A 57,671-nucleotide genomic window follows, 5' to 3' on the forward strand; every position below is an offset into this window, starting at 1 on the left:
GGATGGTAATGGGATAAGTGACGTAGGTATCTACCGTCCTTCAACGCACATGTTTTATTTAAGGACACCCGGCTCCCCGACAACGGCGATAGACTGGGGTATCAGTTCGGATATCCCGGTAACGGGCGATTGGGATGGCAATGGGATAAGTGACGTAGGTATCTACCGTCCTTCAACGCACATGTTTTATTTAAGGACACCCGGCTCTCCGACAACAGCGATAGACTGGGGTATCAGTTCGGATATCCCGGTGACCGGTGCCTGGTAAATATAACTTTTGGTTCATCTCTCAATCCGTATCGCTACATACGGATTCATCATACTTCCCCTTTCCCATTTCGGATAGAGAGAAGCGGGCATACCGATAATACCTGAGATAGGTATCTTTCAGAAAGGAGCTGGTGGCTGGACAACATCGGGAATTGTATCCGGGACGGTGTTGCAGTCTAATTCCTGGAGGAAATATGGAGATTCGCAGAAACATGGTCAATAGAAACTATGAATTTATTAAATTCAACGAGATCCCAATATCTCAATTAATAAAAACAATTCCCAAGTTCCCATCAATTATTAATGGGTTTTCTGCATCGTATCATCCCTGCCACCCAGCATAAATAATCTTCGGTCCCTTTAATTACCCCTCACTCCGGATTGCTTCATATGGATTCATCAGACTACCTCTGTAAGCTGGCCAAAGGGAAGAAATGCTGCCAATAAAAATTACAATAAGCAATGCAAGTCCAGCCATCGCACCAATCTCGATAACTGTGGGAATAAAAAAAGAAACTTGATGTGCACTGTTAAGGGATCCTTGTGTATCCATCAAGTATAACGCAAAGACACTGATGGTAATTCCTGCAATTCCCCCAAATGCAGAAAGCAACAAGGATTCTGTGAATACTAATAAGAAAATGACATTCCTTTTCGCACCCATCGCCTTGAGCAGCCCGATCTCCCTCTGACGCTCATGGGCGACCATCGCTGATATCAGCGCGATAAGCGGGAGCGCAACAATAACCACAAAAACCGATATGAGGTTCAGGAGATCGGGAATCCCCTGGATATCTTCATTGACAGGTTCAAGGGAAAAATGTCTGTTAATCACCCGGACTGTCCGGGATTCCGGTGAAAGATAGAATGCCCGCGTGATCCGATCTCCGACAACCTTCAACTTCTCGTCCGGGACATCCCGGATAAGAATCGCACTGACATCTCCCGCAATGATTTTTGGAGACGATGGCGGGAGAACTCCCTTTACATTCGCAAGATTATACGCGTCTTCAAGCCGCAGGATCACCGCATGGTCGACCGATGACCGCGTCAAATCCAGCTTTCCGGCGATGGTATATTTCTGGTCTCTGATGGAAAGCGGTGTCCCGGGATTCCCGGCAACAGCAGAACCGATAATGACCTCGCCGGGTCCGAGAGGTTTGTCGAGAGGTTTTTGCAGCCATGGTTTGATGGTAAAATCCGTTTCCGGATCGATACCGTAGAGATTCACCGGATCCGGCGATAATTCGGGTATGTTCAGCGTTGCGATAAAAATCTGGGGGCTCATGGATACGATCCCCGGAATTTTTTTGAGCCGACCCATGATATCTCCCTTTATCCGGAAATCTGATGGTTCGGCCATCACAATAGCAACCGTGTTTTCCGGTCCGGCACCCCGCAGGAATACCGTATACTGGGTCGGTACAACCATGTGATCAGCTCCCATCCGTGTGACACTCCTGTTAACATCCCCTGCTGCGCCCTCCATGAGAACTTGTGATGTAAAAATTATCGCCGCAATGAATGCGAAACAGAAGAGTGTTGCCAGATTGCGGCCCGGCTTGTTCCTGATCGAGGCCGTAATAAATGTCAGGTAGTTCATCTTAAGAATCATGATCAAATCCGGTCTGATGCAGGTTTGTCCGCCCTGGTATTGACACACGATAATTCCGGATCTGCCACCAGTTTACCCCTGACCATTCCAAAAACCCTGGATGCATATGGTATGAGATCCGGATTATGAGTGACCATGACAATTGTTGTCCCTTCGCGGTTCAGGTCCCTGAACAGGTTCATGATCTCGATCTCCGTATCAACATCAAGATCCCCGGTTGGTTCGTCTGCGATGAGGATCGCAGGACCGTTGATGAGGGAACGGGCAATGGCCACCCGTTTCATCTCACCGCTTGAAAGTGTGCCGGGATATGCATCATTCCGGTGGGATAAACCTACTTTTTGCAGGAGTTCATCAGCCCGTGACCGGGAACCCGGTCCATCCGGGCAGAACAATGTCGGTACCATGACATTTTCAACGGCCGTCAGCGTGGGAATCAGGCCGGAGAACTGGAAGACAAATCCGATCTCTTTTGCCCGTACTTCGGCAGTTTTATCTTCAGAAAGATGATCGATTTCCTGTCCCCGTATCCTTACAACCCCGGCAGTAGGAGTAATTAGGCCGGCCAGCATTGCAAGAAGGGTTGACTTCCCGCTTCCGGACCGTCCCAGGATAATGATAAATTCCCCGGGATTTATGGTAAGGTCTGTATTATCTACTGCCCTTACGTCCCCCTTTGCGGTACTGAAGGTTTTTGTAATACCGGTAGCTTCTATCATGATTCTCCTTTCCTGATGGTTTCGTATGGATCTGACCGGTTGATCAGAATTGCCGGATAGACAGAGGATATTCCGCCGATCCCTGCACACAAGAGGAGAGCAGTCCCTCCCTCGACCAACAATGCCCGGACTGATGGTATGATGAACGGAATTTTTAACGATAGTGCGATATGGTCCTGGAATAGCACCAGAATGAGTGCTGCCGCACCTATGCCGATGATGCCGCCAATAATTGCAAGGCTGAAGGATTCTGCAAGCATGAGCCTGATAACGAATCCCTTTGGTGCGCCAAGTGCCCGGATGATTGCAACTTCCTTTCTGCGTTCATGTGCAACCATCGCTGAGATGAATCCAAGGAGCGGTACAGATACCAGCGTAATTGCGAGAGTGGTGCCGAAAAGGAGATGTCTGATGGCAGCAAGCTGGCTGTTCACGGTATTGAGCAGGCCGTTGGGGGTAATTGTTTTTGTCCCCGGGACGTTTTCCTGGATTTGCTGTGCAACAGACTGCGGGGAATATCCCGGTTCCACCTTCACCAGTACAGCAGATATTTTCCCGGGAGGTATCGAGAGTTTTTTTACGGCTTTCAGCTCCGACTCATCAGCCATTACATACGCATCTTCAAACCGGGTAAATACCGAGTTGTCAACTCCCATTCCGGTCTGTTTGAGGATTCCAACGACATGGAATGTATGGCCATAGAACATGAGATCATTCCCGACGTTCTGGATAACGGCACTGCCAATAATAATCTCGTCTTTTCCAAGTTTCATTTCCGGGTTTTCCTTCAGCCAGGCCGATATGGTGAAATCATTTTCCGGATCGATTGCTATCATCTGGACCGGGGCGGCACAACAGGATGCAAAGAGGGTTGCGATATAGATCTGGGGGCTGGCTTTTCCAACGCCGGACACGCGGGAAATTTTTTCAAGATTCGTCTCATCGAAAAAAAAGCTGGAGGGCTGCCCGTTGAGAATGATGGTCTGGCTTACCGCTGCATATTCTTCAGGCACAACAAGAATATCCGCTCCCATCCGCGACATGCCGGAATCAAGGCTTTCCTGTGCCCCGTCCACCAGGTACTGCGACGAGAATAATGTAGCCGCGATGCATGCAAATGCAAAGATCGTTGCGATATTCCGGTACGGGCGGTTTGAAATGTTACTCCTTACCAGCGTGAAAAACCGGAGGTCTTTGGAATCATCCATCTCATTCCCGTTTCCAGACGAGGTAACCGCCGATAAGGATGACCATAACTCCGAGCAGCTCAAGCACCGGCAGTGTCATTGTGCGGCATGGGTGGGTGGCCAGTTTGCACATGCCGATCAATACTGTCGGGAACAGGATTACCAGTGCACCCAGGGCGATTGAAAAGACGCCGACAGCCTGGCGGGTCTCCGGCGTGTTCCTGGCAATGAGAAGACCCCCGGCGACCACGATCAACGCACCGATGCCGGAATCGGCACGGGCTGACCATCCGCAGGGCATCGGGAACTGCATGCCGGATACTGCCTGGACATAGAGTCCTTCCATTTCACAGACGGGAAAAATAATCCATGGAACCAGAATGATAATAATCCCCAGGATTACCAGCAGGGCACCAATACCATTAACGCGTGTATTCGAATCCATGATAACCACATTTTGAAGAAGCCTGTTATTAATGATTATTTTTGTACCATGGTCCTCCAAGGGATTCTAACCGCTGCTTACGACAAAATTTCCAATATTCATCATTAAATAAATTGGTACCTTCCGCATGTTTAATAAGATTTAAAAAAAAGCATCAAGCACGTGTTCCGTGGTTACGCGAACATTGCAGGAATTGTGTTGTGATGTGCAGGAATTTTCCTCGGATTCAGTGCTGGAATCAGCATGCCGCATCTGAGCCAAGGAGCTGGATTGTATGATTATTCCGACAAAAGATGAAATGAGCGACAGTCGATCATCCGGATCAAAGTTACTGGTATTGGTTGCCTTCGGGATGATTATTGCTCTTCTGTTGCTGAATGTCGCAGTCGTTGCGGTGGATGATGTGACGGATCTGAATGTATCAAACGTTACACCCTCCCCCGAGAATACAGAGCTGCCGATAACCCTGGCTGCTGATCTGGTTACTCCCGATGCCACGATTGTACCAACAGAATCGCTTATCATTGCCGATGAAACTCCGGCTGATACCCCTGTTACGCCAACGCTCTTTTCAGGTTCGTCTCAGTTTATCGACGGACCAGCAGAAATTGTGAGTACTACCGGCCTTTCCGGGATATCAAATCCATCCACGGCTGATATACAATATACCGTCCACACTGCCAAACGTGTAACCCAGGCCCAGAGAGAAGCAGCGGCAGCAAATTATAAGGATATTCGTGAAAAGTTTTTGTTGCAGGGAAACACCGCTCTTCCGGCAAGTCGTGGTTTTCAGATTGATACGGCATCATTCAACGGGACTCCGGGACCTTCAGTCCTGACAATGGATCCCGGCGGAGTCCCGCACTATTTTGGCCCGTATGCGAACTGGGCCAACAGCCCGATGCCTATGGGGCATATCGCAAGTATCGCCGTTGATAATGGAGGTGAAGGGTATACAACTGCACCCGCGGTGTCGATAGCGGATGTGTACTTCACCGGAAGCGGGGCAACTGCAACTGCGACGGTAGCCGGTGGTGCAGTTACCGGGATCACTGTCACAAACCCTGGCACGAATTATACCGCACCGGTGGTAATTATCGACGGGCCCGGGACCGGGGCAGCTGCTACTGCAACACTGGGCGGGCCTTTCTCCAGCGGGATGCGGAAATTTGTTGATACCCTTCCCGGGCTTAATTCTGCCGGGGCAAATAATCTCGGGCAGTATATCCCTGTTGCACAGTCAGACGATGCCATTTATCCCGGCAGCAATTATTACGAAATTGCGATCGTTCAGTTCACCGAGAAGATGCATTCGGATCTGCCCGAAACAACCCTGCGTGGCTATGTCCAGATTTCAACGCCGAATGTGACCGGTCTCCACTACCCGCTGAACTATCCCAATGGTACAAATATTACCGATACCCTTGGAAGTCCCGTTTTTGGTGTTGATAAGCCCCACTATCTCGGGCCGCTTATCGTTGCAAATAATGGTACCCCAGTCAGGGTCAAATTCCAGAACTACCTGCCGGTTGGTGCAGAAGGCAATCTCTTCATCCCGGTAGATACCACGGTCATGGGAGCGGGCATGGGTCCGCTGGGTATGAATACAACTCCTATCTATTATACCCAGAACAGGCAGGAACTGCACCTCCATGGTGGAACGACTCCCTGGATCAGCGACGGGACACCATACCAATGGATCACACCCGCCGGGGAATATACGGCATACCCGAAAGGTGTGAGCGTATACAATGTTCCGGATATGCCGGATCCCGGCGATGGATCCATGACCTTCTTCTATACCAACCAGCAGAGTGCCCGGCTTATGTTCTACCATGACCATGCTCATGGCATCACACGCCTGAACGTCTATTCCGGAGCAGCAGCCGGGTACATTGTCCGGGACCAGCAGGAACGGGATATGATTGACGGTACGAATGTGACCGGTATCAATCCCACGTATGCAAAAGTTCTTCCCGATGTCGGGATCCCCCTTATCATCCAGGACAAGACCTGGGTGGACAACCGGACAATTGTGGCGCAGGACCCGACATGGGCCTGGGGCACTGATCCCGGTCAGCCGATGACCGGAGACCTGTGGTATCCCCACGTCTATATGCCGGCGCAGAATCCCTACGATGATACGGGTATCAACCCGTACGGACGGTGGCACTACGGCCCCTGGTTCTATCCGCCAACTGCCATCACGCATGGACCTGTTTCAAACCCCTACTACGGGAACCTTAATTTCACTGGCGAACCGCCAATGATGCCAGGAACTCCCAACCCGTCCACACCCGGTGAAGCATTCATGGATACGCCCCTCGTGAACGGTGTTGCATACCCCACGATGACCGTTGATCCAAAGACATACCGTTTCAGGATCCTTAATGCGGCTAATGATCGGGCAGTGAACCTGCAGTTGTACGTTGCAGATCCGACCGTTATGACTGCCGACGGCAGGAATGATACAGAGGTCAAAATGGTGCCGGCATCACCGGGGACCCCGGGATTCCCGGCTAACTGGCCGACGGATGGAAGAGAAGGCGGTGTGCCGGATCCGGCAACAGTCGGGCCGTCGTTCATCCAGATTGGAACTGAGGGTGGTTTCCTGCCCGCACCCGTCGTTGTCCCGAACCAGCCAATCACCTGGGTCAATGACCCGACGCGGTTCGATTTCGGAAATGTTGACAAGCATACGGTTGTCCTGATGAGCGCAGAGCGTGCCGATGTCCTTGTTGACTTCTCCGCATATGCAGGAAAGACCCTGATTCTCTACAACGATGCGCCGGCGGCATACCCGGCCGGTGTTCCCCAGTACGACTACTACACCGGCGATCCCGATCGAACTGATACCGGCGGAGCACCCACAACCCAGGCCGGCTATGGGCCCAACATCCGGACCGTTATGCAGATCAAGGTCAATAATATAACTCCGGCTCCCGCGTACGATCTCGCAACGCTGAATTCCGTATTTGCGAAGACCGCGTCGAAGCGGGGTGTCTTCGAATCATCGCAGCCACCTGTCATTGTACCGCAGGTAGCATACGGCAGTGCTTACAACCAGGTATTTACCCAGAATAATTACGGAAGAATCAACGATCACTTCAAGAATTTCACGGCACTCTCCGGTTCATTCATCAACATCACGTTCCAGCCGAAAGCCCTGCACGATGAGATGGGTGCGGTATATGACCAGTACGGGCGGATGAGCGCAATGCTGGGGCTTGAAATTCCCTCGCCGACGTCGGTTACAGCGCAATTCATGCCCTATGGGTACGACAGCCCGCCAACCGACGTGATCATGAGCTCCGTCGGTGAAATGGATGGGGTTCAGGCAGGAGACGGGACCCAGATCTGGAAGATCAGCCATAACGGTGTTGACAGCCACCCGATCCACTGGCATATGTATAATGTCCAGGTAATCAACCGCGTAGGATGGGACGGGTTTATCCGCGCCCCCGATCGGACAGAATTGGGCTGGAAGGAAACCGTCAGGGTGAGCCCCCTTGAGGATACCGTCATAGCACTGAGGCCGGTTACCGCCTCGGTACCCTTCGAAGTCCCCGATCAGGTCAGGGCAATCACGCCTACTGCCCCTCTCGGGTCACCCATCGACGGGCCCCCGGGAGGCGGATGGTTTGACCCGATGGGCAACCCGATTACTACGGGCGGTGCTGACCGAATCCTGAACCACCTTGTCAATTACGGATGGGAATATGTCTGGCACTGCCATATCCTCGCACATGAAGAGATGGACATGATGCATGCTCAGGCAATATCCGTCAACCAGCCAACCTCACCTCCCGATACACTTACTTCGGGTGAGGTTACAGACATTACCAACAAGACCGCGGTATACCTTGCCTGGGTTGACCGGTCGACCAATGAAACCGACTGGATTGTCCAGAGATGCAACCTTTCCGATACCCTCTGGTACGATTTCAAGGTTGTCCCGTCATATTCGGGGCCGCAGACGGGCGGATGGGCTATGACAGTCGATGATACTATTCCTGTCGATACAAACCCGCCCTACATGTACAGAATCAAGGCCTCCAATGTTGTGGGCGATGACTATGTTTATGACGGCGGGGTTGTTTTCCCAACCTCATGGCGAAACTCCATTGAGTCGGGAATAAACACATCCTCCTTCGCGGATCCGCCGAATGCATCGTTCACGTACTCGCCCTCGACGGGCGATGCCGCTCTCAATGTATCGTTTACCGATACATCGACAGGTTCGCCGACCGGCTGGATCTGGGACTTTGGCGACGGGAATTTTGCTGCCGATAACGGACAGCAGAATCCGTACCATGTCTATGAAATTCCCGGAACGTACACAGTGACATTGACTGCGATGAACATCGGCGGAAGCAATGTGTCCCCGACCACGGGAACGGTTATTGTGACAAAGGCTGCAGCACCTGCGGCTCCTTTAGCTTCCTTCACTAATGTAACTCCGAGAGAAGGAGCGGTGCCATTAACTGTCACATTCAATGCGGATGCCTCGACAAGCGATCCCGCAGTTTGGGCTACCTGGAGATGGACATTCGGCGACGGGACCTTCTCATCGGTGAAGAACGCGACACATACGTACACAACTGCCGGTAATTACACTGTTTCCCTTGCGGCGACGAACCTTGGGGGAACCGATGTGATGACCCGAACGGGCTATATCAACGTATCAATTGCTGCTCCTGTTGCGAATTTCTCTGGAACCCCCAGGACCGGAACAGCCCCGCTGACGGTCGTATTCACGGATTTATCGACAAACGCCTCGACCAGCTGGGCATGGGACTTTGGTGACGGGAACGTCACAAATGCCACAGTTCAGAACCCGGTGCATACATACCTTCTCGCTGGTAATTACACGGTGGCTTTAACTGCAACAAATGGTGCTGGCAGCGATACCATGACGAAGGTGGGATATATAAATGTGACATCAAATAATTCTCCATACAGCGTAGGTGTCTACCGACCGTCAACACACATGTTCTACCTGCGGCCTGGAAACTGGCCTGTGGCGCCAACAACTGTCGTCAATTGGGGAATTAGTACGGATTTACCGGTAACCGGTGACTGGAATGGGGACCGAATACCGGATGTTGGTGTCTATAGATCTTCAGCGCATACATTCTACCTGAAGAACGGCACCGTAACAACCAGTGTGAACTGGGGCGTTAGTACCGATACACCGGTAACGGGAGACTGGAATGGAGACGGACTGACGGATGTCGGTATCTACCGTCCGTCGACGCATATGTTCTACCTGAAGAACGGCTCTGTGACAACTGGTGTGAACTGGGGCGTTAGTACCGATACACCGGTAACGGGAGACTGGAATGGAGACGGACTGACGGATGTCGGCATCTTCCGTCCGTCGACGCATATGTTCTACATGAAAAACGGTTCCGTGACAACGGGCATCGATTGGGGGGTCAGCTCGGATTTGCCGGTTACCGGGAAATGGTAATCCTCTCTTTTTTCTCTGAACCGTTTGATTAAACAACAGAACCAATTGGTTAGTTGTTAATAATTGTTCGATAGGGTATTTTTTTTAATCTTGTTTGCTATTTTTTTGATGAATAATCCGTTAAAAACTAAAAACGGATGTCCTATAATTTATTCGATGAGGATGGTTTATGGCAGGTCTCAGGAGTCTGACAATTATTTTCCTTCTGATCATTGGCGTTGCCGGAGTTATGGCAGAAAATGTTCAGGTGCAGCATGTCCGTATGAATACAATCGGTGCTTCGGTACCCGTAAATATTTCCCTTGACAGCTCATCAAATGGTCTTGCAGGGTACGATGTCACTATTATTCTTAGCAATCCAAACGTTGCGGAAATTACAGAAGTGAAGTTCCCGTCCTGGGCTGTTCTCAATGAGAGTACGCGCCTTACAGCATCATCGGTTCGAATCAGAGCAGTCGATTTACACAATACGATTAAAAATGGTGACCAGAATATCGGCTTCGGATCGATTCTCCTGCGGGGTAAATCTATCGGATCGTCTGACATCATTGTAACCATCAGGAATATCACTGACGATCATGGGGATATTCTCACGACTGGATCTTCGGTACCTGGAAAAGTGACAGTTGACCAAACTCCGACACGAACTGCACCAATCATTGCTAACCATACGTCTACGCACCTTTCTCAGATTCCACTGGCTGCGATCAATACTGCGAAATCCAGTCTCCATATCGCTTATGGACATACCTCTCACGGGAGTCAGATTATTACCGGAATGGAGGGATTGACTTCATTCCCCGGTGCACCTTACGGAGGATCGACCTATGAGTTCAACAACGGCGGTAATGGTGGAGCCCTCGATCTGCGCGACACCCCATTTTCCGGAGCCTATGATCTCGGGAACCCGGATCGAACCGCTTGGGCTTCGGCCACCCGAACCTATCTTGCAGAGAATCCTGAGGTTAATGTCATAATCTGGTCCTGGTGTGGACAAGCTGATACGACAGAGTCAGATATCAATACATATCTCGAGCTGATGCGTTCCCTTGAGAAAGATTACCCGGAGGTTACCTTCGTATACATGACCGGCCATCTAACGGGGTCCGGGGGTTCAGGGAACCTGAATCAACGCAATGAGCAGATCCGCAGATATGTTCAGGCGAATAACAGCGTACTTTTTGATTTCGCAGACATCGAAAGTTTCGATCCTGATGGGAATGTCAATTATATGCTTTTGAATGCTGATGATAATTGTACATATAATAATAATATCCGATATAACTGGGCTGTTGAATGGCAGAATACCCACACCGAAGGTGTCGACTGGTTCGACTGCTCGCCAGCACATACACAACCACTTAACGGGAATCTGAAAGCATACGCTGCCTGGTGGCTCTGGGCCCGGCTTGGAGGATGGAACGGAATTCCGGTTAATACTGCAGTTCCCGATGCGGTTGGAGTCTATAGATCGTCCTCGCACATGTTTTACCTGCGACCCGGCACCTGGCCATCCGGTGCAACTTCAGTAATAAACTGGGGTGTCAGCACGGATATTCCGGTGACAGGAGACTGGAACGGTAACGGGATAACGGATGTGGGAATATACCGTCCATCGACGCATATGTTCTATCTCCGGACCCCCGGGTCTCCCACGACCGCGATAGACTGGGGTGTCAGCACGGATATTCCGGTGACAGGAGACTGGAACGGTAACGGGATAACGGATGTGGGAATATACCGTCCATCGACGCATATGTTCTATCTCCGGACCCCCGGGTCTCCCACGACCGCGATAGACTGGGGTGTCAGCACGGATATTCCGGTGACAGGAGACTGGAACGGTAACGGGATAACGGATGTGGGAATATACCGTCCATCGACGCATATGTTCTATCTCCGGACTCCCGGGTCTCCCACGACCGCGATAGACTGGGGGGTAAGCTCGGATATTCCGGTGACAGGAGACTGGAATGGTAACGGGATAACGGATGTGGGAATATACCGCCCGTCGACACATATGTTCTATCTCCGGACTCCCGGATCGCCAACGACCGCTATTGACTGGGGTGTGGGGACCGACGCACCAGTAATCGGTCACTGGTAACTTTTTTTTCGCTGTTCCGATCTGAATGTTTATTCTGTCTGAAACAGTATTACGTATTAATGTCAGCAAACCGGATTATGCGCACGGGAACCATACCCCTCATTCTGTTTATCCTCATTATTCCGACAGGAGTATCTGCAGTATTTCTCGATGAATCGAATGTTCTGGGATCTCCTGGGGACCAGTATTGGAATGTAGCCGCACCGGGGGATTATTTTTTAACTTTCTCTTCGGACACTATCAGCACAAATCATAATTATGCTATTCGTATCGTTTCATCCGACGTCATACTGGATGGCATGGGTAAGAATCTCACAGGGCCGGGGATCGGCAGTGTTGAGCCAGGACCATCGTACTATGGCATAAGAGTCAACTCAGGGACTATTACACAGAATGTTACCGTAAAAAATGTAAGTATCCAAAATAAAAATCTTGCAATTGTCTATGAATGGGTCAGCGGTGGGGGTATCCAGTCGGTTCATTGCTCGTCCAATACGCAAGGAATCACGACATGGAACAGCTCTAATCTGACGGTTCAGGCAAATATCGTAAATTCCAATACCCATGGAATTGTACTTGACGGACATGCAGCCAAGAACGATTTCTTAGTTGTCGACTCGAACAACGCATATGGAAATTCCCAGTTCGGCATCCATCTCTGGTTGACGAACAATAATAACTCAATAACCAACAATCAGGCAAATTTTAACAATATGGGAGTTGTATTCACAGACGGGGGTACTGGAAATTCCGGCACTAATAATACACTTTCCCGCAACACGGTAATCGGAAACGTGAATGGAATATACTTCCTGAATTACAGCGGAAATTCAATTTCATACAACACGATCAACGGGAATACCAATGTCGGTATGTGGTTCGACCGGTCCGGGTCGAATAATTTCACGAGAAATTCTGTAAATGGTACGGGGTGGGTCGGCATCTATCTGGGGGGATCCAGCAGCGGGAATATAGTTTATGATAATATATTCCAGAACACCGATAACGAAGAGACTGACGGGACCAGTCCTAACACCCGTTGGAATATTACGCCTGTGAGCGGCAGAAATCTGGTAAACGGGCCTTCGATCGGCGGAAATTACTGGACAAATCCATCAGGGCTCGGTTATTCGGATACCTGTTCTGATGGAAATTCTGATGGATTCTGCGACACCCCGTACACTCATACCGGGGGAATTACCGATTATTATCCCCTCCACAAGTGGGTCTCGACAGGTCAGGGAGTGGGGATATACCGTCCGTTGACGCATATGTTCTATCTCCGGACCCCCGGGTCTCCCACGACCGCGATAGACTGGGGTGTCAGCACGGATCTTCCGGTGACAGGAGACTGGAACGGTAACGGGATAACGGATGTGGGGATATACCGTCCGTCGACACATATGTTTTATCTCCGGACCCCCGGGTCTCCCACGACCGCGATAGACTGGGGTGTCGGCACGGATCTTCCGGTAACGGGAGACTGGAATGGAAACGGGATAACGGATGTGGGGATATACCGTCCGTCGACGCATATGTTCTATCTCCGGACCCCCGGGTCTCCCACGACCGCGATAGACTGGGGTGTCAGCACGGATCTGCCGGTAACGGGGGACTGGAATGGAAACGGGATAACGGATGTGGGGATATACCGTCCGTCGACACATATGTTCTATCTCCGGATTCCCGGGTCTCCCACGACCGCGATAGACTGGGGTGTCAGCACGGATCTTCCGGTAACGGGAGACTGGAATGGAAACGGGATAACGGATGTGGGGATATACCGTCCGTCGACGCATATGTTCTATCTCCGGACTCCCGGGTCTCCCACGACCGCGATAGACTGGGGTGTCAGCACGGATCTGCCGGTAACGGGGAGATGGTTATAATCCAATTTCCTGCTAAGGAGAGATTAAGAGAGATATTAATTTTCACACAAAGCCAAAGTCCAGAGATATGATGTACGACATTCTCTGATTTTCAAGCCATGAGATTTAAGAAGGTCTTCAAATTTTCTTTTCGACCAGTGGTTGATATGCCCAGGAGTATTCCCTCCCGATCCAACGTATTTCGCGCGAAGGATATTGGCAAGCCGGAAATATGGTTCGTTCGGAACACTGAACAGGATATATTTTCGTGAAATTTTCCTGATGTTTTCGATTGCTTCGTCCGGGTTTTTGAGATGTTCCAGGACTTCGTTTGCTACGATCAGATCGTATTTTTTACAAAGGGATCCCAGTTCATAAACTGATACTGTAAAAAAAACACAGTCGGGAAATTTTTTACGGGCAGTATCGATGATCCTGGATGATACATCGGAGCCGGCAACCGGGATCCCGATAGCATTCAGGTGGTTGGTGACATACCCTTCACCACAACCAATTTCCAGTGCGGATGAAATTTCGGTTCTGATGGGACATAATATCCGATCAAGATCCAAGAAAAACCGAGTCATAAGAAATCTGACAATCGGATTTTTTGATTCATATTTATTATATAAATTTCCAGCGCCGTCAAATTCCTCGTTCATTGGATAACACCGCCAATTGATTCAGCCCGAATTCAAATGTCTCATATCCGACAACCGATAGATGCAGATTCTGGGCAAGCCTGAAAATATCCTGTTTATGAAAAATCATGTTGTGTTCCTTAAATGCGGAACTGCTGAAAATTCCTATGAATGAACCGATACGTAAAACTGCGTTTCCCAGTGGTGTTGGTGTTGTTATGACAATTTTTCCCGGGTTGTCCAGTCGTGTCACGAGTTCACCAAGTGTCTCGAAAGGATCCTGAAAATGCTCGATAACAGCCGAAAGGATGATGATATCATATTGTTCATGGTTACCTTTGAATTCCTCAAGAGAACAGAAAGACACATTTTCAGAAAAATGTATCTTACGGGCATTGAGAATTGCGGAGAAATCCTTATCCGTTCCGGTATACCGGGAAAACGGGATGTGGGATACAAGTTTTCCGTTTCCGCACCCGTAATCAAGAATCCTGCCACCCGTTATTGCGTTTCTGATCTGAAAGATCCGTCGTTTTTCAAGGTAAGGTGAGAGCAGCCCGGTGATCTGTCCATTTCTTCTTTCGGATTCTTCTTTCGCCAGCATGACAAGAATATATCCTACGAGTGAAGGGAACACGGTAATAATCATGAAAAGGACGAATGCAAATACGAACCCATCTGCGGAGTTTTCGCCCAGGATACTGAATGTAAGGGAACCTACCGATTCCCTGAGTCCGAGGCCTGCTATCGTCAGGGGGATGTTCCCGATCAGTACGATGAGGGGAATGGTGACGAAGACCCACGGGTTAAAACCGGCAGAGACTGCCACAAGGTATCCGATCAGACACGCGACAGCGTAATAGAGGAGAGCGAGGATAAAAGATGTGGTCATAAGGGGTATATTCCCGACCATGGACTGGATTGCATGGGTGAATTGTTCGCAGTCATCCTGGCTGATTCCGGCATACTTCGCAAGCAATCCAATCGTTTTTTTATTGGTCATCAGGAAAAAAACAACGGTTACCGCAACGAAAAAGAATGCTATCAGAATCCCAAGCCCGATGTTGCCGGGGAAAAAAACAAGAATACTCAGAGCGGATAATACGATCAGTGTACAGATATCGATCCCTTTTTCAAGAATAATTGTAGGAAGAGTTGTTGTTTTTCTCTCTTCAATATGAAAAACCCTGCCGATCTCTCCAAAATGTCCCGGAGTCACCAGTCCGTAGAAAGATCCTATGAGGAGGATTTTTATTGATTCAGAAAATGGTATGATTATTCTACAATAATTCAGGAACAGATTCCAGCGCAGGGTCCTGATAATGATCAGGGCCGGGACGAAAAGGAATGCTCCTGCAAGGTAAACAAGGTTCAGTGATGACAGCGTCTTCACAACCTCAAGGATGCTTATCCTTGAAAAGATGAAGCCTATCAGCACAACAGTAAAAAAAATCTTAAGAACCGTATTCTTTTTCATTTTTTAAGCCTGTAAAGGATCTCTTCGGATAACATCCGCTGTGTCCTGTTCATGTCGGCAAGAAGGGCGAAAAGCATTGAGAGCCCGCCGAGAATAAGAAGGACTGTGGTCAGGAGCGCTGAAGGGAGGTACGGGGTCACCAGTCCGGTATTAAAAAAATGTGCAATCACGCGGAAACCGAAAACGAGTCCCGCGACGATGAATCCAAGCCCGATGCTCATGAATACCATAAAAGGATGGTAGGTGCCGACACTCCTGAACAGGGTAATTCCTGCGTAACGGGCATACTGGAATATGCTTGATATCAGGCGGGAGGAATCTCCCCTGCGGTGGAATTCGACAGGAATCTGGGCGATCGGGATTTTCTTGTTTGCAGCCTGAATAAGCGTTTCCTGTGTATAGGTATAATCACCAGTCAAATGAATCCTTGCTGCAGCATCGCGTGAAAAAGCTCTGAATCCTGTCTGGGCGTCCCTGATGGGCAACCCCGTTATCATTCGGATAATACCAGTTGCAATTTTATTCCCCCACAGGTTCCCGCGGGGCATGTGGCTGATTTTATCGATCTGACGATCACCAAGGACAATCTCTGCTCTCCTTTCGAGAATCGGTTTAATGAGATGGGGAATTTCCCTGCAGTTATACTGCAGATCTGCATCGATATTTACGATTATGTCGGCCCCCATTGCGAGGGATTCATTCAGTCCATCCCGGAAGGAAACAGCCAGACCCATGTTGGTTGTGTGGGATAGTATCCTGTCTGCACCAGCCTGCTTCGCCTCTTCGGCCGTGCGATCGAGTGATCCGTCATTGATAACCAGGATACTGATTTCATCAATACCCTCAATTTTTTCAGGTATTCCCCTGATAACCGCCCCTACGGATTTTTCCTCGTTATACGCCGGGATGGTAATGATAAGTTTCATCAGGATTTATTAATTAAACTTTGGCGGACATTAATCCTTTGAGTCATTCAGATCGGGACGCGGTTGGGTTTTAAGCTAATACTATTATACTCAGAAATTACCAATATACCTGTAGTCAATGCCCAGAAAAGTACTCGTTACCGGCGGGGCGGGATTTATCGGCAGTAATTTCATCCATTACCTCTTGGATAGATATGACGATATTTCCGTCATCAACCTCGATGATCTGACCTATGCCGGAAATCTGCGGAATCTGGCCGATCTTGAAAAGGATCCCAGGTATTTCTTCATCCGTGAAAATATCTGTAATTTTCCCGGCTTGCAGACCGTTTTTAAAAAATTCGAGCCGGATTATGTCATAAATTTTGCAGCTGAATCGCATGTGGACCGCAGTATTCTCGATCCTGACATTTTTATCAGGTCGAATGTTCTTGGAGTTCAGAATCTGTTAAAACTGTCGTTGGATTGCGAAATAGAAAGGATGATTCAGATATCTACGGATGAGGTGTATGGTTCACTGGGCGAATCCGGGGTTTTTACCGAGAAAAGTCCGCTCGATCCCCGCAGTCCGTATTCCGCGAGTAAAGCCAGCGCTGACCTTTTAACTCTGGCATATTATTATACGTTCAATCTTCCGGTCAATATTACACGGTGTTCCAATAATTACGGCCCTTTCCAGTTTCCTGAAAAACTTATTCCCCTCACGATTCTTCATTGTCTCAAGGGAGAAAAAATCCCGGTGTATGGTGACGGCCTCAATATCCGGGACTGGATCCATGTTGATGATCACTGTTCCGCTATCGATCGTGTTCTTACTGACGGTATTCCGGGTGAGATCTATAATGTTGGCGCACAAAATGAAATGACGAATATCGAGATGGTGAATACAATTATCTGTGCTCTTAAAGAACTGCGCCCTGATTTACCTCTTACTGAAGATTCTATCGTTTTCGTTCCCGATCGGAAGGGGCATGATCGAAGATATGCGATCGATCCGGAGAAGATACAAAAGACCCTCGGCTGGAAATCTCGTATGCCCGTTTCCGAAGGAATTAAAACGACTGTCGAATGGTACCTCAACAATGTAAACTGGCTGGAGTCAGTTATCAATGCAGAATACCTTCATTATTATTCAGTGAATTACCGAATAGGTAATCCCTTACCGAAACTATGAACAGCAGAGAAAAATCAAACGACTGGCTCGATTCGATTAAATGCCATTTCAAGCGATATCCGGAACTGTATGGCGTTATTATCTGGACGATTTCGCCTGTATTCGTTTTCCGAAAAGATACTTACAGAAAATTACTGAAGTATATACGTCCCGGAAATAACAAAACAATTCTAAATATCGGTTCAGGTCCGTTCAAACTCGAAGACGATATAATCAATATTGATATCGCGGCATATGAAAACGTGAACATTGTGGCTGATGCGATGTATCTGCCGTTCAGAACCAATTCCATTGACGCTGTCATCACTATCGTAGTCCTTGAGCATGTCCCCGAGCCTGAAAGAGTTGTTGACGAAATGCATCGAATACTCAAACCCGATGGCATCATCTACACGCACGTCCCATTTCTTCAGGGTTATCACGCCAGTCCTCATGACTATTCACGGTGGACCGCGTCTGGTGTGGTTCAGCTCCACAGGAAATTTAATACAATTGAGACAGGTGTCGGTGCCGGTCCTTCATCCTCTCTTGTCTGGATTCTGACAGAGTGGTTTTCGATGGTTTTTTCTTTCAGGAGTGTTATCCTGTACCGGTTTTTTTTCATCATATTCACAATCCTGTTGTGGCCTGTAAAGTTTTTCGATCTCATCCTGATTGGAAATCCAATGGCTCAGAATATTGCCTCGACGTTTTATTATCTTGGGAAGAAGGTGCCGAATTCATGAAGGGAGTAATTTTAGCGGGAGGGACGGGAACACGATTGTACCCGTTGACTAAAGTGACAAACAAGCATCTGTTACCAGTAGGCAAAGAACCGATGATCTTCAATCCTGTGAGGCAGCTCATCAGCGCCGGTATAACTGAAATTCTTGTCGTAACGGGAAAAGAGCATATGGGCGAAATCGTCAGGTTATTGGGGAGCGGTTGTGATTTTAACTGCAGCTTTACATTCCGCGTCCAGGAGACTGCCGGCGGCATTGCCGATGCTCTTGCCCTTGCGAGAGTATTTGCCAACGGTGACCGGATTGTAGTGATTCTGGGAGATAATATCCTCACCCACAGCATCCGAAAATATGTAGAATCCTTTCAGAAACAACCTTCCGGTGCGAAGGTGCTCCTGAAAAGGGTTGGGGATCCGGAACGATTCGGTGTTGCCGCTCTCGACGAGCAGAAAAAAATGATCATTCAGATCGATGAAAAACCTGAAAAACCCAAAAGCGATTATGCCGTGATAGGTGTATATATGTATGATTTCCGTGTGTTTGACGTCATCCAAACCATCAAACCATCTGATCGGGGAGAACTCGAGATCACATCGGTAAACAACTGGTATGTCGAGCATGATGCGTTGACTTATAATATGATTAATGGTGAGTGGACGGATGCCGGGACCTTCGAATCACTCATGCAGGCTAACCGCATGCTGTTTGCTGTCAACAATATTATCCAGGATGATGAGGTTTGATGCAGGTCCCTTTCACCCGCCCCTATCTTGCCGGCAACGAACTTCTTTACATAGAGGACGTACTTACATCGGTGTGTCAGGGGGGGCACATCTCTGGTGATGGAAAATACTCTCGTATGGTCCACGAAACCATCGAAAAGACCTTTGGCGCCCGTAAAGCGTTATTGACAACATCCGGGACAACGTCACTTGAACTGGCTACGCAGCTTCTGGATCTCAAATTTGGTGACGAAGTGATCGTCCCGTCATATACGTTCTCATCAACAGTGAATCCAGTTGTTCTTGCAGGTGCAAGGCCCGTATTCGCTGATATCTGTCCTGACACCCTGAATATTGATCCGGATGAGATCCGGCGGAAAATCACAAAAAAAACCCGTGCCATTTTTCCCGTTCATTATGGGGGGGTATCCTGCGCTATGGACGAGATCATGGAGATCTCAGCCGACCATAAGCTTAGCGTCGTCGAAGATGCCGCCCAGGCTGTCAATGCGAGATACCGGGGCAGGTACCTTGGAACGATCGGCGACTTTGGATGCTATAGTTTTCACGAAACCAAGAACTATACCTGCGGTGAAGGTGGTGCGCTTCTCATAAATTCTGAGGATCCTGAGATCCTCGAGAGAGCAGAAGTACTTCGGGAAAAGGGGACGAACCGGAACAAGTTTGACCGGGGAGAAGTCGATAAATATACTTGGGTTGACATCGGATCGAGTTACCTTCCCAGCGATATACTTGCCGCCGTCCTCTACGCTCAGCTGGAAAAACTTGATGAAATCCAAAAGATGCGTATGGAGATTTGGGACACGTACAACAGGGCATTCAAACCGTTTGAGGAACGCGGAATGATCCGGTTGCCGGTTGTGCCCCGCTATGCGGAACATAACGCACACTTGTTTTATATAATATTCCGTGATGAAATGACGCGGGATTTGGTTATGTCCCGGCTCAAGAGTTCGGGGATCCGAGCGGTTTTTCATTACGTGCCTCTCCACTCCTCCCCAATGGGTTTGAAAATGGGAAGTCGGAAAAAAGACCTTCCGGTAACCGAAGAAATGAGCAGCAGGCTGTTGAGATTCCCGATATATGCGGGAATGGAACATGAGATATTGGAATATATCGTTCAAAAAACCATCAGTATTCTTAAGGAGTTGGAATGATATGCCGGATTATGACGCGATAAAAAAACATTGGGACGATCTTTCGGTCAATGAAGGTTCCTATAAGGCCTCTTGGGACGATTTTTATATGCTGCAGAAGGAACTATCTGAAATATGTCGCCATATTCAGGGCAACGAATCGATCTGCGACATCGGGTGCAATAACGGCTACTGCGACTTCAGGCTCCTATCTCAGTATGACAAGATCCAGATTACGGGTATTGATTTTTCAGAGAAATTAATTTCAGAAGCCAGTACACAGCTGGAGAAATCTGGATTCAAGGGCAGGGCATCGTTTTTTACCGGAAATATTCTTAATCCTGACACATTTCCGCAGCAAAAGTTCGATCTTGTCCTGATTAAAAGAGTACTCATCAATCTTCTGGATGAGAACGATCAGATCCTCGCGCTTAAAAATGTTCAAACTCTGTTGAATAGTAACGGACGGATAATTCTGTCCGAAGCCATTGAAGAAAACTGGGAGCGGCTCAATAGGCTCAGGAGGGAATTCGGGCTTGAAGAGCTAAAACAACCATGGCATAACCGGTATCTTTCAAAATCTGTTATTGATTTCATTTATACGAATTTCGAAGTTGAAACCGATGATGATTATTCCAGTTCCTATTACATCATTTCGCGTGTGTTCCATCCATGGATAAAGAAGATCAACAATGATAAACAACTGGAATATGTCAGCGAAATCAATCGAATGGCATCCATGGTTCCCAATTTCGGAGATTATGGTACTCAGCGGCTCCTGATATTATCCCTAAAAGAAATCGAGAGGAATCATGCAGAATAACACCGAGTATTCTATTGTTGTTCCGGTTTTTAACAGTGAGAAATCCCTCGAGGAACTGCTTACACGCCTCAATCGTCTCTTCCATCCCATATCAGAATCGTATGAAATTATTCTTGTCGATGATCGAAGTATAGATTCCAGCTGGGATATTCTCAAGAGACTTCATGCCGACAATTCAAAAATTAAAATAATCAGGCTTATACGGAATTTCGGGCAGCATAACGCATTGCTTGCCGGGTTGAATATCTGCACTGGAAAAATCATTATCACACTGGACGATGACCTTCAGCATCCCCCAGAAGAGATACCGAAGCTCATTGCGAAATTAAAAGAGGGTTTTTTCGTAGTTTATGGAAAATATCCCCCGGAAAATGACAGCCGTATTGAAAATTTTTTAAGTCGGCTGTACCAAAAGATCATCCATATAATTCTGGATATCCCCCAAGAAATTTTTATCTCGAGTTTTGTAATTTACCAAAGAGAGATTGTTCAGAATATTATCACAATAAAAAGTTCCTACCCTTTTTTACCAGCTATGACAGTACGATCTGCACCGGTCAGCAAAATTACGAATGTGGATGTTGCCCATCAGAAACGTAAAAAGGGCTCTTCCAACTATGGATTAATAAGATATTTCAAATATTCGCTGAACCTTATAATCAATTACTCTTCGATGCCCCTGGTTTTTGTCGCTTCTTTAGGAATCCTTCTGAGTATTTTCAGCATCTTTTTTGGATTCTGGATAATTATCCAGAAAATTATCAACCCCTCATATGGTATAATGGGCTGGAATTCCCTAATGGTAGCAATTTGTTTCCTTGGTGGGGCAATACTCATGTCCATGGGGATCCTTGGGGAATACCTTCGCAGGATCCTTGCCGAAACCTCCTATGGCCAGCAATATGTGATTAGTGAAATAGATGCATAATTATTATTCATGAAACAGGATCCACAATGACGGTCGATATGATGGATTCCGGCGATATCGAGGCGTTATCTGACATCTCTTCCAGGTACCCTTTCAAACCCTATTACTATTATTCCCGGTACCGAAGTTCAATTGGACGATATATGATCGCAGATATCAAGCAGCTAATGAACGATCGAAATACTTATTCCCTGTGCCTGAGGGAGCAGGGGGAAATAACCGCGTTTGCCGTCATTAAAAAATCATCAACCGAATCGCTTCATTTCAAGAAAAAGATGTTCGCGGTTGAGTATATCTTTTCTATGGGTTCGTTCCGAAATTCAGTCACTAATAAAAAAATGATGCTGGATTTTTTCAGGTCGGAAATCATGCCAGACTATGATATGATCTCCGCCAGGGTGGATTGCGGGGATTTATCAACCATCCATATCCTCGAACAGGAATCATTCAGAATGATGGATTGCCTGATTACCTATTCCTCCGCAACGTTTCGGAAAAAAATACCTGCAGCAGCCAACCCTATATCATTCGGTTATTTGAGAAATCTGATCGCGAAAAAATCATCAGGATTGCCAAAGACTCATTCACCCTTGATCGCTTCCACTCGGATCCGAATTTTCCGAAGGCTGAATGCGATACCTTATACGCGGGTTTCGCAAAAGATGCAATGCGAGGTATCGGTGCGGATGTTATCATGATAGCCGAAACGGAAGGAGACGTCGTGGGTTTCATAACTATCGAGAAGGAAAACCATAATCTGGCAAGATACGGAATTAAAATTGGTACATTCGTACTCAATGCAGTCTCACCTCAGTATCGGAATCTTGGTATCTACTCCGCATTGATAAAAAACAGTATTCGGTTTATCAGTAACTATGCAAATCTGGTTGAAGTCAGAACACAGGCCAATAATGTGCCGGTCTTCCATACACTTCTGAAAAACGGATTCCATCCAGTAAGAACCCAGATTACCTTCCATCATTGGAATCCGATAACGACATCCATAACCTATTAGTTTTGAAAAAAAATGAATGAATGAATTCGAGGATTTGAGTATGAGCCGGAATTTCTATATCATATTCATCATTCTTTCAATTCTGTTTCAGGCATTCAGCGGAATATTTGGGAAATATGCAGCGCTGTCACTCATCCCGTCAGGTCCGCTGGCAATCTTTTCGAATAGTTTTTACCTCCTTTCGATCGGATGCATGATCCTTCAGGCAATTGTCTGGCAGGTTGCACTCACACAATACGATATCTCGCTCGTCTATCCTTTTCAAAGCATAACAATGATCGTTGTTCTTTTCCTGTCCTTTCAATTATTCGGCGAGACAATTTCCGTATTCAATATCACCGGAATCGCAATAATTTTTATGGGAATATATTTTTTAAGCCGTGAGATCCCAGGAGGAATAAAGCAATGACAATGCTTTATTATGGTATTGCCGGATGTTCAATACTGTTAACCGGGCTTGCCCAGGTTCTTTTAAAAACTGGCGCCACACAAAAAAGCAGTGACGAGAACATTTACCTGAACAGGTTTACTCTCAGTGGTTATTCAATTCTGCTTCTCGTAACAATTCTGACGGTTTACTCCCTACAGGGCATCGAACTGAAAACATTCTACGCAGCTGCGTATTCTCTTGCAATTGTTATTGTGACCGTGCTTTCCGGGATTTTTCTCAGGGAACATTTATCCCGGAACAAACTTACAGGGATCTTACTGATCCTCATCGGGATCATTGTTTTTAACCTTTAGTTCATGAAAGAATGAGCATTATTTTATTTGATCCATTTCCAAATAGATTAATGAATTTTTCCGGAGTGCCTTGATGGATTCTGAAAAATCCCCTTTGATTGTTGAACTCTTAACCTATGTTGTTGCTTTTTTCAGTTCAATTATCATCGCCTCAGTCATATTGCACCTCTGGGCAGCAGATCTGGCCGTTCCATTCTCGTATTCCGGGGATGTCAATTCAATCGGGCTCTGGATAAAAAGTGTCATCGATGAGGGATGGTATTTCCATAATAGTCAGGTCGGGATGCCTTTCGGCCTCGATATGCTGGATTTTCCCTTCAATGCCACGTTTGAATTTCTGATAATCAAATGTGTTGCATTGTTTTCATCGGATTACGCCGTTATTCTGAATATTGTCTATCTGGCGTCGTTCCCTCTCACGACGCTGACTTCAGTATTTGTCTTCAGACAGCTGAAAATATCCCGCACGATTGCAGTTTTTGGAGGCCTTCTCTACACATTTATCCCATACCATTTCCTCAGAGGTGAGGATCATTTTCTCTTCTCGCAGTATTATTTACTGCCACTGGTTATTCTGGTAACAATCTGGATTGCCGGGAACGAAGATTTGTTGGGGAAAGGCCGGAATATGCCAAACTGGAAAATTATCATCTCTGTTTTCACATGTATTTTGATCGGTCTGACCACCGTGTACTACACGTATTTTTCCTGTTTTTTCCTGCTTGTCGGAGGATGCTATACATTTTTTGTATACCATCAAAAAAGAAATTTTTTTACCGCAATATCCTTCATTGTCATCGCGACTGTAATCATGTTTCTGTGCCTAACCCCGGCCCTGATCCATCAGCTTGAATATGGTCCGAATCCCACAGCGTGGCAGAGGACACCGGGTGATGCAGAAATCTATGGATTGAAGATTATCCAGCTGCTTCTCCCGATTCACGACCATTTCATTCCTACGTTCGCGGCTGCATCCGATAATTACCAGCAATACGCACCCCTGGTGAATGAAAATGCAACATCTTCCCTGGGCCTGCTTGGGAGTATTGGATTTCTGCTTTTGCTGTGGGGATTGCTCATCGGAAAATTACCGTTTGCTGGAATCTTTGGCACTGAGATACGGTCCGAATTCCAGTCCCTTTTCATAAAGTTGTCAGTCCTGAATATTTCAGCAGTACTTCTGGCAACAATAGGTGGATTTGGGGCCATAATTGCCTATGTATTCCCGTACATCCGTGGTTATAACAGGATAAGTGTTTTCATCTCATTCTTCTCAATCCTGGCGTTCATGATTTACCTGCAGATCATTTCCGATAAATACGGACATCGAAAGCATCTTACTGCAATATTCTTGATTGTCATTGTCTCTCTACTCATATTCGGTATCCAGGATATGTCAAATAGTCACTATGTCCCAGCCTATGACGCGATAAAAGCTGAATATCATTCTGACGATAATTTTGTCAGGCAGATTGAATCACATTTACCAGAAGGTGCCATGGTATTCCAACTTCCCTACATGCAGTTCCTTGGTGGGGGCCTCCCGAATAAGATTTTTTATTACGACCCCCTGAAACCTTACCTTCATTCCAGGTTCCTTCGGTGGAGCTATGGTACCATGATCGATCGGTCCGGGGATTTGTGGCAGAGGGAAATCTCTCAAAGACCTCTCGACTCCCTGGCAGAGTCATTGAGTTATTCTGGTTTTTCAGGAATCTGGATTGATACCTTTGGGTACAAGAATCCTGAAGAAGTCGTTGCCCGCCTTAAACTGATACTGGGTACGGAGCCGATATCGAGCGAAAATGGCCGGTACGTTTTTTTCGATATGCGGCAATACAACAAAAAACTGAGAGAGCATCTCACCGATCAGGAATTCCTGAAAAAACAATATCTCACACTCAACCCGATAATCCCCCGCTGGGGGCAGGGATTCTCTGTTTTTGAGAGCGACCCGGATAATAACTGGCGATGGGCTTCATCTTCTGGTACCGTTTTTTTTGATAATCCCACACCGGAAAACAGGGTGATACTTATTAATACAACCATACGGACCGGATGGTCGGAAAATGCCAATGTTACAATACAATCCAGTGAGTTCTCAGACACCCTCGCTGTTAATAATCTCGGTACGTTGTATGAGCGGAAGATTATCGTCCCTCCCGGGAGCTATTCCGTAACATTCCATTGCGATGCTGCAAGAGTACCTGTTTCAGATCCACGAAACCTCGTTTTCAGAATGGACAATTTCAAAACGCTGGAGATCATGTAATTTTTTTTAAAATAATAATCATGGATATGATGTTACTCCAAGATTCCGGAATGCCAGCGTAATATTTTTCGTACTGTTAACATCCACATAGTGGGAATCGGGTATCGTTGCTTGGAGAAAAATTTCATTGTCCCCGTGTTTCAGGGGAATTATCGTACTGAACCGAGTAAAATTTTCCGGGATAATAAACCTTCTTGGAGCCATACCACTGATATTCATCGTCAGGAATCGTTCACGATCCAGTGAACGCGCTTCGAAGGAGAAGACTGCATCCCGTTTCCTGTCTGAAAAGATTTGGACCGTTGCGTCATTGAAGATCCAGCGGAAGAAGATCCCTTCTTCGTCGCTTTCCAGGTCATTCCAGTCACCGGTCAGCTTGTTAATAATGACGAGGGGGGTGGTATTTTCCGGGGAAATCTGGTACACTTTATACCCGCTGTTCGATTCCAGCATAATGGGGAAATCAAATGTTCTCGTGGAAATGAGATAATGCGCCGGTGTTATCCGGTCGGTGAAGTTGCCACTGATCTCATCCTGAGCGGAGAACATGATCACCGGATATCTGCACCAGAATTTTGTAAGGTAATAGTGGATTTGTTCAAGGGGGGAATTGTCTCCGACATCCCAAAAGATCCTTACATCATTCCCCGAAATCCTATCAAAAAAGAGACCGGTATCCGCATACCCGGCTGCATGGACCGATTGCGACAATTCGGTACTCACTGCATAACCTGACGTGAGAATAATGCAACACATCAATACAACGAACAGCAATTCCTTCCTGTGTATGAAGAGAATCGTACAGACAGTGGATGCGATAAGTGCGCTTAGCACGAAGAATACCAGTGGCACGAAAACCACAATTTCCTTGATATAAAGGATCGGAAAAATGTTAGTGGGATTGTATGAGGCAAGGGGTTTTGTAACCAGAAAAATTATGAAAATGATCAAATTGAGCAGAATAAGATTCCGGAAAAATTTCAAATGTTCTTCCTTTCCTGATCTGAAATATTGAACGAATCCGATTAACCCGAAGAGAAAAATCCCCGGGACCAAGGGATCGATGTATCTCCCCAGAATTGAATAGTTGGACGTGATATTATAGATCGCCTCAAGGCCACGCATATGCGTTATTGTCACAATTAGCGTGAATGCAGACGTGAGTAAAAAAAATATCAGGAGATACAGTAACCCGGTATTGAGACGATCCATTCGGGATTCCGCAATCCCGTGGGAATTGATCGTCTTACACGGAAGGAAAAGCAGGAGGGATATCCCGATAATGAATACCGTGAAGAAATTGAGGCTGATGATAAGGTATTCGATTTCGTGGAAAAATGCTCCGACAAAATCTAGAATTCCCGGGATTGTGGAGAACAGCGATATGAGAACCGACACATAGCCTTTGTCGCTATAGGGGGTCAGGCGAAGATCATACAGTGAGTAAAATGCAAGCCCTGCCGCGATCCCCATAAGAGCTGAAGACCACAGCACATAATATCGTGACACAAATGATGCAATTTTATTTTGTCTGAATTCGAGTACTGCAAGAATCGAGAAAAGGAGGAGCAGACTGAGAAGTGCGGAAATTCCCATGGTCCTGACAAAGACGAGACCGGACAAGGTAAAACCGGCTAAAACCTGCCAGAATTTTCGTTCATCCGTGATCGATTCCAACAGGAACCATAAGGAAAAATAAAATAAGGGAATATACAGGTTCTCCGACGAAAGCATAAACGTATAAACCGTTACGGCCGGCAGGCAGCTGATAAGAAAAGCTCCCGCAAGCGATGTTTCCGGATTGCAATATTTTCTTAAAATACCGTAGAGCGGGAATATGACGGATGAATTTATCACGGCATTGATAACAAGTATCCCGTGGTAGATGAGGATTTTTTCAGAAAATAAAAAAAAGACAAGCGAGAGGACAAGGGGATACCCCACAGGGTATCCGGATTGAAGGACGGAAAAATTGCTCTCGAAAAGAGAGCGCGCCGCATTTTCGTAGACTGTTTCGTCTCCAAAATTAAAGGGGGAGGAAAAATATGATGAAATGATGGCTTTTACCAGAATCAGAAAGAAAAATAAAGCTAATAACACGAGGAACTGATGGGTTTCAGGATTTTTTTTATTAGCGAAAATCATCGTTCACTATTGCATTCGGCTCTCAAATAAACCTCGCTTTCCGAAGGAATGAGCTGGTTCATCATCTTTGAAACAGGAAACTGCCGATACGCTGGAACAGAGTCCGGGCTGGCTTCATCAGAGAGAATTCCCTGAGTCGTTCTACTTCGGCCTGCCGGTAGACCGCTGCGAACCGGCTTTCAGATCCGGAAGGGAGAACCTCGTCAAGGTCTCGTTCATATCTCCATATGTATCGGGTAGGAAAATCCCCCTTATGGATCCGAAGGTCCCGGTTTACAAAAAGTGAGATCTCTCTTGCGATCTTTTTGGGATCATGTTTTTCTCTTACATACCGATGTGCCATGCATCCCAGCCTGTACCTGCGATCCGCATCGTGGATCAGTTTTACAAGTGTATCTTTCAGATCCTGTTCTTCCTTAAGCGGAACAGGAGAAATTTTCTCCACGACCCCGTCGGGAAGTTCAGAGAACCAGGCAGTATCCGTTACGATGCATGGTTTGCCGGCAGTCATTGCCTGAAGGACTGTTGCAGATGTTTCACCCATTGAGGGATTGCGGAGGTTCACTACAATATCTGAACAGGCTAATAACCGTTCATAATCCTCTCTTAAAACAAATCCCGTTTTCTTAATCGTATCGTCCAGGAAACCATCAATATAATTCCCTTCACCGACCATCAGGTACTGAATGTCGGGAGCTGATTCTTGGATAATCCTCTTGACTGCACAGATAATTTCGGCATTCCGTTTCGTTGGTGCAATGTACCCAAAAGATGCAATGAGAAGGGTTCCGGGACGGATCCCATACTGTTTCCTGGTGCGTGCCAGGTCTCTTGGCGGGTATTCAAATCTCATGTTCGCATAATTTACCTGATTTATTCTTGCGATTTTTTCTGGCGTACATCCAAATTCAACCAATAGTTTTTCGGCATATTCGGAATGCACGATGATTCCGTGTGCCTTGGAAATGATCCCTTGGATCATCGGGAAGTATTCCGGATGGGCAAACTGGAGAGGTGGAGTCTTCGACTTCAGGATCCTTTTTACCTTATGAATTCCGCGCTCCCCAAAAATCTGATAAAATTCCCGAATATACCCCTCCCTGTCTCGTTTATAATCCAGATAGTAGCCGGTCACAAGGAAATAGAGAACGAAATCGTGGAGTATAACATGACCCGGGTGTTGGAGAAAAACATCATACATCTCCGAATGAAATTCAGGATTATTTCCCATGTTGAAGAGAATGCATGGGTAATCGCTAAGCTTGGACAGGGATGTAGTCCCGTTGCGATAATTGATACTCGTGAATTTTTTCGCCAGTGATTTTTCAGGAGTTCGGGTCACCCAGAGATCAATATCAAAATATCGGGCAAGATGAGGCAGGAGTGCCTCGGAATAATCCGAGATACCACTTTTCTGTGGGGGCAGTGGGCTAAAATATGCAAGTTTCATGATACGAGTTGCCGGATGACGTAATCCCAGTTGATATTCAGATTCTGTATTAATTCATATCCCTGGTTGCCGAGGTTCTTCGCGTGCTCGCGGTCGTTATACAGGGAATCCATCACGAAGGCGATTTCCTGTGGCTCTGGCTTGATAATAAACCCGTTTTTCTCATTCACGAATTCAGAAGGTCCTCCGGCATCAGTATGTATGATAACGGGCTTTCCTGAATAAAACGATTCAAGGGTGATGTACCCGTAGTCTTCCTGATAAGCACCGAAATAGACCCCAAGGGATTTCGCGTAGAGATCAGCTTTTTCCTCTTCTGAAACATATCCCCTGATTTCAAGACGGGAAAGGGTTCCGTCAGTTTTTGCTCGTTCCCTGATATCATTGATTGTCCTCTGGTCGCCGGTTCCTGCTATAATTACCCGGATCCGTGTCTTACAGAATTTGAGAGCACTTACCAGCAGGATCTGGCGTTTTATCTTATCTATCCTGCTCGGATAAAAGATGTAATCCTGGGAAGTTTCTGCACGGAAAATCTCCGGATTTTTCGGAGGGGGATACAATGGAATTGAACTTATGGAATTAAATTGCATGAGCCGGTCAGAAACCGTCTTGGAGATCGTGAATATTTTTCTGCTCTTGGGAAGGAACCTGTTATCGCAATCAACGATAAGCTTCCGGACTTCATCACCGAACTCCATTGCGTGGAGATCACCATGATCCGTACCCCATAACTCATATGCTTGCCGATGCTGATGACACAGCCAGAGAACTTTATTCTCATGATTGGCCAGATAAACCGGGAATTTTAAAGCGATAACGCGGTCGATTTTTTCTCCATTTACTTCTGTGACATCGATCTTCCGGGCAACCATCATGGAATCAACAATCTTTTCAGGAGGATACCATTTGAAGGGGATCGTGATGATATCAGCATCATGTCCCCTTTTTTTCAATTCATCGCGGAGAGATTCTGCAAGCACTTCAGCCCCACCCCTGATGAAAGGAACCTGAACGTTTAATATACCGATTTTCATGGGAATTTTCACGATCCTGTCATTTGAAATGCGGTTAAAAATTTTTTCTGAATTATTTCCTGAGAGAATCTGGATGTGACATTTTCGCTACCATATTTCCGACAAAAATCCTGAATTTTTTCATCAGAAAATACAGTATATAATGCAGATGCAGAAAAATCGTAATCGAAAGTATCGAACATAATCTGCTTATTTCCGATGGTTTCCAGCAGAGCCGTACCGCTGTGCGCAATGACCGGCAACTCGAATTTTTGTGCTTCGATTATCGGTACGCAGAATCCTTCATGTTCACTCATGCATAAAAATTCATCACAGGATATATAATATGACTTAAGATCTTTCTCCGAGATCTTATCGATAAACGAAATGCTGTCCTTGAGATTATATTTCCTTATAAGGTCGAGAAGCATAATATTATACAATTGTAATTCCTGTTGATCCATCGACCCGACTAACCACAAATGAATTTTATTATCATAATTTTCTTTATAGTTCCTGAGTGTTTTCATCAGATGAATATGTCCCTTGTTGGGCGCTACCCTACCAACAAACAGCACGTTATTACAATTATTCCCAATCAGAGAATCGATAAGTGAAAAATTTGGCTCGACATTTTTCAGTTTTTCCAGTTGGGTGAATGGTGGAATAGTAAGACTGAATTCCGGTTTCAGTCCTCCTGCCTTGAGCTGACGGGAATTGAATTCTGAATCGCCCCACCAGAAAGAATGACAAAACTTCTTCAGCAACCTGTCTGTTTGTCTCATACCCTGAAGACATATTTCATAATAGAAACTCGAATATTTTTCAAAAAAATGAGGTGGTGTGATGTTGTGGAATTTAAAAAAAGTTTTTCCTTTGAATTTGTTAAGGATTTCTTCACCCTCTTTCCAGTAAACACTGTGATGGTATATAAGGACAGAGTTCTTGTTTTCCATGAATCTGTCATGTTGCCTTGAATTTAACTGGAAACCCTTCAGGTCATTCGTCAGATTTTCAGCGATTAATCCAACTTCATATCCTTGGTTGCGGAGAATGGAATACATCCCAAGGATATCGTTACCAATTGCATCGCCATCAACAATTGTCTGATGGGCAATAGCGATAGTTGGCAGGGTCATTCTGATGGTCTCCTTATTTCGTACAGATTATGGCGTAGTCCTGAGCACCAAACAGGAGTGAATTTAAACGATCAATGTTTTGGTTATATAATTCTGCATTTCTTCTTGCAGTATCATCCACCTGTAGATCTGTTTCGACTTTTTTCAGTCTCTCATCATCGGGAACCGGTGAAGAGAATATCTTTTCGCATATTCTGAACCCGGCAGCATTCAGCAGGTATTCCAGCGTTTCAGGATGAACCGGTCTCGTATGTGTAAGGTCAATATAAAAATTCACAAACGAGATAAATGATAACGGATTTACTGTTTCAATAACTATTGTCGAGCCAGCTTTCATCTTCCGGTAACAAAGCGAAAGCAACCGCAGCAGATAGGCTGGATCCAGATGTTCAACAACCTGATCCAGGAATATTCCATCAAGATAATTGTCATCTAGGTTCTCAAGGTAGGATATCGCATCTGCTTGAATTACGTTCAGCTCACGTGAACGACAGAATTCAACCATATCAGTATCGATGTCAATTCCGACTCCCCCGATCCGATTTTCTTTGAGTATTTCAAGAAATTCACCTCGTCCGCAACCAATATCGAGAACAAGGGTACTGTTTTTAAAGTAGTGTAGGAATTTCGTCTGTCGTTGTTTTATTACGTCCCGCGAACCCCGGAATTTTTCTTCAAAATGCAAATAGTTTGTGTCTGCCAGCGCATCTGGTATCAAATAAGGATCGTTTTGTGTGAAATTTTCTTGCATCCGCTTTTCAAGAGTTTGAACATTTCCTGTCTGAAATATTCGACGCTTTTCAAGCCGTGAAAATTCGTCCAGAACGCATGAAGCAATGCTCTCCCGGATTTTTTTATTGTTTATTTCTTCTTTCAGTGAAATTTTCTGGATCAATTCCGCTTCACACAGCCCAATTTTTCTGGTCAATTCATCGTCTGTTTGAGAAATTTTTTGTATTAATTCCAATCCCTGGAGGGAGATCTTTTCAGCTATTTCCTTTTCATATTGTGTCATCCAACGGCGTAACGTATCATCGTGATGACGGATCCTTCGATCGGTCTCGATGCAATTTTGCACCACGATATTAATTATCCGCGTAGAGCAAGCATTGAACTCAGTCTGGCGGGAGATAACCGGATCAATATAACGGCAGACCTCCCCATGAATCAGATTCCGGCATTGTATTAGGATATACCCGATGTAGGGGCGATGCGAGGTGATGAAATAACTGGTGTTGTGAATATCCCACATCGTATTGAGGAGGGACAGATCCCGCTGGAATGAGTCGTCGGACAGTTCCATAAAATGTATCGCATCTGATGCAACGGTCTGATTCTCATGGTTGGAGGGAGTTCCGGGAGTATTGCTGCAACGGATATTCTGAAATATCTGGGCATTAATCCGTTCGATAGTCATCTCATCGCCGAAGGGTTCTTTTGTGTCATTATCCATTTTTCCCACCACGTGTTGTCAGTCTGGAATTGATTCAATTTCAATCGAAGGATGCAAATCAGTAATCCCCAGGTATACGGGAAGATTCTTGTTTTGTAAAACCCTGAGTGTAATAATATCGTTGAGCCGGAGCAGGTACTCCTCGAAGGAATTTACTGCTCTTCCGCCATTGTCGATGGCGATAGTGATTAAGTACTCATCTGGCTGCAACAAAAGCCTGAATTTTACCGATACATCATACCATTTACCTGCCATCACAGGATTATTTTTCTGGTTCAGGAGATGAGTGTTTGTACCAAAGATCGATACCCCGTATCGGTTTCGGATTAATATCCCGAATACTGGTTCTTCAATATCCCGTAGACAACGGAAGGAATAATTAATAATGATCTCATCTTCACCATAAACATGTGTCACAGGCTGTTTTTTACAGTCAAGAATCCTTATTGCACCGAATTCAATCTTATTTGTTGAAATATTTGCATGATTTTTCTCAGGTTTTTTTTCATCATTATGGATTACAATTCTTTCCCCCGAATGAGAACTTAAACAGATTTGTGTAATATACAAATCAATAATTCCTCTCGGAATCCCGAAAGACACCATTTTTCCATGATTGAGGAGTATGGCATAGTCGCATAGTGTAGTCACCGCATTCATATCATGCGATACGAACACAATCGATCCACCAGACTCCCGGAACTCCTGGATTTTCCTCATGCACTTCTGCTGGAAATATGCATCCCCGACGGATAACGCTTCATCGACAAGGAAACATGTAGGCTCAGCATGGATCGCGATAGAAAATGCCAGCCGCATTACCATGCCGGAGGAGTATGTCTTGATGGGTTCGTAGATGAATTCCCCGAGCTCGGAGAAATCGATGATTGTCTGTTTCTTCCGGTCAATCTCATCACGGGTCATACCGAGAAGAGTACCGTTCATGTAAATGTTTTCAATGCCGGTCATCTCATAGTTAAAACCGGTCCCCAGTTCGAGAAGACCCGTGACTTTACCGTCAACGGTGATCGAACCGCTATCAGGGATTACAATTCCTGAGAGTATTTTCAGTAGTGTTGACTTCCCTGCACCATTATCTCCAATGATCCCGAGTGTCTGGCCGGGACCGACCTCGAAGGATATATTGTCGAGTGCGATGAAGTCCTTGTGGTACGATTTTCGGAACAGGATTTCCCGGAGCCGATCGGCAGGCGAATGATAAAGTTTGAATTTCTTTGAAATGCCTTCGACTTTTATCATGGAAAACGGTCCCCCCATTGACATGCCATGTCAGGTTTTATCACATATTGCCGCTTTTCTGATCGAGTACCGGAATACTTAATGACGATCATATGAAATCCCGGATATCCTTTTCAAGCTTTTTATAGACGATATAATCCAGTGCGATGAGGACAAGGCTCCCGATCAGGACGAGCGCTAAGAAATTGAACGAGGGCACCCGTTCATACACGAAAATATCATGGTATCCGGACACAACTGCCTGCATCGGGTTCAGGATCAGCAGCTGCTGTGCATATGATGGCAGGATCTCGAAGACATAGACGATTGGGGTGAACCAGAACCAGACCTGGAAACAGATATTCACGACCTCCTTGAGATCTCTGAGGAAGACGACCAGCATCGCCAGAAAGAAACCGAGTGCATAACCAAAAACCTGCTGAACGATGTAAATGATCGGGATAAACAGGATCAGCGGCGTGAAAGAAAAACCGGTTATGAAAAGGATCAGGAGGAAAATTGCGAATGTTACGCAGAATGTGATAGTCTCCGAGAGAACGATGAAGACAGGGAGTGTCGGCAGGTCCACATGGATCTTCGAAATAATGTGTTTCTTCTCAAGAAAAACCGTCGATGACCGGGTCACGGTATTCGCAAATGCCGTCCATGGGATCAGGCCTGCGATAAGGTATATCCCGTATCCCCAGACATTGGACATTCCCGGAAGCCGGGCTCCCATCAGGCTGCCGAAAATGATCATGTAGATCAGGATGTTAATGAGCGGGTAGATGAAGGACCATGCAAATCCGAGTGCGGAGCCGGAATAGCGCTCGATGAAATCCCGTTTCGTTAGTTCGATAATCAGACTGTAATTCATACGAGGATTCCCTTCATGCTGATTTCCCGTTCGAAATTTATCCCGTGCATGGTTTTCCAAGATTCCGATCTCGATTTTATAATAATTGGCGTTGGTAATACAAATTCCTTGGCAGGCTTCACCGGAGGGAATCAGGATTTCATATCACCGGTTTTTTCATAACCCGATATTCGGCAGGCCTCAACATTTTCCCACGATCCGTTTCAATTGATCTGCAAATTTCCTGATATCAAATTCCTTTGCCCGGGCAACACATGCCTCGTGGTATTTTTCCGGCGATCTGCCCACAGCGATTATGGCATCAGAAATTCCTTGAGGTTCTGGATGGACAAGAATGCCGGTATCCGGTGTTACTGTTTCCCGGAACCCCCCCTCATCCACGGCAACAACCGGTTTGCCACTGGCCATCGCCTCGAGCGGCGTGAGGCCGAAATCCTCATCAACGGCCGTGCAGAGCAGGCCCCGGCACCGCGCGTAGAGATCGATGAGTTTTTCTTCGCTGACCTCTCCGAGAATTGAAACATTTGGCGGGAGATCCCTCATGATTTTCTGAATATAAACAGATGTATGGTCGCCCTGTGAGTAACCCCCGGCAATCACCAGTATCTGGTCCGGCAATCTCCGAAAAACCTCCGTCTGGAGTTCGATCCGCTTTTCCGGGTAGAGCCGGTTTACCGACAGCCAGAAATCCCCGTATTCGCAGCAGTGAAACCGTGCGGTATCGACACCCGGATAGATGATCGTTGAATCCCTGTTGTAAAACTTTTTCACCCTGTTTCGGATGTTTTCTGAATTAGCTACGATGGCATCGACATTCCTGATGCTCCGCTGGTCAAAATACCGGTGAAGAGCGATCCATATTCGGGCAATCTGGCGCTTGAAAAAACCCTGCTTCTCCACAACCGCCGGGTACTGGTCATAGAACATCCGGGCTGGCGTGTTGCAGTACCACATATTGGGGTGGTGACGATGAGCGGGATAATGCGCCCAGTTGCCGCTGAAGATGAAATAATCGTACTGTGCTGAAAAATCAGAAAAATAAAAGCGGAACGATGCGGAGATTTGTTTGAGTGGCGGAAATGAGATAGTCTCTCCGAGACTGATGACTCTCACCGATGGATCGAGACGGTGAACGGCATCGGTATCCGTCGTAATGATATCGGCGTCGAGAATTTTTGCCATCGCAATGACAAGGCGCTCCCCACCGCCGATAGCCCCGAAATAATCGTGAAAAATGGCAATTCTCACGTCATTTCACCAAAAATTAATCCCCTTTCCACCACTTGCGGGGGAACTTCTTCTCGAGGAGTGCATCGCCCTCGCCGGGTGGCATGACTCCGTTTGCCCGGAGATCCGCATCGAGCATTATGCGGGCAAGGTCCTTGAATTTGATCTTCGGTTTCCAGCCAAGGACTTTTGCTGCCTTGCCGGCATCCGCACGGAGATCGTCGACTTCGGTGGGGCGGAAATACCTCTTGTCGATTTTGATATGCGTGTCCATGTCGATATCAACATAGGAACATGCGAATTCGAGGAATTCTTCAATGGAATGGGTTTCTCCGGTACCGATGACGAAATCATCTGCTTTCTTTGCCTGGAGCATCATCCACATGGCTTCCACGTATTCCGGTGCAAATCCCCAGTCACGTTTCGCCTTGAGGTTTCCAAGGTAGAGATATTTTGCCTTCTTTGCCAGGATCGCAGCAAGTCCGCGTGTGATCTTTCGAGTGACAAAAGTCTCGCCCCGACGAGGGGATTCGTGGTTGAAGAGGATCCCGTTCGTTGCAAACATCCTGTATCCCTCGCGGTAATTGTGCACCATCCAGTAGGCATACAGTTTTGCACAGGCATAGGGACTTCGCGGGACAAAGCAGGTTTCTTCGTTCTGGGGTGCCTCTGCACCACCGAACATTTCACTTGAGGAGGCCTGGTAGAACCGGATTGGTCTGCCGCTTCTCCGGATCGCTTCAAGGATCCTTGTTGTGCCCAGGCCGGTGACATTGCCGGTGTATTCCGGTGTATCGAAACTCATCCGCACGTGGCTCTGCGCCCCGAGATGGTAGACCTCATCGGGTTTCAGGTTGAAGATAATATTCACGAGCTGTTCTGAATCAGAGAGATCCCCGTAATGCAGGAAAAGCTGGGCACCGGGTTCATGGGCATCGACATAGATGTGATCGATACGGCCGGTATTGAAGGTAGATGCCCGCCGGATCAAGCCGTGCACGACATATCCTTTCGATAACAGGAATTCTGTAAGGTACGATCCGTCCTGCCCGGTCAGACCGGTGATGAGTGCTGTTTTCTGTTTCGTCATGATCCTTTCCTGGAACAACAAAAACTGGTTGAATATATTGTCTTTTTTTCAGATTAAATAATTCGTTACCAAAAGTACCTGTCTCATATAATACGTATGTCCGAAATTAACCCTGCCGGTGGCTAAAATCCATACGGGCTTTCCAGTACTCCACCATCTCCTGCAGGCTGTCAACAAGCGGGTGACACGGCATCCATCCGAGCCCGGACCGGATCTTTTCACAACTCCCAAATATTGCCGGGTTCTCCTGGGGGCGCATTTTCGTGGGATTCTGTTTTATCTGTACTTCGATCGTCAGCCGGTCCGACAGCATAGTCACCAGTTCGCTGATAGCGTATCCCCGACCGCTGCAGATATTGTATGCCTGTCCGGCCTTACCTTTGTCGAGCAGCAGTGTGTACGCAGAAACAACATCGCGTACATCCAGAAAGTCACGGATGATCGTCCCATCGCCGATCTCGATCACCGGCTCCTGCAATCCAAGCTCAATTCTCGCAAACTGTTTCGTGATTGCTCCTGCAACGAAACGATCGGTCTGTCCGGGCCCGCAATGGTTAAAGGAGCGGGTACAGCAGATATCTATTCCGAACCCATCGTGGTAGACACCTGCCATGTGTTCCTGTGCCACGCGGGCAACGGCATAGGGGTTAGCCGGACGTAGCGGATGGTCCTCGGTGAGCGGGAGATCGTTTTTGGATACAACACCATACTGCTCGGACGAACCAACTGACAGAATCCTCGTGCCAGTATCCATACAGCGGACGGTGTCGATTATATTGAGGAAGATTGAGGTATTGTTCACAAAGGAATCCACCGGGGATTTCCAGCTCTCCCCGACAGAACTCTGTGCAGCGAGATGAATGATTTGATCCGGCTGGATTTTTTCCATAATCGTCCTGATTCTCGGGAAATTATTCAGGTCGGCAGTATGGAAATGGTGCCACCTGTCCCGCCCGCTGCTGATACGAATGAAATCCCAAGCAGGTTTCGATCGACTGATACCATGGATTTCCAGTGGAGTATCGAGGGAATTCAGATAATTAACGCAATAACCCCCGACAAATCCGCTGATTCCGGTGATGAGGATCTTTTTCATCTGCGGCGTTCCCTGAATAATATCATTACGTTCTCTGATTTATAACGGGCGGGATAGACGGTATTCGTGTCGATTATTATTCAGGCCGATTCGTATCTCGCGATAACATCCCGTGTCTCACCAATCATCACCAGCTTTCCGTGGTCGAGCAACATTGCCCTCGTGCAATGCTCTGCGATATCATCGAGCTCATGGGAAACGAAAATGATCGTAACGCCCTCCTTTTTAAAACGTTCCAGTACGTCCAGACATTTTCTCTGGAAGTCCATATCCCCGACCGCAAGAACCTCGTCGAGCAGGAGGATTTCGGGTTTTGTCTGGATTGCGGTCGAAAATGCGAGCCGGACCTGCATGCCGGAGGAAAAATTCCTGAGCTTGGTGTCTCTGAACCGCTCCATGCCGGCAAATTCAAGGATCTCATCGGTTTTTTCATCGATCTCCCGGGGAGTCAGTCCCATGATGATACCATAAATCCTGATATTTTCCGCTGCAGTAAAATCCCTGTTGAAGCCAACCCCCAGTTCCAGAAACGGCGTAACCTGTCGTTTTACCCGAACGGTTCCGCAGGTTGGCACGATGATTCTCGAAAGGATTTTCAGTAATGTGCTCTTGCCGCTCCCGTTCTGCCCGATAATGCCGAGCATCTCCCCTTCTTCAACGGAAAATGAGATATCTTTAAGGGCAAAAAACGTTTCATAGGACGCAGGCCGTAACACACCGGTAAGCGTTTCGAAAAGGGTATTTCGCTTTTCATGAGGAATCTGGAATTCCTTGCTGAGGTGCTCGATCTCAATCACGGTCATTACAATTCCTCCGCAAACCGGGGTTCCAGCCTCATGAAGACCGCGTAACCGATACCAAGAATTACCCCCGCCATAACGATAACAAACAGGAATGAGGAGATGTTCGGGGCCCTGGAATAGAGTGTAACATCACGCGCGAGGAAGATTACCTGTGCGAGCGGGTTGTAAGACAATATCTGCAGCAGCTGCGGGGGGAATATACTCAGTGGATAGATGACCGGCGTTGCAAAAAAACCGACCTGGAGTACAAGCGCCCAGATATACCGGATATCACGATAGAAAACATTGAGAGCGGACAGTATAAGGGAGGTTCCCAGTACGATTACAAAAAACAGGAAGATGATCACAGGAATGTACAGAGCATTCATGGACAGCGGGATTCTGAAGTACAATAAAAATGCCAGAAAAACGATTGATTCGAAAAAGCTCATGAGCAGAGTCGTGATACAGCCTGATATGACAAGAATGTCCCGCGGAAAATACACTTTTTTCACCATTTGGGGTTTGTCAGAGATCGCGACGAGACTGGCCGTCGTAGACCGGGTAAAAAAACTCCACATAATGATGCCCTGCAACAGGAAAAGCGGATAATATTCGACCTGCGCCGGTATTATACTCGAAAAAACGAGGTAGAGAATCGCAAACATGAACAGGGGTTCCAGGAGTGACCAGAAATACCCGAGGATCGAATTCTTGTATCGTTGTTTGAATTCAACCCATGCCAGAACCCAGATGAGATTCCGATACTTAACGAGTTCCCTGATATGCTGAAATGACATTCCTGACCGCCGTTTTTATTCTTTCTTCAAAACGCAGGAGATCAAATTCCCGTGCCCGCGCAATACATGCATCCTTATACGATTCAGGATTCCTGCCAACAATTTTGATGGCCTGGATAATAATATCCATCGACGGTTCCGTAAGGAGTCCCGTTCCCGGGATAACCGTCTCCCTGAACCCCCCCTCGTTCACTGCGACAATCGGCTTCCCGCTCGCCATTGCTTCGAGCGGGGTGATGCCGAAATCCTCGTCAAGCGCAGTACAGATAAGGCCTTTACACCGTGCATAGAGATCGATGAGATCCGGTTCCGGAATCTCACCAAGGAAACTGACATTCGGGGGCGGGTCTGCAGAGACCCGGTCGATATATAACGATGCATGGTCTCCCTGTGCATATCCCCCGGCAATCACCAGTTTCTCATCCGGCAACTGCCTGAATGCTTCGATCTGCAGTTCGATCCGCTTTTCCGGGTACAACCGGTTCACGGACAGCCAGAAATCACCATATTCAGTGCACCGGAACCGGGATGTATCGACCGGGGGGGAAATGACCTCCGCATCCCGCGAGTAGGTGTTCAGGATCCGCGCCCTGACATTTTCTGAGTTGGTGACAATCGTATCAACAGAGCGCACTGAATGACGGTCAAAAAACCGGTGAAGATGTACCCATACGCGGAATTGCTGGCGCCGGATAAATCCCTGTCGTGAGAGAAAAAGGGGATACAGGTCATAGAACGCCCGTACCGGCGTATGGCAGTACCACAGGTTCGGGTGGTGGCGTTGTGCAGCGTAATGCGCCCAGTTCCCGCTGAATATGAAAAAATCATAATCTTCTGAATAATTGCAGGACCAGAATTTCCAAGAGGCCGCGATCTGCTTGAGCCCCGGGATCGCGGGAGTCGCGCCGAGACTGATCACCCGCGCATCGGGATCCATCTTTTGCAGGGCATCGGTATCGGTCGTTATGATATCGGCGTCAAGTGCCTTTGCCATGGCAAGGACAACCCGTTCACCGCCGCCGATTGCACCGAAGTAATCATGGAAGATTGCGACCTTCATCCGCGTTTCCCGGTTATTATTATATTTCACGGATGGGGTATTTATTCGGGTCGAATGGCTTGGTCGCCAGCCCGATGTGATCCCTCTTCCTTCGAAGAATGCTCCACATTCTTCTCGACACCCCTGCGGTCGGTCCTCGGAGGGGGAGGAAGCCCAAGGCTGTAAGCCCCCTTGAGCCTGTGAGAGGTCGTCAGACCTCAAACTGGAGAAGGGAGGCTTCAGCCGATCTTCGACTCCCATCCCCAACTTTTTTTTTCAGTTCCCCATATATGGGCATGCTCCACGGGGCGAGGGCAGATAGACCCCGACCGCCCGTAGCCTCATCTTCATCTGACGCTATACCTCAGCAGGTTTTCCACAGAGACGTTTTTCATAATCCCTGAAATCCTGCAAGACCGCACATTCCGCCAGCAACCAAATCTGTATTATTAATACAAATACGGAAAATACTGATGATCATGAATCCGGCAGGCAGCCCTGAGAGTCCCCCCGACGTGTCGGTACTCCTGCCGGCCCTTGATGAAGAGCTGACGATCGGCAGCTGCATCAGCAAGATCCAGCAGGTCTTTCGGGAGAACTCCATCCGCGGCGAGATTATCGTTGCCGACGCATCAACAGACCGGACCGCTGAGATAGCCACATCTCTTGGCGCGATCGTGATCCACCCAAAGAAAAAAGGATACGGCAACGCATATCTCGCGGCGTTTGAAAAAGCCCGCGGACAGTATATCGTCCTTGGCGATGCCGACGATACCTATGATTTCCTCGAGATCCCGAAGCTGCTCGCACCCCTGAAGAACGGTGCCGACTTTGTCATCGGCTCCCGGTTCAAAGGAACCATCTGCAAGAACTCCATGACACCGCTCCACCGGTATATCGGCAACCCGGTCCTGACGTGGATGGTCAACTGGATCTTCGGGACCCGGTTCTCCGACACCCACAGCGGCTTCCGCGCAATAACAAAACAGGCCCTGTCCAGGCTCATCCTGAAATCCGGTGGTATGGAGTTTGCGTCCGAGATGCTCATCGATGCATCGCGGGAAAACCTGCGGATCGAGGAGGTGCCGATCAACTACTATCCGAGAAAGGCCCCGTCCAAGCTTCACAGTTTTGCCGACGGGTGGCGGCATGTGCGCTTTGTTCTCCTGATGAAACCGCTCCCGTTCATTGCCGTGCCGGGTAGTATCTTTGCCGCAACCGGTCTCGTTCTCATGGGTTTTTTTTACCTCAAGGGGGATGTCGAGTCATCGCACCTGCACACGTTCATCCTGAGCGCAATGATGCTGATGGGCGGCATCCAGGTAGTCGTATCGGCCCTGCTCATGAAGACATACTCGGTTATCCACGGGTATGAGAACAAGGCGGGGATTATCGAGCTCTTCATGCGCTACCATAACCTTGAGAAGTTCCTCATGTTCGGTTCCGCCCTGGCGTTTCTCGGGGTACTGACCGGTCTTAATATTTTCCTCCACTGGATCCGCACGGGTTTCGGTGGCCTCTCCCAGATTGCAGAAGCGATCATCTCGCTCGTCCTCATCACGACCGGGCTGCAGGTATTCCTTTTTGCGATCTTCCAGAGCATGATGCTGTTGAACGAGACCAATGGCCAGGGATAGGGTGCCCTGATGAAGATCGCCTTTGTCTACGATGCGATCTTTCCCTACGTGAAAGGCGGTGGCGAGAAGCGCATCCACGAGATTGCAGTCCGGCTTGCAGCCCGCGGGCATGACGTTCATCTCGTCGGCATGAAGTACTGGGACGGCCCGGATATGGTGAGCCGGGACGGGATATCCCTGCACGGGATCTGCCCGGCGGCCGAATCCCTATATGTCCGTGGGAGGAGGAGCATCCGGCAGGCACTCCGTTTCAGCCTGTTTCTTGTTCCCTTCCTGATCAAAGAACGATTCGATATCATCGAATGCCAGCAGTTCCCGTACTTCCCCTGTTTTTCCGTTAAACTTTCATCAGCAATGAAAAAGACACCGTTTGTTATCGCATGGTACGAGGTATGGGGAAACTACTGGTACGATTACCTCGGGTGGCCGGGGGTGCTGGGAAAATGCACTGAACGGCTGCTGGGATTCCTGACACGCAATCATATTGCCATATCGGAAAGGACCGCGCGAAGTCTCGACCGCGAGGGTATCTTTCACGGGGTCACGGTTTTTCCCGTTGGCATCAGCACGGAACAGGTAATATCCATACCCGCTGCGCCTGAACAACGGGACATCATTTTTGTAGGCCGGCTGATCCGGGAAAAGCATGCCGACCTGCTCGTCAGTGCTTTTATCATACTTGCGGAAGAGTATCCGGAACTGACACTTTTTATCCTTGGCGACGGGCCCGAGAAGGAAGCGGTCTGCAACCGGATACGGGCCTGTTCGTGCAGGGACCGGATAACCCTCCGGCCGTTCCTTGAATCCCATGATCAGGTGATCGCCAGGATCAAGTCGGCGCATGTCCTGGTCCTCCCGTCAACCAGAGAAGGTTTCGGCATCGTGGCGCTGGAAGCGCTCGCGTGCGGACTGCCGGTTGTTACCGTGAACCACCCGGACAACGCCATCTGTGATATGATTACACCGGAGACGGGATTTATTGCAGATCTTTCAGAAGATGACCTTGCCGGAAAAATCCGGCTTGCCCTTGACCGCTACCCGGCAATGAAGGATGCCTGTATGGCATCAGCAGCTCGTTATTCGTGGGATCAGATTATTCCCCGGCTTGAAGAGTATTACCAGGCGCGCATCCGGTAACGGAATCGGGAACCGGCGCTCTGATGATTACCATGGGGACCTTCACTTGAAAAAAAACATGAAATGATCTGATGATGGGGGCTGATGCCCCCATACGCCTGCATGTGATGAACAGCCGCCGCCCTGAATGGCGCCCCGCGGCGGCTTCCATGCGTTTTTCCCAACACCTGCTCTGGCCCCGCCGTGCCCCGCGAGGGGCCCTGAGGCGTGGTGCCCTCACAATTTATCCCGATTCCAATGATTTTCATCATTCGGGTATGAACATGATCAGTTCATGTGACATGCAATGGTTCATGTCATGCCTGTTGCGGAAGTGTCTTACCCGTTTACCGTCAGTCCCTGTACCACCGCGTCTTCTGTTACTTCAAACGTGCGCGATGTCCCGATAATACGGTATGGTCCGGTTGCACGGACATCGCAGGGATTCCCTTTCGTGGAGTACGGGACAATGAATTCACCGCCGGAACTCTCCTGACGGTACACGAATGTACGGCCGGTGTTCGTCACGAGCCGGAGCTCGATGATCCCTTCGCCCGGGATGTGCGCGCCCCGGACGTACTCGAAGATTTTGACGGTTTTTATCCCGTTCATGATGAACGGGGCCGACTCCGGAAACGGCGTAACGGTTGCATCATCCGGTGACTCGTGGACCAGCCGGTAGTGAACAAGAGCGGGGAGCGTGGAGAGCGGTTTGTCCGGCATGTCGGAATACAGATCCGCATAGGACGTTGGCAGCAGTTCCGGGCCTTCCGGTATGATGGGGGTACCTGTCATATTGACCAGGGATAGGTTGATAGTCTGCCGGCCCGTGATCACGCGTGAGAAACCCGAAGCTTCTGCGGTCTCAGCAGATGTCGGTTTCCGGATAGTGTACTTCACGTATTCTGCCGTTGAGGGAACGGTCATCGATCCATCAAACACATAGAGCCTTGCAACCATTGTCCGGTAATACCCGTCGTTAAAGAGGTGGATCTTTTTGAGGTGAGAACCGTCCTTTGGATCAGGAACAAGGAACCACCGGATATACGATGAAATGTCCCCCGATCCGCTCATCCACGGGACGAGGTTGGTGAACGTGCTGACAGCGAGTGTTGAATCGGTGATGACGTACTTTCCCTGGTATTTCTCTATGATCCCATTCGCCCGTGCCTCGTTGTCGCTGAGGAAGAATGCAGCAGTCCCGCTCTCCCCGGCAAGGTTGTCCTGGAACGGGTTGGTTACCGGCATCCGGTGGGCAAAGAACGTGATCCAGTGACCGGCGTCCCAGATCGCAAGGATGCCGTAGGAACCTGCCGGTGCTGAATAGTTCCTGCTGTCATACCGGTCGAAATAACCGATGCCGGGATCGGGTGTTCCGGATTTGAGCCACCCGAGAGACTCCAGCCAGTCTGCCGGGATCTCCCTGTCATGGGCGGCTGCGGCAAACCGGATGTCCTGTGAAAGTGAGAGCCCTGCATGGATAATAGCAAGGAAACAGACGATAACAAGACACGCAGCCTTGAGGGTATCTGGTATTCCGGGAGTACTTTTTCCCGGTGCGGCGGCTTTTCTCTTCTTTCCTGTTTTATGCCGATCAGGTTGATTTTCCGATACTGATTTTTCCGCATCCGGTTCGGGAGTGTTGGAAAAAACCGCGATCTTCCGTAAGAGGCCGCCCTGATCCCACCGGAACGGTTCGGTAATGCAGAGTGCGGAGAGGAGCGCGATATTCACCGTGAAGTAGTACAGAAACCGCTGGAACTGGAATGTGAGGAGAAGCATCGCAACAGACCAGACCGCAAAAAAGACCATGGCTCGTTCCGGTTTTTTTGTCAGACAGTACCCGAGAACCAGAAAACCCCCGGCAACCAGCAGGATGGCGACATTGATCGCATCGTACGCGCCGGCAAACGACCATGGCAGGGTCTCCTGTACCCCTATCGAGAACGCGGAATACCCGAACAGGAGATGCTGTGCCTGGGTGACGAGCTGTTGGAACACCGGGACAACCTGGCTGATGACAAGCCCTGCAATGATAATGCCGGCGAGGACCAGGAAGTAGTGGGTCCTCCTGCCACGGAATGCTTTTGCGAGAATATACAGGAGCAGCGATCCCGCTGCAACAGCCCCATGGGCAAGGACGAGCCCGGAGGAATAATTCATGATACTGAGCCCTTCGTGCCGGAAACCTGAAATGAGAAGAAGAACGATAGTCGTGCCGAGTGCCAGCAGGTTCAGGATACAGAGATATTCCGGATCTTTTCCGGAAAGGAAATCCACAATGTTCTGGATGACCGTGAAGAGCGCGACAACAAGCAGGACCAGGAGCACGGTTGTTGATGTGATGAGGGCTGCGAAGTACAGGATGCCGGCCAGGACACAGAGCCCGGCAAACGTAAGCAGGGTGTTCCTGTTCTTCCGGTCCGGCCGGTGGGCTTCCGAATATGCAATGGTTTCAAGGTAGACGAGAATGAAGAGTGTGCTGAAGAGAACCTCGGCGATGTGGTGATCGACCATCCCGTACGATGAGAATGTGAAGTACAGGAAGGACGTGAAGGAGATCAGTCCCGCTGCCACAATACCGGTCTTCCGGTCTGCGATCCGTAATCCCAGGAAATATAGCGTCGGGACTAACAACACAGCCATCAGAGGGGCGACGAAACCGGATGCCGCGACGATGGCGTCCCGTGTTACTGCACCAGTGATGAGGCAGAGAAGCGCGGCAACGAACGGCAGTCCCGGTCCCCAGTCGATTGTTTTTCCCGCCGGATATGCGGTCATCGGGTCGAACCAGTTGTACTGCGGGAAATCGTGGACCATCACCTCAATCTGCCGGAGGTTATACCACGTGTCCGTATCGTACACCGGGAAGAACGGCTGGTTGCCGGTGATAAGTGCCGGGATAATCCGGATGATCAGGGCAACCGCCATGAAAAGAAGGATAAACGCGACGGTGACCGGTTGCCGGTACTTGTTCAGGGCAGTGATGTCCATTGCTGTTTAGTACTAATGAACCGGAGATGCATAAAGTTAGCACACGGACGATAACTCCGGAAAACGTGTTATAATGGTGTCGGCGATGCTGCCGAGCAGAATTCTTGTAAAAATTTCCGGGAGGGATATTCATGAAGGCTTGTGACAATGATCGTCCCTTTGCCGAGAGTATTCTCAACAACGACCGCTGCGGATCCGCAGGTTCCGGGAGCATCGCCATCGTACTCCGGGAAAATGCCGTCACATTCGATCGTGGAAGGATCGTAATCATCGATGAGGGAATGGGCACGGGAACCGGCTTCACAGGTAATGTTTCTGGGATGGAAGTCATGCTGGTATGTGATATGGAACGGGAGCCAGTCGTAGGCATCCGGCTTGTCTGCTGCAGCGCCGAATACCAGCAGGGAACCGCCGTTCTCAACAAACCGCCGGATGCGCGGGGCCGACGCACGGAGGGCCGGGAGGAGGTTCGAATACGCCGGGTTGGCAAACCCTGTGGGAATGATCAGGCAGTTGAGGGTGGGCCGGTAAAATGGCGCCGCGAGCATGTGTGGTGTAACGAGTTCACAGCCGATCCCGCAATCCTCGATGAAGCGGTTGAAGTGCAGCGGCGTTGCCCAGACGAACCCGGCCCGGCAGTTCACCCCTTGATCACCCCGACAGGGACCAGCCGCGCGACGAGTTTTGAGATCCCGACCTCGTGCACAACGTTCACGACCTCGTCGCTTGGCTTGTAGACATCGGGCGCCTCATCGGCTATGGCGTTCTCGTTGGGGGCCCGGACAATGATGCCCTCCTTGAGAAGCCCGGCCGCGATCTCCTTCCCGCTCAGTTTCTTCTTTGCCTGCGTACGGCTCATGATCCTGCCTGCCCCGTGGCAGGTGCTGCCAAAGGTTTTTTCCATAGCGGCATGGGTCCCGTGCAGGACAAAGGATGAGGTCCCCATACTGCCGGGGATGATGACCGGCTGGCCGGTCCGGCCAAGGTCGGGCGGGAGATCGGGAGAGCCGGGACCGAATGCACGTGTTGCCCCCTTACGGTGGACGCATACCTCACTCCGTTTTCCCCCGTACTGATGCTCTTCGCGTTTTGCGACATTGTGGGCAACATCATATACCAGCGGCATATCGTTGTAATCGATCCCGCACAGTCTGGAAATGACATTACGGGCAGTGTGCATGATCATCTGCCGGTTGGCCCATGCATAATTTGCCGATGCGGCCATTGCCCCGAAATAGGCTTTTCCCTCCGGAGACAGGATCGGCGCACAGGCCAGTTGCCGGTCGGGAAGGGCAATATGGTATCTCTTTGTCGCCTGCTCGAGGGTCTTCAGATGATCGGTGCAGACCTGGTGCCCAAGGCCCCGCGAACCGCAATGGATCATGCAGCAGACCTGCCCGGCAGAAATGCCGAATGCACGGGCAGCATCGGGATCGTAGATCTCCCTTACAACCTGGAGCTCGAGGAAATGGTTTCCTGATCCAAGGGTCCCGCCCTGGGGAACCCCCCGCTGTTTTGCCTTTGCGGAGACCTGGCTGCTGTCAGCCTGCTTCATGCATCCCCGGTCTTCGCACCGCTCAAGGTCCCGCGGAAGCCCGTACCCGGACTCAACCGCCCAGCGCGCTCCTTTGGTCATCATCTCGTCGAGCGTCTTTGGCGAAACCTTGAGCGGGCTTTTTGCCCCCACCCCGGTCGGGACTGCAGAGAAGAGCGCATCCACGAGATCGCGCCGGCCGGTGATATCCTTTGCCTCAAGCGGCGTGGTGAACAGTCTCACGCCGCAGTTGATATCGAAGCCGACACCGCCGGGGGAGATGACTCCCTCTTCGAGCGAGAATGCTGCAACGCCGCCAATCGGGAACCCGTACCCCCAGTGGATGTCCGGCATGGCAAGCGAGTGCCCGATGATCCCCGGGAGGGTTGCGACATTCGCAAGCTGCTGGACAGCGCCAGGTTCGAGAATACTGCCAAGGGATTCCGAGAGGTAGAACCTTCCCGGCACGCGCATGTTGGGAACAAACCCGACCGGCACCTCCCATTCGTTCGTCCCGATACGTATAACTCCCTCAATCATGCAGATCATTTCCTGTGGTTCCCGTCCGGAACAGCGCCCGGACTGCCGCCATTATCCGGGATGCTGTCCGGTGGATACCCGATCCTATACATCAAATACGATGTCCAGCATATATCCGTTCGCATCGCGGCCGATGGCAAGCCCGGAGTACGAGATGCCCTTGACTTCCGTTCCGAGCAAATGCCGAGCCCTGTCGAAGGGTTCACCGTCAAGCACAGCCTCCAGGCGCGATCCGCTGATCGCGATCCGGGCAGATGAGAACACCAGCCCGTCCACATCGGAGATAAAGAGCACTTCCGAGAGGAAGTCATGGAGGAGCGATTCCGGATCTGCAGCTTCGAGCGTAACCGTCCGCTGTATTCCTCCTTTCCGGTCGGGCCCGTACATCACCTGCATCAGAGCAGCAAAGGCCTCCGCAAAGAGCGCCTCCATGGTCGGGGCCGTTGCGTGTATCTTTACGTCCGCAGTATGGGAGACCTCAACAAAGCTCATCAGTATTCAGGCCCGGAGAATTCGCTGTCGTCAAAAAACGGTATCATGTCCAGATGGATACTGTTGAGGAACCGTGCCTGGTGGACCGATACATAGATGGTATGATCTCCTGCCTTGAGGAGGAGGTCCGTCTTTTTCGGCGGCTTGACCCGCACCGGCAATAAAATGGGCCCGCCGCACGAGGTGCAGATCCGGAAATCACAGTCCCGTTGCCTGATATAATCGAGCACTTCAGGGGCGATCGTGATCTCTGCCAGGCTTGCGCTGTCACGTGCACGGGTAAACATGTTGCTTCCATAATAGGAAGCATGCATTAAAAACGGTTATGGATCGGATTGGGGGGATTATGCCCCGACAATGCCGACCACGATGTCGACATACTTTTCCTTGAGTTCGTAACTGTTCGCTCCATCGGCGTTCCGGTTTGCCCGGAGGATGCCGATGCGGGAGGCAATGATGCCGACCATCGATGCAACAGCGTGGAATGTCACGGTGAACTGTTTTTGCAGTTCGGCAACAATCTCGGCGATCGTGATCGACTGGGTCTTTACAAAGAGCCTGAGTACTTCACGCCTGATGCCGGTCTTGTCCCGCGAGAGGTAGGACCGGAGACGGTTCTCGATGACTCTCTTGATCTCTGTTGGAGATCTCATACGCTAAATGTCAAAGTTCTGTGTATATATATTTTTTCTTTTTATGCGTTATTAAATCCCTGTTTGGAAAATGCGCCATTTTTAGAAGGAACAAAAATTTTCTGCGAAATCCCTCAATCGTTCCATTTCGTGCTGATTTTTCCGGGTGGAAATCCCGGCCAAAACTGCCCGGCCACCCTTCTCGTAACTATTTAATTCCCGGCGAACAGATGGATAAGACATGGGATTGATCAACTACAATATCGAGAAATATACGCCACAGCAGCTCGTGGCGATCCCTCTCGTGCTTTTTATCATCTCCCTTGTTGTCATCGGATCGACATTTGCTTCCACCGGAATGCCGGTCACACCGGGCATTGATTTTTCCGGGGGTACTGCCGTGACAATCATCACCACGGACAGTGATGAACAGCTGCAGGCAACCTTCTCCGGCTATCCTCTGTCGGAAATAAGCGATATGAACAACGGGAAGTTCCTGAAATTCGGGTCCATGGACGATGCAAAATACCAGACTCTCGCACAGCTCATCAGCCAGAAATACCCGGATGCCAAGATCGACCAGATCGGTGAATCGTTCGGGAAATCGCTGCAGAGTCAGGCTGCCATTGCCCTTGTTTTTTCCTTTATCGGCATGGCGATCGTCGTCTTCCTCTCCTTCAGGACTTTGGTGCCCTCCGCAGCGGTTGTCATGTCGGCACTCGCGGACATGGCGATGACTGCAGCGGTCATGAATATCATCGGCATTCCCCTGTCCCTTGGGACAACCGCAGCGCTCCTCATGCTCATTGGTTACTCGGTTGACAGCGATATCCTGCTCACGAACCGGGTCCTGAAACGACAGGGAAAACTGAATGACAAGCTGATGGGAGCCTTCCATACCGGCATGATCATGACCTCAACAACCCTTGCCGCGGTCACGGCACTGTTCGTGGTCTCATGGTTCGGGTCGGTCCAGATCCTGATGGAAATCTCGGCAGTCCTCCTGATCGGGCTGGTTGCCGATGTCCTGAACACATGGTTAACGAATGTCGGCATCCTGAAATGGTACGTGCTGAAAGGAGGTGGCAAATGAACCAGAAGGAACTCAAAGCGCTCGTCACCGACTGGCGTGTTGCGACCCTTATCATCCTGCTCCTGATCTCGGTCATCGCGATTTACCCGCACTTCGACGAGAAGGGCAATATTGCCACAAATCTCCAGTACGGCCTCGACCTCCAGCACGGTGCATGGATCCAGCTGGAGATGAAAGGGGAGGTTGTCGGGTTCACCACGGACCGGCAGCTGGAGGATTTCATCTCCAATCTCTCACGGGAAGCCGATGCCGAAGTGATCCTCATCGACGAGTCCCACCTGGAAATCCGGAAATCCTACACGCAGGAAGAACTCAGGCCCATCTTCGCGTCTGCCGGCGGGGAGATGACCAGTTACAGCATCGGCGTCTCCAAGTCCACCGCTGACGATGTCAAACGCATCCTCGAGAACAAGATCAATGCAATGGGGACCAAGGATGCCAAGGTTAACACGCTCACCGGCCTGAATAACGTTGCGCGCTATGTCCGCGTCGAGATGGCCGGTGTGGACATGAAGCAGGCGCAGGAGATTGTCGGGAAGCAGGGAAAGTTCGAGATCCGCGTCCAGACAACCGGCAACGAGACCGAGCATGTCGTATCCGGTGACTCGATCACGAGTGTCCAGCTTCCCTCGCAGGAACCCCCGGGCAGCGACAAGTGGGGTGTCAGTTTCACGCTGAGCGAAGAAGGTGCGACGGCCTTCCAGCAGGCAGCGATCCGGTACGGTGCGACGAAGGATCCCGAGAACCACTACCTCCAGATGATCCTCGACAACAAGACCGTGTACTCGGCGCCCCTGTCTGATGATCTGGCAGTGCAGCTGGAGACCCAGAAGATCCGTCAGCTCTATGCCTCGACCGGGACCGGGAAATACGGTTCGAACCAGGCCTCCGAACTGGAGATCCACCTCCGCGCCGGGGCGCTGCCGGTTGATGTTACCATTGCAGGATCCGGCGGCACATCGGCACCGCTCGGGGAACGATACAAGATGATGGCGGTCCTTGCCGGGATCCTTGCCCTGATCACGGTCGGGTGCGTCATCTATTACCGGTACCGCGAACCCGGTATTGTCCTCCCGATGGTCATGATCAATGCCTCGGAGCTGCTCATCCTGCTCGGGTTCATCGCCCTGATCCGGTTCCAGATGGACCTGCCGACGATTGCGGGTCTCGTGGCCGTGGTGGGGACCGGCATCGACCAGCTCGTCATCATCACGGACGAGATCCTGCATGAAGGAAAGGTCCCGTCGCCCAACCTCTACCTCAAGCGCCTGACCCGGGCACTGGGAATCATCATCGCTGCGGCAGCGACCGTTGTCATCGCCATGGTCCCGCTCGCCCTGATGGATCTCTCAACCCTGAAGGGATTTGCCATCATCACCATCCTCGGTGTCGTTGTCGGTGTCGCGGTGACCCGCCCGGCGTATGGTAAAGTCATCATGCAGATCCTCTCCAAGTAACAAGAGCATAGGTTTATCTTTTTTTTCATCGACAACTCCTACAGGTATATTGTTATGAGCAAGCCGATCCTGTACGATTTTTTTGCCACCTGGTGCGGGCCCTGCCGGATGCAGACCCCGATCATCGAGGAACTGGCAAAAAAGATGGGGAACGCCGTTGAGATCAAGACTGTCGATGTCGACCAGCACATGGATCTTGCCGAAAAATACGGGATCCGTGTCGTTCCCACACTCATTATCGAAAAGGACGGCAGGATCATCAAGTCGCTCGAAGGGGTCACCGATGCGGCGACGCTCGAGAATATGCTGCGGCCGCTGGTGAGCTGAGTGAGGATCGGTATCGTTGGCGGGACCGGTGATATCGGAGAGGGAATGGCGCTGCGCATGTCGCCGGTCTTCGATGTCATCGTCGGGTCACGCGAGGCGGATAAGGCGGAAGCAACCTGCCGGCTCGGCAGGGAGACGCTGAAAGGCCGGGGAAAAGACTGTTCACTGACCGGCGTTACCAATCAGGATGCTGTGGACAAAGCGGATATTGTCATTCTCGCAATTCCCTTCAAGCACCTTGCATCCACGCTGGAAGGCCTGCACGGGTTCGAGGGCAAGATCGTGGTGAGTCCCGTCAATCCTATGGAAAAGCGGGACCATTTCACCTTCGTTCCTCCTCCGGAAGGATCCGCTGCCCTGATGGCACGCCGCCTGCTCCCCTCATCTGCCCGCATCTGTTCAGCGTTCAACACGATCGCGGCCAACAAGTGGAAGGCGCTCGATGAGGAACTTGCGTATTCCGTGCCGGTCTGCGGCGATGATGCAGACGCGAAGCGCCAGGTCATGGAGATCGTGAATAAAATCTCACGGCTCCAGGCGTTCGATGCCGGCCCGCTTGCAGCATCCTCGATGGTCGAGGCGCTCACCCCCCTCCTGCTCAATATCGCCCGGTATAACCGAATGAGGGATGTCGGCATCCAGTTCCGGTAACGGCTGACAGGAACCTTTCATGATAATATCCTCTCTCCGGTCGGGAAACAACACTTCTCTTTTCGAATCCGCACGGACGGGTCCTGCGGTCTTCACCGGGGAACATCTGACGCATTCGTGCAGGAGAGATCCTTGGGAGTTCCATTATGTACGCCCATGAATTCGAGCGGATCGGGAAACGCCTCTTTGCCGAGCATCTCGTCGGGGGCAACTTCGGCAACATCAGCATCCGCCATAACCAGGCCGGGTTTTATATCAAGCGGACCGGAGCATATCTCGATTCGGCAACCGAACCGGTTCTTGTCCCCCTTGACGGGGACGTCCCCCCGGAAGCATCAAGCGAATACCGGGTCCACCGTGACGTGTACCGGAAGACCCGGCATCTGGCAATCGTCCACGCCCATCCTCCTGCCGCTGTTGCTCTCTCGCTGGTGCTGGATAAGATCCACCCCGAGGACAGCGAGGGCATCATGTTCTGCCCTGTCATCCCGGTTGTTTCCGGCGAGCCGGGATCACAGGCAATTGCCGATGCGGTGTCGGATGCCCTCATCAGCTCAAAGCTCGTTATCGCCCGCGGGCACGGCACCTTCGCGGCGGGAAAAACGCTTGACGAGGCCTACCTCTTTACCTCTCTTTGCGAGCACGCGTGCCGGGTGCTCGCGATCAAACGGGGATTTTCCTGCGAGTGAATTTTTCAGATCCGGAGAAATCTAATACTCCGAGGCATTCCGTGGAATAACGAGAGTGACTCCCTATTTCCTCAATGAGTGCTGGCGCATTCCTTTCGACTTTGAGCCCTGACGGGTTCTTCAGCACACAAAGAACGCTGATGCGTTCAGGAAAAGGTTGCAGACTTTCTCCTGCCGCTGACCGGTACGATATGGCAGGGCAAGACCCGGAAGAAAGAATTGAAGTCGCCGCAGGAGCGAGTCGAAAATTCGGTGTGAGAATTTTCTCCAGCCAGCCCCGACCTGATGGTCACAGCCGGCTCCCTGCGGGTACGGGTAGTTCAAAGATCCTTCTGCTCTTCTCAACTCCGCCCTTCCGGAGAAGGTCCCGGATTCATCAGAACCTCGACGATGAGAAAAACCATCAGGTTCTTCGAATCGGCTGCCGTTTATCGCAATTGGGGTTCGGGGGTATCTGCATTGCCATCATGCAATGCGGATTCAAGAAGATAATCCGCAGGATTATATTCAAGCATCATCTCCCATAATTCATCATCTTCGTTTTCCGTTCGCAGATCGATATCCGGAATTTTTTTTCAATCGACCCCTCGCCCCCCGTCCGTGAAATTTTAACCGGGATCCGATCGATCTGCCGGAATGCTCACGCCGGACACAGAAAAAAGTAGTAAAGTACTCCCTTAGTGAGTCAAGTACATACCCGGCAATCAAGAGGGTTCTTTACACCATTTTTTCATGATGGAACAAATTAAATCAAAAAAGTCGGTTTTTTCTATAGAGAGAAAAACCACAGCACCGGAAAAAATCACTTCTGCTGCCGCGGCGGCTGGAGCAGCTGGATCTCACGGATGATCTCGCGGTGGAAGACGAGGAGCATGTCGCTGATCATGCCGAACATGAAAATCTCGATACCAACCACGATGAGAAGCACGGTGAGGATGGTGAGCGGTATGTGCTCAACATTGCCCGGCTTGAGCCATTCCAGCAGCACATAGATACCGGTAAGGAACCCGAGGAGGGAGGTCAGGATGCCCATCAAACCAAAGTAGAACATCGGGTTGTTCACCCGGGCGAGCCGGTAGATGGTGCTGACGATCTTGAGGCCGTCATGGAACGGCGAGAGCTTGGTTGCAGTCCCCGGCCGGCTCGAGTACCGGATCGGGACGACCATGATGCGCTGGCCGTTCCTGACTGCCTCGACCGAGATCTCCGTTTCGATCTCAAATCCCTTCTCCTTCAGGGTCATCTGGCTTACTGCAAGCTTGGTGAACGCGCGGTATCCCGACAGGATATCGTGCAGGTCCCGGCTGTGGGCGATCTTGAAGAGGAGATTGAGCATATGGTTGCCGAACAGGTTGAGCCGGGAGAATGCACCTTCCTCGGCATTGATGAGCCGGTCGCCGATAACCTGGTCGAATCCCAGAAACAGCGGCGTCAGCATCTTCTCCGCGTCTTTTGCAGAATACGTGCCGTCGCCGTCGAGCATAAGAATGTACGGCTGCTCAATGATCTCGAATGCCTCGATGATCGCATTGCCCTTCCCCTTGCCGGTCTGGGTGCGGACCGTGGCACCGGCTTCACGGGCGAGCTTCACCGTGTTATCGGAGCTCTTTGCGTCGATGACCAGGATATGGTTGTAGCCGAGCTGTTTGAAATCCCGGACGATACCGCCGATGGTTGGCGCTTCATTAAGCGTCGGGATCAGAACGCAGACCTCGTCCTTGTTGAATTTCATCCGTATAGTATTTTTAATCGGGTGTCATAAGTGCTTCTATGCATCTCCCCAAGAAAGGCCTGCGGGCGCTGGGGATTGCGGAGAGCTTTGCCGGGCGCTCCCGGTCGGTTCTTGCCGGTGTTGTCATGCGAAAGGACCTCCGCATCGATGGTTTTACCTCAGGCAGGGTCACGGTCGGCGGCATGGATGCAACCGATACTGTCCTGCAGATGATCCACGATCTCGACCGTCGGGATATCAATGTCGTCCTGTTGTCCGGCTGCGTGATCGCATGGTTCAACGTGATCGATGTCCGGCGGATCGCGGAGGAAACCGGGATACCGGTCATCTGCGTCACGTACGAGGAATCGGACGGGCTGCTTGACGATCTCCGGTACCATTTCCCGGACGATGAGGACCGGATACAGGCATACCTGCAGTTGGGCGAGCGGGAACCGGTGGATCTTGGCGGGAACCGGACCATCTACCTGCGGGCGGCAGGGATTGGTTATCCCGATGCTGCACGGTTCTGCCGGGACTTCACGCTCGAGGGGAAGATCCCCGAGCCCCTGCGGGTTGCACGGCTCCTTGCGCGTGAGGTCTTTTCCGGCAGGGGAGGGCAATAATTCCGGCTGGTTGCCCCAAGGAAAGTATTCATATTCCCAAAAATAAAACAGGACTGGAACGATTTAATCTGGTTACCGGAGTTGATATTTTCCATGCCAACCGATGACAAGAATGCACGCTGGGTCTGCCTCGAATGCCACTGGATCTATGATCCGGCCAAGGGCGACCCGAAGAACGGTATCCCGGCCGGTACCCCGTGGGAGAAAGTTCCGGACACCTGGCGTTGTCCCGAATGCAAGATCCTCAAGTGCAAGAAAGGTGTCTTTAAGCGACTTGAGGATTGAGGAAATAATTATAGAACCATTTCACGGTGTATTTTTTCTCCGGCGGGTACGTGTCGCGGGAGAGTATTTGGCCGGTTGACGTGTCGTAGACTTCGATCCGGATGGTGTCATCCGGATGGAATGTTCCGTCGTTAAAATCTATGAATAATTCCTGGCCTTCGTACCAGCGTGACGTAGCGTAATTCACGTTTCCTCTCACTCCGAGACCCCCGATATTCTTAATACCAGTATGATCAGAATTGCAAAAAG

Annotated in this window: 52 protein-coding genes (1 of these 52 running past the window's edge); 24 read left to right on the forward strand and 28 right to left on the reverse strand. The window is 49.4% G+C overall.

The genetic code is table 11. The annotated features are described in order from the left end of the window. On the forward strand, positions 1 to 268 hold a 268-nt coding region (locus A4E33_RS00765; protein WP_292345489.1), incomplete at its 5' end, for a hypothetical protein. A 366-nt stretch (positions 269 to 634) separates the two neighbouring features. On the opposite strand, the gene A4E33_RS00770 is transcribed toward A4E33_RS00765, so the two are convergent. The 4 genes from A4E33_RS00770 to A4E33_RS00785 all read right to left on the reverse strand — a co-directional run bounded on the left by A4E33_RS00770 (position 635) and on the right by A4E33_RS00785 (position 4,236). Then, complete coding sequence (locus A4E33_RS00770) at positions 635 to 1,633, reverse strand: ABC transporter permease (RefSeq protein WP_292345984.1); 999 nt, start codon at positions 1,631 to 1,633, stop codon at positions 635 to 637. A gap of 254 nt (positions 1,634 to 1,887) precedes the next feature. Next, complete coding sequence (locus tag A4E33_RS00775) at positions 1,888 to 2,604, reverse strand: ABC transporter ATP-binding protein (RefSeq protein ID WP_292345492.1); 717 nt, start codon at positions 2,602 to 2,604, stop codon at positions 1,888 to 1,890. Next, positions 2,601 to 3,812 carry an FtsX-like permease family protein gene (locus A4E33_RS00780; RefSeq protein ID WP_292345494.1) on the reverse strand — a complete coding sequence of 404 codons (1,212 nt, stop codon included), beginning with the start codon at positions 3,810 to 3,812 and terminating at the stop codon, positions 2,601 to 2,603. The genes A4E33_RS00775 and A4E33_RS00780 overlap by 4 nt, the downstream gene beginning before the upstream one ends. A 1-nt stretch (position 3,813) precedes the next feature. Further along, entirely contained in the window at positions 3,814 to 4,236 is a 423-nt protein-coding gene (locus A4E33_RS00785; protein ID WP_292345497.1) for a DUF4418 family protein, read from the reverse strand. A gap of 298 nt (positions 4,237 to 4,534) precedes the next feature. Between A4E33_RS00785 and A4E33_RS00790 the strand changes: the two genes are divergently transcribed. The 3 genes from A4E33_RS00790 to A4E33_RS00800 all read left to right on the forward strand — a co-directional run bounded on the left by A4E33_RS00790 (position 4,535) and on the right by A4E33_RS00800 (position 13,705). Then, the gene (locus A4E33_RS00790; RefSeq protein ID WP_292345499.1) at positions 4,535 to 9,709 is read left to right on the forward strand and encodes a PKD domain-containing protein; all 5,175 of its coding nucleotides are present in this window, start codon (positions 4,535 to 4,537) and stop codon (positions 9,707 to 9,709) included. A gap of 169 nt (positions 9,710 to 9,878) precedes the next feature. After that, entirely contained in the window at positions 9,879 to 11,816 is a 1,938-nt protein-coding gene (locus tag A4E33_RS00795; protein WP_292345501.1) for a hypothetical protein, read from the forward strand. A 77-nt stretch (positions 11,817 to 11,893) separates the two neighbouring features. Further along, positions 11,894 to 13,705: a NosD domain-containing protein gene (locus tag A4E33_RS00800; RefSeq protein WP_363053618.1), complete on the forward strand. Its 1,812-nt coding sequence runs from the start codon at positions 11,894 to 11,896 to the stop codon at positions 13,703 to 13,705. 35 nt (positions 13,706 to 13,740) lie between these two features. On the opposite strand, the gene A4E33_RS00805 is transcribed toward A4E33_RS00800, so the two are convergent. From A4E33_RS00805 to A4E33_RS00815, 3 genes are read right to left on the reverse strand one after another with little or no spacing between them, the layout of a single operon-like run. After that, a complete protein-coding gene (locus tag A4E33_RS00805) occupies positions 13,741 to 14,346 on the reverse strand; it encodes a class I SAM-dependent methyltransferase (protein WP_292345505.1) in 606 nt (201 codons plus the stop codon). Beyond that, positions 14,330 to 15,802, reverse strand: coding sequence for a flippase-like domain-containing protein (locus A4E33_RS00810; protein WP_292345507.1), 1,473 nt, complete (start codon positions 15,800 to 15,802; stop codon positions 14,330 to 14,332). The genes A4E33_RS00805 and A4E33_RS00810 overlap by 17 nt, the downstream gene beginning before the upstream one ends. Further along, positions 15,799 to 16,728, reverse strand: a complete 930-nt coding sequence (locus A4E33_RS00815) for a glycosyltransferase family 2 protein (RefSeq protein WP_292345509.1) — start codon at positions 16,726 to 16,728, stop codon at positions 15,799 to 15,801. Before A4E33_RS00815 ends, A4E33_RS00810 begins: the two co-directional genes overlap by 4 nt. A 118-nt stretch (positions 16,729 to 16,846) precedes the next feature. Here A4E33_RS00815 and rfbB point away from each other — a divergent pair, with 118 nt between their 5' ends. The 11 genes from rfbB (at position 16,847) to A4E33_RS00870 (ending at position 26,285) form a co-directional block, all read left to right on the forward strand. Continuing rightward, positions 16,847 to 17,902: a dTDP-glucose 4,6-dehydratase gene (gene rfbB / locus A4E33_RS00820; RefSeq protein ID WP_292345511.1), complete on the forward strand. Its 1,056-nt coding sequence runs from the start codon at positions 16,847 to 16,849 to the stop codon at positions 17,900 to 17,902. Continuing rightward, positions 17,899 to 18,627, forward strand: coding sequence for a class I SAM-dependent methyltransferase (locus A4E33_RS00825; RefSeq protein ID WP_292345513.1), 729 nt, complete (start codon positions 17,899 to 17,901; stop codon positions 18,625 to 18,627). Before rfbB ends, A4E33_RS00825 begins: the two co-directional genes overlap by 4 nt. Then, positions 18,624 to 19,367, forward strand: a complete 744-nt coding sequence (locus tag A4E33_RS00830; RefSeq protein WP_292345515.1) for a sugar phosphate nucleotidyltransferase — start codon at positions 18,624 to 18,626, stop codon at positions 19,365 to 19,367. The genes A4E33_RS00825 and A4E33_RS00830 overlap by 4 nt, the downstream gene beginning before the upstream one ends. Then, complete coding sequence (gene rffA, locus A4E33_RS00835; RefSeq protein ID WP_292345517.1) at positions 19,367 to 20,524, forward strand: dTDP-4-amino-4,6-dideoxygalactose transaminase; 1,158 nt, start codon at positions 19,367 to 19,369, stop codon at positions 20,522 to 20,524. The genes A4E33_RS00830 and rffA overlap by 1 nt, the downstream gene beginning before the upstream one ends. 1 nt (position 20,525) lies before the next feature. Further along, entirely contained in the window at positions 20,526 to 21,326 is an 801-nt protein-coding gene (locus tag A4E33_RS00840) for a methyltransferase domain-containing protein (protein WP_292345519.1), read from the forward strand. Then, positions 21,316 to 22,254 (forward strand): glycosyltransferase family 2 protein, encoded by a 939-nt coding sequence (locus A4E33_RS00845; RefSeq protein ID WP_292345521.1) that lies wholly within the window; start codon positions 21,316 to 21,318, stop codon positions 22,252 to 22,254. Before A4E33_RS00840 ends, A4E33_RS00845 begins: the two co-directional genes overlap by 11 nt. 143 nt (positions 22,255 to 22,397) lie before the next feature. Continuing rightward, entirely contained in the window at positions 22,398 to 22,952 is a 555-nt protein-coding gene (locus A4E33_RS00850) for a hypothetical protein (RefSeq protein WP_292345523.1), read from the forward strand. After that, positions 22,949 to 23,269, forward strand: a complete 321-nt coding sequence (locus A4E33_RS00855) for a GNAT family N-acetyltransferase (RefSeq protein WP_292345524.1) — start codon at positions 22,949 to 22,951, stop codon at positions 23,267 to 23,269. The genes A4E33_RS00850 and A4E33_RS00855 overlap by 4 nt, the downstream gene beginning before the upstream one ends. A gap of 16 nt (positions 23,270 to 23,285) precedes the next feature. Beyond that, the gene (locus tag A4E33_RS00860; RefSeq protein ID WP_292345525.1) at positions 23,286 to 23,678 is read left to right on the forward strand and encodes a hypothetical protein; all 393 of its coding nucleotides are present in this window, start codon (positions 23,286 to 23,288) and stop codon (positions 23,676 to 23,678) included. After that, positions 23,675 to 24,013, forward strand: a complete 339-nt coding sequence (locus A4E33_RS00865; RefSeq protein WP_292345527.1) for a hypothetical protein — start codon at positions 23,675 to 23,677, stop codon at positions 24,011 to 24,013. The genes A4E33_RS00860 and A4E33_RS00865 overlap by 4 nt, the downstream gene beginning before the upstream one ends. Positions 24,014 to 24,086: 73 nt before the next feature. Further along, positions 24,087 to 26,285, forward strand: coding sequence for a hypothetical protein (locus tag A4E33_RS00870; RefSeq protein ID WP_292345528.1), 2,199 nt, complete (start codon positions 24,087 to 24,089; stop codon positions 26,283 to 26,285). 18 nt (positions 26,286 to 26,303) lie between these two features. On the opposite strand, the gene A4E33_RS00875 is transcribed toward A4E33_RS00870, so the two are convergent. The 13 genes from A4E33_RS00875 to A4E33_RS00935 form a co-directional block, all read right to left on the reverse strand. Next, positions 26,304 to 28,430 carry a glycosyltransferase family 39 protein gene (locus A4E33_RS00875; RefSeq protein WP_292345529.1) on the reverse strand — a complete coding sequence of 709 codons (2,127 nt, stop codon included), beginning with the start codon at positions 28,428 to 28,430 and terminating at the stop codon, positions 26,304 to 26,306. Between the two features lie 61 nt (positions 28,431 to 28,491). Continuing rightward, on the reverse strand, positions 28,492 to 29,880 hold the full coding sequence (locus A4E33_RS00880; RefSeq protein ID WP_292345530.1) for a glycosyltransferase family 4 protein: 1,389 nt from the start codon (positions 29,878 to 29,880) through the stop codon (positions 28,492 to 28,494). Beyond that, positions 29,877 to 30,929, reverse strand: a complete 1,053-nt coding sequence (locus A4E33_RS00885) for a glycosyltransferase family 4 protein (RefSeq protein WP_292345531.1) — start codon at positions 30,927 to 30,929, stop codon at positions 29,877 to 29,879. The genes A4E33_RS00880 and A4E33_RS00885 overlap by 4 nt, the downstream gene beginning before the upstream one ends. Continuing rightward, positions 30,926 to 32,035 carry a glycosyltransferase gene (locus A4E33_RS00890; protein ID WP_292345532.1) on the reverse strand — a complete coding sequence of 370 codons (1,110 nt, stop codon included), beginning with the start codon at positions 32,033 to 32,035 and terminating at the stop codon, positions 30,926 to 30,928. Before A4E33_RS00890 ends, A4E33_RS00885 begins: the two co-directional genes overlap by 4 nt. Before the next feature lie 13 nt (positions 32,036 to 32,048). Beyond that, the gene (locus A4E33_RS00895; RefSeq protein ID WP_292345533.1) at positions 32,049 to 33,488 is read right to left on the reverse strand and encodes a methionine biosynthesis protein MetW; all 1,440 of its coding nucleotides are present in this window, start codon (positions 33,486 to 33,488) and stop codon (positions 32,049 to 32,051) included. An 18-nt stretch (positions 33,489 to 33,506) separates the two neighbouring features. Further along, positions 33,507 to 34,748 (reverse strand): ABC transporter ATP-binding protein, encoded by a 1,242-nt coding sequence (locus A4E33_RS00900; protein ID WP_292345534.1) that lies wholly within the window; start codon positions 34,746 to 34,748, stop codon positions 33,507 to 33,509. Between the two features lie 88 nt (positions 34,749 to 34,836). Then, entirely contained in the window at positions 34,837 to 35,604 is a 768-nt protein-coding gene (locus A4E33_RS00905) for an ABC transporter permease (RefSeq protein ID WP_292345535.1), read from the reverse strand. 180 nt (positions 35,605 to 35,784) lie between these two features. Beyond that, positions 35,785 to 36,852: a glycosyltransferase gene (locus A4E33_RS00910; RefSeq protein WP_292345536.1), complete on the reverse strand. Its 1,068-nt coding sequence runs from the start codon at positions 36,850 to 36,852 to the stop codon at positions 35,785 to 35,787. A 16-nt stretch (positions 36,853 to 36,868) separates the two neighbouring features. Then, positions 36,869 to 37,921, reverse strand: a complete 1,053-nt coding sequence (gmd, locus tag A4E33_RS00915) for a GDP-mannose 4,6-dehydratase (RefSeq protein WP_292345537.1) — start codon at positions 37,919 to 37,921, stop codon at positions 36,869 to 36,871. Positions 37,922 to 38,027: 106 nt separating this feature from the next. Beyond that, positions 38,028 to 39,017 (reverse strand): GDP-mannose 4,6-dehydratase, encoded by a 990-nt coding sequence (locus tag A4E33_RS00920; RefSeq protein WP_292345538.1) that lies wholly within the window; start codon positions 39,015 to 39,017, stop codon positions 38,028 to 38,030. An 80-nt stretch (positions 39,018 to 39,097) separates the two neighbouring features. Then, positions 39,098 to 39,820, reverse strand: coding sequence for an ABC transporter ATP-binding protein (locus A4E33_RS00925; RefSeq protein ID WP_292345540.1), 723 nt, complete (start codon positions 39,818 to 39,820; stop codon positions 39,098 to 39,100). Beyond that, positions 39,820 to 40,599, reverse strand: coding sequence for an ABC transporter permease (locus A4E33_RS00930; RefSeq protein ID WP_292345541.1), 780 nt, complete (start codon positions 40,597 to 40,599; stop codon positions 39,820 to 39,822). Before A4E33_RS00930 ends, A4E33_RS00925 begins: the two co-directional genes overlap by 1 nt. Next, positions 40,568 to 41,659, reverse strand: a complete 1,092-nt coding sequence (locus A4E33_RS00935) for a glycosyltransferase (protein WP_292345542.1) — start codon at positions 41,657 to 41,659, stop codon at positions 40,568 to 40,570. Before A4E33_RS00935 ends, A4E33_RS00930 begins: the two co-directional genes overlap by 32 nt. A gap of 452 nt (positions 41,660 to 42,111) precedes the next feature. Between A4E33_RS00935 and A4E33_RS00940 the strand changes: the two genes are divergently transcribed. Further along, positions 42,112 to 43,275 carry a glycosyltransferase family 2 protein gene (locus tag A4E33_RS00940; RefSeq protein WP_292345545.1) on the forward strand — a complete coding sequence of 388 codons (1,164 nt, stop codon included), beginning with the start codon at positions 42,112 to 42,114 and terminating at the stop codon, positions 43,273 to 43,275. A 9-nt stretch (positions 43,276 to 43,284) separates the two neighbouring features. Then, positions 43,285 to 44,412, forward strand: a complete 1,128-nt coding sequence (locus A4E33_RS00945; RefSeq protein WP_292345547.1) for a glycosyltransferase family 4 protein — start codon at positions 43,285 to 43,287, stop codon at positions 44,410 to 44,412. Positions 44,413 to 44,730: 318 nt separating this feature from the next. Here A4E33_RS00945 and A4E33_RS00950 read toward each other — a convergent pair whose 3' ends face one another. The 6 genes from A4E33_RS00950 to A4E33_RS00975 form a co-directional block, all read right to left on the reverse strand. Then, entirely contained in the window at positions 44,731 to 47,385 is a 2,655-nt protein-coding gene (locus A4E33_RS00950) for an oligosaccharyl transferase, archaeosortase A system-associated (RefSeq protein ID WP_292345549.1), read from the reverse strand. 68 nt (positions 47,386 to 47,453) lie between these two features. Further along, a complete protein-coding gene (locus A4E33_RS00955) occupies positions 47,454 to 48,029 on the reverse strand; it encodes a hypothetical protein (protein WP_292345551.1) in 576 nt (191 codons plus the stop codon). Further along, positions 48,026 to 49,459, reverse strand: a complete 1,434-nt coding sequence (locus A4E33_RS00960) for an RtcB family protein (RefSeq protein WP_292345553.1) — start codon at positions 49,457 to 49,459, stop codon at positions 48,026 to 48,028. Before A4E33_RS00960 ends, A4E33_RS00955 begins: the two co-directional genes overlap by 4 nt. An 84-nt stretch (positions 49,460 to 49,543) precedes the next feature. Further along, on the reverse strand, positions 49,544 to 49,951 hold the full coding sequence (locus tag A4E33_RS00965; RefSeq protein WP_292345555.1) for an archease: 408 nt from the start codon (positions 49,949 to 49,951) through the stop codon (positions 49,544 to 49,546). Beyond that, positions 49,951 to 50,238: a hypothetical protein gene (locus A4E33_RS00970; RefSeq protein WP_292345556.1), complete on the reverse strand. Its 288-nt coding sequence runs from the start codon at positions 50,236 to 50,238 to the stop codon at positions 49,951 to 49,953. Before A4E33_RS00970 ends, A4E33_RS00965 begins: the two co-directional genes overlap by 1 nt. A 57-nt stretch (positions 50,239 to 50,295) precedes the next feature. Further along, positions 50,296 to 50,604, reverse strand: coding sequence for a DUF2551 domain-containing protein (locus tag A4E33_RS00975; protein ID WP_292345558.1), 309 nt, complete (start codon positions 50,602 to 50,604; stop codon positions 50,296 to 50,298). Positions 50,605 to 50,824: 220 nt separating this feature from the next. On the opposite strand from A4E33_RS00975, the gene A4E33_RS00980 reads away from it, so the two are divergent. The 5 genes from A4E33_RS00980 to A4E33_RS01000 all read left to right on the forward strand — a co-directional run bounded on the left by A4E33_RS00980 (position 50,825) and on the right by A4E33_RS01000 (position 54,800). Then, positions 50,825 to 51,676, forward strand: a complete 852-nt coding sequence (locus A4E33_RS00980; protein ID WP_292345560.1) for a protein translocase subunit SecF — start codon at positions 50,825 to 50,827, stop codon at positions 51,674 to 51,676. Then, the gene (locus tag A4E33_RS00985) at positions 51,673 to 53,133 is read left to right on the forward strand and encodes a preprotein translocase subunit SecD (RefSeq protein ID WP_292345562.1); all 1,461 of its coding nucleotides are present in this window, start codon (positions 51,673 to 51,675) and stop codon (positions 53,131 to 53,133) included. The genes A4E33_RS00980 and A4E33_RS00985 overlap by 4 nt, the downstream gene beginning before the upstream one ends. A gap of 27 nt (positions 53,134 to 53,160) precedes the next feature. After that, positions 53,161 to 53,460: a thioredoxin gene (trxA, locus tag A4E33_RS00990; RefSeq protein ID WP_292345986.1), complete on the forward strand. Its 300-nt coding sequence runs from the start codon at positions 53,161 to 53,163 to the stop codon at positions 53,458 to 53,460. Further along, a complete protein-coding gene (gene npdG / locus A4E33_RS00995; protein WP_292345564.1) occupies positions 53,461 to 54,111 on the forward strand; it encodes an NADPH-dependent F420 reductase in 651 nt (216 codons plus the stop codon). A gap of 146 nt (positions 54,112 to 54,257) precedes the next feature. Then, a complete protein-coding gene (locus tag A4E33_RS01000) occupies positions 54,258 to 54,800 on the forward strand; it encodes an aldolase (protein WP_292345566.1) in 543 nt (180 codons plus the stop codon). Positions 54,801 to 55,602: 802 nt separating this feature from the next. Here the strand turns inward: A4E33_RS01000 and aglJ are convergent. After that, positions 55,603 to 56,532, reverse strand: coding sequence for an S-layer glycoprotein N-glycosyltransferase AglJ (gene aglJ / locus A4E33_RS01005; RefSeq protein WP_292345568.1), 930 nt, complete (start codon positions 56,530 to 56,532; stop codon positions 55,603 to 55,605). Positions 56,533 to 56,570: 38 nt separating this feature from the next. On the opposite strand from aglJ, the gene A4E33_RS01010 reads away from it, so the two are divergent. After that, complete coding sequence (locus A4E33_RS01010) at positions 56,571 to 57,137, forward strand: DUF99 family protein (protein ID WP_292345570.1); 567 nt, start codon at positions 56,571 to 56,573, stop codon at positions 57,135 to 57,137. Between the two features lie 93 nt (positions 57,138 to 57,230). Beyond that, positions 57,231 to 57,422, forward strand: a complete 192-nt coding sequence (locus A4E33_RS01015) for a rubredoxin (RefSeq protein ID WP_292345572.1) — start codon at positions 57,231 to 57,233, stop codon at positions 57,420 to 57,422. Here A4E33_RS01015 and A4E33_RS01020 read toward each other — a convergent pair. After that, positions 57,403 to 57,671, reverse strand: partial view of a hypothetical protein gene (locus tag A4E33_RS01020; protein WP_292345574.1) — the 3' end only. Its footprint extends 319 nt past the window's final position; only the last 269 of its 588 coding nucleotides appear in the window; its start codon lies off the right edge, out of view; it ends in the stop codon at positions 57,403 to 57,405. The two genes, A4E33_RS01015 and A4E33_RS01020, sit on opposite strands and share 20 nt — an antisense overlap.

The organism is Methanoregula sp. PtaB.Bin085 (genome assembly GCF_002067035.1).
Lineage (GTDB): Archaea > Halobacteriota > Methanomicrobia > Methanomicrobiales > Methanospirillaceae > Methanoregula.

What these genes read in the sequence shown, in the direction of transcription:
- A4E33_RS00970 (WP_292345556.1), bottom strand. Translation starts at nt 50,238, where the DNA reads ATGTTTACCCGTGCACGTGACAGCGCAAGCCTGGCAGAGATCACGATC.
- A4E33_RS00935 (WP_292345542.1), bottom strand. Translation starts at nt 41,659, where the DNA reads ATGAAGGTCGCAATCTTCCATGATTACTTCGGTGCAATCGGCGGCGGT.
- A4E33_RS00880 (WP_292345530.1), bottom strand. Translation starts at nt 29,880, where the DNA reads ATGAAACTTGCATATTTTAGCCCACTGCCCCCACAGAAAAGTGGTATC.
- A4E33_RS00770 (WP_292345984.1), bottom strand. Translation starts at nt 1,633, where the DNA reads ATGGCCGAACCATCAGATTTCCGGATAAAGGGAGATATCATGGGTCGG.
- A4E33_RS00985 (WP_292345562.1), top strand. Translation starts at nt 51,673, where the DNA reads ATGAACCAGAAGGAACTCAAAGCGCTCGTCACCGACTGGCGTGTTGCG.
- A4E33_RS00850 (WP_292345523.1), top strand. Translation starts at nt 22,398, where the DNA reads ATGATCGCAGATATCAAGCAGCTAATGAACGATCGAAATACTTATTCC.
- A4E33_RS00800 (WP_363053618.1), top strand. Translation starts at nt 11,894, where the DNA reads ATGCGCACGGGAACCATACCCCTCATTCTGTTTATCCTCATTATTCCG.
- A4E33_RS00780 (WP_292345494.1), bottom strand. Translation starts at nt 3,812, where the DNA reads ATGGATGATTCCAAAGACCTCCGGTTTTTCACGCTGGTAAGGAGTAAC.
- A4E33_RS00925 (WP_292345540.1), bottom strand. Translation starts at nt 39,820, where the DNA reads ATGACCGTGATTGAGATCGAGCACCTCAGCAAGGAATTCCAGATTCCT.
- A4E33_RS00920 (WP_292345538.1), bottom strand. Translation starts at nt 39,017, where the DNA reads ATGAAAAAGATCCTCATCACCGGAATCAGCGGATTTGTCGGGGGTTAT.
- A4E33_RS00945 (WP_292345547.1), top strand. Translation starts at nt 43,285, where the DNA reads ATGAAGATCGCCTTTGTCTACGATGCGATCTTTCCCTACGTGAAAGGC.
- A4E33_RS00950 (WP_292345549.1), bottom strand. Translation starts at nt 47,385, where the DNA reads ATGGACATCACTGCCCTGAACAAGTACCGGCAACCGGTCACCGTCGCG.
- A4E33_RS00875 (WP_292345529.1), bottom strand. Translation starts at nt 28,430, where the DNA reads ATGATTTTCGCTAATAAAAAAAATCCTGAAACCCATCAGTTCCTCGTG.
- A4E33_RS00930 (WP_292345541.1), bottom strand. Translation starts at nt 40,599, where the DNA reads ATGTCATTTCAGCATATCAGGGAACTCGTTAAGTATCGGAATCTCATC.
- gmd (WP_292345537.1), bottom strand. Translation starts at nt 37,921, where the DNA reads ATGACGAAACAGAAAACAGCACTCATCACCGGTCTGACCGGGCAGGAC.
- A4E33_RS01010 (WP_292345570.1), top strand. Translation starts at nt 56,571, where the DNA reads ATGCATCTCCCCAAGAAAGGCCTGCGGGCGCTGGGGATTGCGGAGAGC.
- A4E33_RS00790 (WP_292345499.1), top strand. Translation starts at nt 4,535, where the DNA reads ATGAGCGACAGTCGATCATCCGGATCAAAGTTACTGGTATTGGTTGCC.
- aglJ (WP_292345568.1), bottom strand. Translation starts at nt 56,532, where the DNA reads ATGAAATTCAACAAGGACGAGGTCTGCGTTCTGATCCCGACGCTTAAT.
- A4E33_RS00905 (WP_292345535.1), bottom strand. Translation starts at nt 35,604, where the DNA reads ATGAATTACAGTCTGATTATCGAACTAACGAAACGGGATTTCATCGAG.
- A4E33_RS01015 (WP_292345572.1), top strand. Translation starts at nt 57,231, where the DNA reads ATGCCAACCGATGACAAGAATGCACGCTGGGTCTGCCTCGAATGCCAC.
- A4E33_RS00870 (WP_292345528.1), top strand. Translation starts at nt 24,087, where the DNA reads ATGGATTCTGAAAAATCCCCTTTGATTGTTGAACTCTTAACCTATGTT.
- A4E33_RS00980 (WP_292345560.1), top strand. Translation starts at nt 50,825, where the DNA reads ATGGGATTGATCAACTACAATATCGAGAAATATACGCCACAGCAGCTC.
- A4E33_RS00960 (WP_292345553.1), bottom strand. Translation starts at nt 49,459, where the DNA reads ATGATTGAGGGAGTTATACGTATCGGGACGAACGAATGGGAGGTGCCG.
- A4E33_RS00965 (WP_292345555.1), bottom strand. Translation starts at nt 49,951, where the DNA reads ATGAGCTTTGTTGAGGTCTCCCATACTGCGGACGTAAAGATACACGCA.
- A4E33_RS00840 (WP_292345519.1), top strand. Translation starts at nt 20,526, where the DNA reads ATGCCGGATTATGACGCGATAAAAAAACATTGGGACGATCTTTCGGTC.
- A4E33_RS00795 (WP_292345501.1), top strand. Translation starts at nt 9,879, where the DNA reads ATGGCAGGTCTCAGGAGTCTGACAATTATTTTCCTTCTGATCATTGGC.
- A4E33_RS01000 (WP_292345566.1), top strand. Translation starts at nt 54,258, where the DNA reads ATGTACGCCCATGAATTCGAGCGGATCGGGAAACGCCTCTTTGCCGAG.
- A4E33_RS00785 (WP_292345497.1), bottom strand. Translation starts at nt 4,236, where the DNA reads ATGGATTCGAATACACGCGTTAATGGTATTGGTGCCCTGCTGGTAATC.
- A4E33_RS00940 (WP_292345545.1), top strand. Translation starts at nt 42,112, where the DNA reads ATGATCATGAATCCGGCAGGCAGCCCTGAGAGTCCCCCCGACGTGTCG.
- rffA (WP_292345517.1), top strand. Translation starts at nt 19,367, where the DNA reads ATGCAGGTCCCTTTCACCCGCCCCTATCTTGCCGGCAACGAACTTCTT.
- A4E33_RS00890 (WP_292345532.1), bottom strand. Translation starts at nt 32,035, where the DNA reads ATGACCCTGCCAACTATCGCTATTGCCCATCAGACAATTGTTGATGGC.
- rfbB (WP_292345511.1), top strand. Translation starts at nt 16,847, where the DNA reads ATGCCCAGAAAAGTACTCGTTACCGGCGGGGCGGGATTTATCGGCAGT.
- A4E33_RS00775 (WP_292345492.1), bottom strand. Translation starts at nt 2,604, where the DNA reads ATGATAGAAGCTACCGGTATTACAAAAACCTTCAGTACCGCAAAGGGG.
- A4E33_RS00830 (WP_292345515.1), top strand. Translation starts at nt 18,624, where the DNA reads ATGAAGGGAGTAATTTTAGCGGGAGGGACGGGAACACGATTGTACCCG.
- A4E33_RS00895 (WP_292345533.1), bottom strand. Translation starts at nt 33,488, where the DNA reads ATGGATAATGACACAAAAGAACCCTTCGGCGATGAGATGACTATCGAA.
- A4E33_RS00975 (WP_292345558.1), bottom strand. Translation starts at nt 50,604, where the DNA reads ATGAGATCTCCAACAGAGATCAAGAGAGTCATCGAGAACCGTCTCCGG.
- A4E33_RS00825 (WP_292345513.1), top strand. Translation starts at nt 17,899, where the DNA reads ATGAACAGCAGAGAAAAATCAAACGACTGGCTCGATTCGATTAAATGC.
- A4E33_RS00805 (WP_292345505.1), bottom strand. Translation starts at nt 14,346, where the DNA reads ATGAACGAGGAATTTGACGGCGCTGGAAATTTATATAATAAATATGAA.
- A4E33_RS00860 (WP_292345525.1), top strand. Translation starts at nt 23,286, where the DNA reads ATGAATGAATTCGAGGATTTGAGTATGAGCCGGAATTTCTATATCATA.
- A4E33_RS00855 (WP_292345524.1), top strand. Translation starts at nt 22,949, where the DNA reads ATGATAGCCGAAACGGAAGGAGACGTCGTGGGTTTCATAACTATCGAG.
- A4E33_RS00810 (WP_292345507.1), bottom strand. Translation starts at nt 15,802, where the DNA reads ATGAAAAAGAATACGGTTCTTAAGATTTTTTTTACTGTTGTGCTGATA.
- A4E33_RS00865 (WP_292345527.1), top strand. Translation starts at nt 23,675, where the DNA reads ATGACAATGCTTTATTATGGTATTGCCGGATGTTCAATACTGTTAACC.
- A4E33_RS00815 (WP_292345509.1), bottom strand. Translation starts at nt 16,728, where the DNA reads ATGAAACTTATCATTACCATCCCGGCGTATAACGAGGAAAAATCCGTA.
- A4E33_RS00900 (WP_292345534.1), bottom strand. Translation starts at nt 34,748, where the DNA reads ATGATAAAAGTCGAAGGCATTTCAAAGAAATTCAAACTTTATCATTCG.
- A4E33_RS00845 (WP_292345521.1), top strand. Translation starts at nt 21,316, where the DNA reads ATGCAGAATAACACCGAGTATTCTATTGTTGTTCCGGTTTTTAACAGT.